Source organism: Microbulbifer okhotskensis, assembly GCF_023895975.1.
In the GTDB taxonomy this organism is placed as follows: Bacteria; Pseudomonadota; Gammaproteobacteria; order Pseudomonadales; family Cellvibrionaceae; genus Microbulbifer; species Microbulbifer okhotskensis.
Map to the genome: position 1 here is coordinate 1 of NZ_JALBWM010000018.1, position 57,671 is coordinate 57,671.

Here is a 57,671-nt window from a genome sequence, read left to right on the forward strand (position 1 = left end):
TTGCTGCTCGAGGTCTTTATCGTTCATTGTTTTGCTCATGGGTTGCTCCGGTATAGAGTATGGGGGCATGAGCAGTTACACAATTTAAATTACAGCCTCCATTTGCCTAGTTTTTCTAGGGCTGAATTCAGCTAATAACCTACCTTCTTATTCATAAATACGCGTTTTACCTTTGGGTATTGAATTAATAGCAATTTCCAGTGATCCATCTGTAGCAGCCGATGGTTTCAAGCTCACTACAAAAGGATAAAATGAAGATAGCAAACCTATACAGGCCAACTCTACGATACATTGGATTAGAACTTTACTTTTGTTTATTTCGAACCCTACAATTTACTCCAATTATCCATAGCTCAGAATTTAAACTGGATGTTTTCTGGCTATATCTCAGCAATCACAGCTCCATACAAACTCTTACACCGGTTAGTTGTCGCCCTAAAGTGGCAAGCCTCAAACAAAAAAGGCCCCTTGCGGGGCCTTTTCAATAATCAGTCAATGCAGTATTCAGGCATTCAAAGCCTTAAACTCCCTTCTTCGACGGTGCAGAACCGGTTCGGTGTAACCATTTGGCTGTGAGCAACCTTCAAAGACCAACTCACAAGCCGCCTGGAAGGCAACACTCTTATCGAAGTTCGGGGCCATATTGTTGTAGTTGGGATCACCGGCATTCTGACGGTCGACTACGGCAGCCATGCGCTCCATAGTTTCGCGCACTTGTTTTTCACTGGCAATGCCGTGTTTGAGCCAGTTGGCGATATGCTGGGAGGAAATACGCAGGGTTGCGCGGTCTTCCATCAGGCCAACATCGTTAATATCCGGCACCTTGGAGCAGCCTACGCCGTGCTCTACCCAGCGCACTACATAGCCAAGAATTCCCTGGGCATTATTATCCAACTCCAACTGAATCTCTTTTGCGGTCCAGCTGGTATCGTTAGCTACAGGCACCGCAAGGATATCTTCCAGCTTGGCGTGGTGGCGGTGTTGAATTTCTTCCTGACGGCGATTTACATCCACTTTGTGATAGTGGAGTGCATGCAGTGTTGCTGCAGTGGGTGAAGGCACCCAGGCAGTATTGGCACCGGCCATAGGGTGAGCCAGTTTGGCATTCATCATGGCCGCCATTTGGTCTGGAATCGGCCACATACCTTTGCCAATTTGCGCTTTGCCTTTGAGGCCACAGTTAAGGCCTACATCCACATTCCATTCTTCATAAGCGCTGATCCAGGTTGACTGCTTCATATCGCCTTTGCGAATCATGGGGCCGGCCAACATGGACGTATGGATTTCATCACCAGTGCGATCCAAAAAGCCTGTATTGATAAATACGACACGCTCTTTAGCCTCGGCAATACAGGCTTTGAGATTCACGGTAGTACGGCGCTCTTCATCCATAATGCCCATTTTTACCGTGTAACGCGGCAAATCCAGAGCATCTTCGATGCGATTAAACAGAGTATTCGCAAAGGCCACTTCTTCAGGACCATGCATCTTAGGCTTAACAATATAGATGCTGCCCTCACGGGAATTCTTGATTACACTCTCGCCGCGCAAATCATGCAAGGCAATCAAGCTGGTAAGTATACCGTCGAGGATACCTTCCGGGATCTCTTGGCCATCGCCAAACAATACGGCATCGTTGGTCATCAAGTGGCCAACATTGCGGACAAACATTAAGCTGCGTCCAGGTAGGGTGAGCTGATTCCCATTTGGCGTGATGTATTCGCGATCAGCGTTCAGTTTGCGCTCGAAAGTCTTATCGCCTTTTTGAATCGTTTCTTTCAGGTCGCCTTTCATCAAGCCGAGCCAGTTGCGGTAAACCACCACTTTGTCTTCTGCGTCTACTGCCGCTACGGAGTCTTCACAGTCCATAATGGTGGTCAGTGCAGACTCCATCAACACATCTTTGATACCCGCATCATCGGTTTTACCAATGAGGCTTTCACGATCCACTTGAATTTCAAAGTGCAGGCCGTGCTGCTTTAGCAGAATACTGGTGGGCTCTTCACTGTCGCCGAGATAACCGGCGAATTGCTTGGCATCTTTCAGGGTGGCAATATCACCATTGGCTTGCACCACCTCCAATAGAGAACCATTGATGCGGTACTGCACCGCTTCGACATGGCTACCGCAGGTAAGCGGCGCTGACTGATCTAGGAAGTTGCGCGCGTAGTCAATCACCATACCACCGCGCACCGGATTGTACTCGGTACCTTTCTCTGCGCCACCGTCCTCACTGATGGCATCAGTACCGTATAGCGCATCGTACAAACTGCCCCAACGGGCATTGGCAGCATTGAGTGCGTAGCGGGCATTCATGACCGGCACAACCAGCTGCGGGCCCGCTAAAGTCGCAATTTCCTTATCGACGTTTTCAGTCATTGCACTGAAATCTGCCGGCTCATCGGCGAGATAACCGATTTCACTCAGAAATTCTCGGTAGCCTTCCAGGTCACGAAAACCTTGAGGGTTGTCGATATGCCAGCGATCCAAGATTTCCTGTAGCCCGTCTCGCTTTTCAAGGAGTGCCTGGTTTACTGGTGCCAGATCGTGGACGATAGATTCCAGCTTACCCCAGAAAGCTTCCGCGTTGACTCCAGTTCCTGGAATCACCTCCTCGCAAACCAGGTTATACAGTTCTGGTGCGATTTGCAGATCGCCGATTTGGACTCGTTCCGTCATACCCAGGGCCTCTCACTGATTGTTGGTATAGCGGCATTCTAAACAGCCAATTCCACATACCGCTAATTTATAGACACAATTCCCGCTATTCACAGATCGAATTTTTATGACAAGTCCACTGAAGTGCGATTACCGGGCTAGAACCGGACGGACACAAGACTGCCACTCCTCAGTCAGAGTGCGCGTCCAATATCCAGGATCAGGCGGCGTAGCCAACGGTGCGGTGCACTTTGCTGAAGCAGCGGGCTCCAAGCCATTTTTAATTCCAGGTTAGGGATATCCAAGGGGGGGTCCCGCCTGACCACGCGTGGATTATCTCTGGCGAGCTGAGCCAGGCGCGTGGGTACAGTAACGATCAAATCACTCTGTTCCGCTAAAATCATGGCTACCTGATAATGACGGGTGAATACAGAGATATCCCGTTTCTCCCCCAACTTGCCGATGGCTTCATCTACCCAGCCCAATCTTTGCACATCTTCAGGATTGACCCCAACCCCTACGCCCATTCCTGTTTTGCTCACCCAAATATGCTGGGCCTGTAAATAGCTCTGCAGATTGTATCCCTTGAGAATCGGATTATCTGCTCGCATGACGCAAGAGAAACTGTCGCGCCATACTGTAGCTTGATGGAAACTCTGCGGCATGCTGTCGAAACGGTTAATCACCATGTCCACTTTGCCCTGCTCCACATCCACAAAGCTCACATCACTGGGAGTCATGATGTCCAGGCTGATGCCCGGTGCATCGTCACGCAGCTGTTTAAGGAGCGGGGGTATCAGCGTCGATTCCGCATAATCGCTAGCCATAATGCGAAATGTGCGGCGCGTATTGGCTGGATCAAAATCCCGATTCGGTTGGATTACCCGATCTATCGAGGACAGGGCCTCACGCACCATCGGCTGTAACTCCAAAGCGCGCTCGGTGGGCATCATACCCTCGCGAGTGCGCACCAGCAGCGGGTCGTCAAACAACTCCCGCAGGCGCTTCAGACCGTTACTCATTGCCGGCTGGGACAAGCCCAAGTAATTCGCCGCACGGGTCACATTGCGCTCACGCAGCAGTACATCGAGGTAAACCAGCAGATTCAGGTCAGCTCTTTCCAGTTGCATACATCATTCGCCAAATCGATAGTGAAGATAAAATCAATAAATTAGGCAAATTATGCCACTCCTCCTAAGATACTCAACATCTAATCGCAGTCACCGTTTAAGGATTCACAGTCATGTCCACTTACACTCAAGACATCGACGCGGTAGCAAAGCTCCGTGACAGCAATGGCAGCTCCTGGGACGCCATCGATCCCGAGTCAGTTGCCCGTATGCGCGCCCAGAACAAATTCAAGCACGGCTTGGATATTGCGAAATACACCGCAGATATCATGCGTGCTGACATGGGAAATTACGACAAGGACACGTCCAAGTACACCCAATCGCTGGGTTGCTGGCACGGTTTTATCGGTCAACAGAAGATGATTTCTATTAAGAAGCACTTCGAAGGCAATACCGACCGCCGCTACCTGTACCTGTCCGGCTGGATGGTCGCCGCTCTGCGCAGTGAATTCGGTCCCCTGCCCGACCAGTCTATGCACGAAAAGACTTCCGTCGCGCACCTGATCAACGAACTTTATACTTTCCTGCGCCAGGCTGACGCCCGCGAACTGAACGACCTGTTCCGCGAGCTGGACGCTGCCCGCGAAGCCGGCGACAAAGCCGCCGCGAAGGTTGCACAGGAAAAAATCGATAACCACAAGACCCACGTTGTGCCGATTATCGCCGATATCGACGCCGGTTTCGGTAATGCGGAAGCCACTTACCTGATGGCCAAGCAGATGATTGAAGCGGGTGCCTGCTGTATCCAGATCGAAAACCAGGTTTCCGATGAGAAGCAGTGTGGCCACCAGGACGGTAAAGTGACCGTTCCCCACGAAGATTTCCTAGCCAAGATCCGTGCAGTTCGCTACGCATTCTTGGAATTGGGCGTAGATAACGGTGTAATCGTTGCTCGTACCGATTCCTTGGGTGCCGGCCTGACCAAGCAGATCGCCGTAACCAAAGAAGCGGGCGACCTGGGTGACCAGTACAACTCCTTCCTGGATTGCGAGGAGGTTGATGCTTCCCAGCTGACAAACGGCGACGTTATTATCAACCGTGAAGGCAAGCTGCTGCGTCCGAAGCGCCTAGCTTCCAACCTGTTCCAGTTCCGTAAAGGTACTGGTGAAGCTCGCTGCATCCTGGACAGTATCACTTCCCTGCAGAACGGTGCCGACCTGATTTGGATCGAAACTGAGAAGCCTCACGTTCGCCAGATCGGCGCCATGATGGATGAGATCCGCAAAGCGGTTCCCGATGCGAAACTGGTTTACAACAACAGCCCATCCTTCAACTGGACTTTAAACTTCCGTCAGCAAATCTTCGATGCCTGGGCTGAAGAAGGCAAAGACGTCTCCGCTTTCGACCGCGCCAACCTGATGAGCGCTGAGTACGACGACTCTGAGCTGTCTGCAGCAGCTGACGAGAAGATCCGCACCTTCCAGGCAGACGCTGCCCGTGAATCTGGTATCTTCCATCACCTGATCACCCTGCCGACTTACCATACTGCAGCTCTGTCCACCGACAACCTGGCCAAAGAGTACTTCGGTGAGCAAGGCATGCTGGGCTACGTGAAAGGTGTACAGCGCAAGGAAATCCGTCAAGGTATCGCCTGTGTTAAGCACCAGAACATGGCTGGTTCCGATATCGGTGACGACCACAAAGAATACTTCGCCGGTGAAGCTGCACTGAAGGCTTCTGGTAAAGACAACACCATGAACCAGTTCGGCTAAGCAATTTCTGACACTGTTCAAGTAGATTTCAGGCGGCGCAAGCCGCCTTTTTTCCTTCTGAACCTCATCGGTTCGCTCCAAAGATACAGCAGATTCTACTGCGCTTTTATCCTTGCACTTATTACTTGGGCTGCGATTGCAGCCCTTTTTTATTCATATTCTTATCTGTACCACTTATCCCCCACCCAGCTCTAGCAGCTCAACTAGCCTTAAAGCAGATTTGGTTGAAATACGCGCACTATGAGCGAACAAGGTTTGGTACTGATTTTTAATTGCGGTAGCTCCTCAGTGAAGTTTTCTGTGCTTAACCCCTGCTCTGGGGTCGAACATCTCGCGGGGGTAGCGGAAGCCCTGGGTAATGCAAAAGCGAACTTGAGGTGGCGATATCAGGATACTGAGGATTCCCACAAGCTCGCCCTGGACACCGATTACACTGCAGTGATCAGTGAGTTGGTTAGACAATTTGGCACTGAGTGGGCGGATTTGCAGCAACGGCTCATTGCGGTAGGGCACCGCGTGGTCCATGGTGGCGAGCACTTCGCCAACTCAGTACTGATCAATCAGAATGTGATCAGCTGTATCAAGAAATGTTGTGACTTAGCCCCACTACACAATCCCGCAGCACTCAAAGGTATCTATGCAGCCCTGAATGCCTTTCCCAAGCTCCCTCAAGTGGCTGTTTTTGATACCGCATTCCATCAGGGAATGCCGGAACACGCCTTCCTTTATGCACTGCCCTATGAACTCTACGAGAAACACCGCATCCGCCGTTATGGCATGCACGGCAGCAGTCACCAATACATTAGTGAACGCAGTGCTGAACTACTCGACAAGCCCGTTGATAGGGTGAATATTATCTCGGCACATCTCGGTGGTGGCGCTTCTATCTGCGCCGTGAAAGAAGGGCGCAGTGTTGACACCAGCATGGGACTCACTCCTCTTGAGGGGCTGGTCATGGGGAGCCGCTGTGGCGACCTGGACCCGGGATTGATATTGCATCTGGAGCAAGCTTTGGGTTATTCCCTTGCCGGTATTGAAGAGTTGCTCAACAGAGAGAGCGGTATGCTGGGGATCTCCTCTCTAAGCAGTGACTGCAGAGAGCTCGAAAACGCGGCAGACAAAGGCCACAAAGGGGCAGGGCTCGCTCTGGAGATATTTTGCTACCGCCTGGCAAAATATATCGCTGCATACACCGTCCCCTTGGGTTCAGTTGATGCACTGGTATTTACCGGAGGCATTGGAGAGAACTCCTCCTGGATACGCGGCCGCACTATCGAATGGCTCAGCCTTCTCGGTTATCGTTTAGACCCTCATCTTAACCAGAGGCCCTACTCCCACGCAGAGGGGCTCATCTCCCAACAAAATACTCCCAAAGTCCTGGTGATACCCACAAAAGAGGAATGGGTTATTGCCAGAGACACCGCGCGATTGGCGCAACACACCCAATGATGCAGCCGCCCAACCCCAGGACCCTGATGCTGGTTCCCCTTGAGGCCAGTGCCGGTATTACCTCGGTGAGCCTGGGCCTGATTAGGGCGCTGGAACGAAAAAGTATCGAAGTACAGTTTTTCAAACCGGTGGCAGAGCCACCCCCAGCAGACGGCACTATCGAACGCACCACCGAGATCCTACGGCAGACTTCCAACCTGAAAATCCCCAGGTCCTTTAGTGCCGAGCATGCGGAATCAATGATAGCCACCGGGAAAATGGCAGAACTCCAGGAAGATATTCTTGCGCGTTTCAGAACCTGCTCACAATCCTCAGAAGTCATTATTATTGAGGGGGTGTTGCCCAGTAGTGACAATCCTGTCTCCAGTCAACTGAATTATCAAATTGCCAAAACCCTGGATGCTGAAGTTGTACTTGTCACCTGCCCGTTTCCCCGTTCCAGGGATTTAAATCGCCAACTTAAAGAACGCCTGGAATTTGCAGTACGCTTTTTTGGAGGACAAGACTCCGACCGAGTTGTGGGCTGTATTATTAACAAGGCAGGCATGCCCGCCGAAGTATTGGATACGCCCGGAGCCCACTTAACCGGCATCCACTCCCATAGGAAGTCCAGCAAGGAAAAGCAGACCTGTATCAACCCGCGATCTCTCGCGAGTCAGCTGTCTGTCAGTATTGTTGGCTTTATCCCCTGGAATGCTGAACTACTCGCACCGCGTGCCCTGGATCTGGCTCGCCATTTCGATGCAGTGATTATCAATCAGGGGGAGTTGGACACGCGCAGACTGCGCACCATAACCTTTTGCTCCCGCTCCCTGCCCAATATGTTGCGACGCTTTAAACCAGGGGCTCTACTGGTGACCTCAGCGGATAGACCCGATGTCATCGTCGGAGCCTGCTTGGCAGTGATGAATGGAGTCAAAATAGGCTGCTTGCTACTGACCGGCGGCTACCATCTGGGAAGAACAGTATTAGAGCTCTGCACTCTGGCAATGGAAAAGGGGTTGCCAATATTACTGGTAAACTCCAATACCTGGCACACCGTAATGTCACTACAGTCGTTTAATCTGCGCACGCCTGCCGATGACCGGGAGCGGGTAGACCGGGTACAAGAGTTCTTTGCAGGCCACTTGGATGAAAATTGGGTGGACTCCCTCAGCCAAGTGAGTGACAGGCCCCGACGCCTCTCACCGCCGGCATTTCGCTATCACCTCACCGAAATGGCAAGGCGCCGTACCATGCGTGTTGTTCTGCCCGAAGGTGCCGAACCCCGCACTATCCGCGCTGCTCAAGCCTGCCTGGAAAGGGGGATCGCACATCCCGTATTACTGGGGGACGCAAAGATTATTCTGAGGGCGGCTGAACAACAGGGGCTGAAACTCAACGAGCAGCTGGAAATTATCGACCCCAAAGCTGTGCGAGAGAATTATATTGAACCTATGGTTGCACTGCGTAAAAGCAAGGGCCTGACCCAGGTTGTAGCCCTTGAACAACTGCAGGACAATGTGGTGCTCGGCACTATGATGCTGGCACTGGGCCAAGTTGACGGCTTGGTTTCAGGTGCCATCCACACTACCGCCAACACTATTCGCCCCGCGCTACAGCTTATCAAGGCCGCTCCCGGTGAAGAGCTGGTGTCATCCATCTTCTTTATGTTGCTGCCAGAGCAGGTACTGGTTTATGGGGATTGCGCCATCAACCCCGACCCCAACGCAAAACAACTCGCCGCAATTGCTATTCAATCGGCAGACTCCGCAGCGGCATTTGGCATAGAGCCCAGGGTAGCGATGATCAGTTATTCTACTGGGACTTCTGGTAGCGGGAGTGATGTCGATAAAGTTAGGGAGGCGACTGAACTGGCAAAGCAGAAACGACCGGAGCTGATTATTGATGGCCCTCTGCAATACGATGCCGCCCTGATACAAAATGTCGCTGCACAAAAAGCCCCTCACAGTCCCGTCGCAGGTCAGGCAACTGTGTTTATATTCCCGGATCTTAATACTGGTAATACAACCTATAAGGCAGTACAACGCAGCGCCGATTTAATCAGTATCGGACCTATGTTGCAGGGGCTGCGTAAACCGGTTAACGACTTGTCCCGCGGCGCATTAGTGGACGATATCCTTTACACCATTGCACTCACGGCCATCCAAGCCCAACATAATAGTTGGTAAATGGCAGTCACTCCCAGCGTAGCGGTCTGCGCAGATCAATATGCTCACGCAGTGCATCGGCAACTACGTAGGCTTCAAGGCGGTGTTCGTAAGTTTCCGTATGGTCGTAATTCATACGTTGCAAGCAGCGCTGAATATAAGCGGCCTCTGGGGACTTGTCGTGCCAAACTCTGCGCCCCCTAAAAACAGAGCCCAGCATTTTCCACCCACTTTTCTCCACTGCACGCAAGTGATGCAGAGCAACCGCAAGCAGAGCTTCCTCATCGCTGAAATCTGTACCCAGCGGGTAGTGCGGGAGTTCAGCCAAACACTTTTCATCAGCAAAAATACCCGCAAGATATTCCGGCGTATTGTTATTAAAGGACTCGGGAATCACAAAATTTTTTTCAATTTTGCCCGCATGCTTGGCCTGCTCCAGTAAAACTGCCTGAAAACGCGCATCACAAATACTGAGCATGGCTACCATCACATCCCTGTCAGTTTTACCGCGCAGATCAACGGCCCCGTATTCGGTCACCACCACATCACGTAAGTGCCGGGGAATGGTTGTATGTGGGTATTCCCATACAATATTGCTTTCACATATTCCGTCGCGCACCCGCACACTGGGCACAGCAATAATAGATCTCGCCCCCGGCAACTCCCAGGCTTGGGCGACAAAATTGTATTGTCCCCCTACTCCACTCACTACATGATTATCAGCCAATACATCAGAAACCACCGCCCCACCCAGTGTTACCATCATTGCAGAATTCACAAAGCGACTGTGCTTGCGCTGTGCCAGTTTGAGCCCCCTCTGGGACTGCAGGTCGTTGGTAAAACTAATTGAGGTCATATCAATACCCGCGCGCTCTTGTGGAGCTAGCTCACGCAGCTCTTGGTACATCAATTCCGGCCCTAGATAAAAACCTCCGTGTAGCCAGATGCCGCCGATAATTTTTTTATTGAGGCAACCCCCAATGAGCCGGCGCCGACCGTGCTCACTATGCAGATCACACTCTTCCTCCTCCCCTTCTGGGGTTAATAATTTGTGCCCGCGCCAACTATAGCTGGGATCAACAATGCCAAGTCCCTGTAAAAACCTTGTATCTTCCTCTGTTAGTGGACAGCTGATACGCCCAGCATTTTTCAACGCCAGGAGGGTTTCCTCCTGGACGGTAGCTGTCAATTGGTCGCTGTCCAACAGCTGCTGGAGAGTGGCATCGGGGTAAACTTCACGGCTCAGAACCCCTGCACAGCGCAAATGTAAAAATCCATGCGGGACCATTTCACTGGCACCATAGAGCCCCTGCTTGAATGATGCTGTACAAAGTGGCAGGCCTTCGCGGAAACTGTGAAGAGATTCGCTTTTTATCAGGTCGCCTATAACCCTGCAAAACAGTCCATTCTCTTTATGCCGTAAGCGCAGTACGTGGCAAATCGCATCTCCCAGCGCCCCAATACCCACCTGCAGGGTCCCCCCATCCTCTACCAGACTGGCTATATGAAAAGCTAAACCGTATTCGGTGTAAGTCACCGGTAAGGCTGGCACGGGAAAAAGGGGAGCATTAAAAGTCTCCCCTTTGAGCAGGAAGTCAAAAGTGTCCGCTTCAAGTTCACTGCTTCCGGTGAAATACGGTAGCTGTGGGTTAACTTCACCCAAGAGATACAGCAGGTGGTTTTCTCGCTGCGCCGCCAACTTGAGCAAAGGCAGGGTCAGGTCCGGGTTGCAACTTAAACTGTATTTATCTCCGTGTTCTGACGGCGCCACCATCTGTGCAATCACATTGACCCCGCGATTGATCAGTTCTTCTGGCACCTGGGTGTAATTAGCGCTCACATAATGTTGCTGGGCATAGTGGTTGCCCAGCAGGGAGCCGGGCTCCATAAAAAATTCGATTACTTGGATATTGCCCGGCAAGTGCCCCTTCCGTCTGGCAGGCACATAAGCGAGATCCTGATACTGACTGTAAAGGGAGTCCAGAAGCGGCTGTATGAACCGCCGGCTTATATCACTACTCCCGTGAGGGCGCTCCAAAGTCAGCGCCGTGAATATGGTCAGGGAAATCGAGGGGTCTGCCACAGCCCTGGCGTATAGTGCATTGGCAAAGTGGTTCGCCTTACCGAGGCCCAATGGCAGGCCGAGGACTATTTTGTTATCGACAGCGTCCAAGAGTTTGTCGATACATTCCTCAACACTGGTAAAACAGGCCGGGGGCTCATTGTGCTCAGATTCCATCGCAGACTGATTCCCACTCACCGCTATTGAACAGTATCAGACCGCCCACCGAGGTGATCAAAGTGATCAACCTGGATAGCTTTCTCTACCGCATCGGCGGCATCGTAGAGTATCTCTGCTTCTTCATCGCTAATCAGATTTTTTTTCAGGCCCTCTTCAACTGTCCCCCTACTGAGTGCACGAATCCCGCCTTTTTTCAGTTTCTCACGGGCTCGCTCTGAGGCGCATACTTTTTCAAAAGCCTGCTCGACGATATCGACACCATCACCGGCATTACCCACATAAACCCCACTGGTCAAGCGGTCGCGGGTTTCTGAAGGAGTAAGCAATAGTTCTGCACAAGCTTTTGCCTGCCGATCGGAAGCGGTATGCACACTGTGTCCCCAGGGCATAGTGAGAAAGCGCATTATCTGACCGATAAACGGACGGGGGAAGTTCTGGAATACCTCCAATAAGCTGACCTCTATTTTATGCAACCCATCACGCATAGCGAACTCCAGTAATGGGAGATCGTCCTTGGGGTGATCATCATCATAGAAGCGCTTCAGCGTACAACTGAGGAGATAGAGTTGACTGAGTACATCTCCCAAGCGGGAGGAAATTAACTCTTTGCGTTTAAGCTCTCCACCCAAGGTCATCAGGGAAATCTCTGTAACCAGTGTCAGAACTGCGGAGTATCGATTTAACTGCCGGTAGTACTTGGCCGCACGCCCCACATTCCGCGGACTACTGGCAAAAAGACCCAGGGTCCAGCCGTGGAAAACGCCGCGACACAAAGTCTTGAACTGGAACCACATATGCTTGGGCAGCAACTCATCCAGCTCATCCAGCCCCTTCTCCTGGTCAGGATTTTCTGCCGCCAGCATTTCTTTCAATAAATAGGGGTGACAACGTATTGCACCTTGACCAAAAATCATTAGGCTGCGTGTGAGCAGGTTGGCTCCCTCCACAGTAATTGCAACCGGCACCGCGCGATAGACATTACCGAGATAGTTCATGGGCCCATCCATAATGGCCTTGCCCGCATGGATGTCCATGGCATCGATAATCGCCTGACGCAGGCCGCAAGTTGCATTCGCCTTCATAATGGCCGTAATCACCGCCGGTTTTCGGCCCTCATCAAGTGCCCGTGTAGTGGTTTTATGGGCACTATCCAGTACAAAGGCAATGGCCGCAATCTCCGCAAGGCGGCGCTGTACCCCCTCAAAACGGCCAACAGGGACATTGAATTGCTCGCGAATCCGCGCGTAAGCACCGGTGGTACGCGCAGCCATTTTTGCTCCACCGGTAGAAAGAGACGGCAGTGAAATACCGCGCCCTGCCGCAAGGGCACTCATCAACATCTCCCATCCCTTACCGACATTTTCCTCCCCCCCAATAATCCACTCCATGGGCATAAAAACGTCTTTGCCCCAATTTGGGCCATTCTGAAAAGCCTGCATCGCCGGCAAATGTCGCTGACCAATGGATACCCCTGGCGTATCGGTAGGTACCAGGGCAACGGTAATTCCCAGTTCTTCTTCATCGCCGATGATATGATCAGGATCGTAAAGCTTGAACGCCAACCCAAGGACAGTCGCAATTGGCCCCAGAGTGATATAGCGCTTGTGCCAGTTCACACGCATGCCCAGCACTTTTTCACCCTGGTGCTCGCCATAGCAGACAATACCGTAATCAATCATCGATGCCGCATCGGAGCCGGCTTGGGGGCTTGTCAATGCGAAACACGGGATATCCCGACCATCTGCCAGTCGCGGCAGATAGTAGTCCTTCTGCTCCTGGGTACCGTGAGAAAGAAGCAACTCCCCCGGTCCAAGGGAATTGGGCACCATAACGGTGACCCCCACACTGGTACTTCGAGTTGAAATCTTGGTGACGATTTCTGCGTGCGCGGTGGGAGAAAAACCAAGGCCCCCATACTTTTTAGGAATAATTATGCCAAAAAAGTGGTTCGCTCTTAGGAAGTCCCACACATGCTGCGGAATATCATGATCGACATAGCTGATTTGCCAATCATTAATCATCCTGCACAGTTCTTCGACCGGCCCCTCCAGAAAAGCCTGCTCCTCCTTATTCAACTCCGGTGGTCCCATACCTAAAAGCTGATCCCAATCCGGTTTTCCCGACAACAATTCGGCATCCCACCAAACTTCGCCAGCCTCCATTGCTTCTCGCTCAGTTTCAGAAATTGGCGGGAGCACCCGCTTAATAATTTTCAAGAGAGGCGCGGTAAAGAATTTTTTGCGCAATTCACTCATTTTTACCTTCCATAATGGCAGCGATCGCAAAAAACCTGCCAATTCCCGCGGATCGAGACAGCTATCAATGCACAATAATAGGTGACGATTGATTGCGAAAAGAAAACGACTGAGGAAATCTACGCCCCAACTCTGAGGGTATTTTATTTCCGGGAAAAATCGGCGTCCATTTTCTCCAGTGCTATTGAAAAGAGTTTGCTATTACCTTTTCCTCATCTCGTCCACTTAAGCAAGCTTCTCAAAACCACTGTCCCATTCAAATCTGACAATTATGACCAAGGACTTAGATATATCAATTTGAAAGGGAAATAAAAATAAACAAGGAATTTGTTATGAAATTATTTACGGCAATATCACTCACCGGCATCGGCCTGTTACTCCCTTCAATTCTCCACGCTGATCTGATCGGTGAAAGCCCACGCCTCAATCCCGCAGTCAGGATCACCCAGAATGAAATTAGCCAAGGTCAGTTGAGCCTCGATGATATTCGCGAAGCGGGCCTTTTTATTTTTAGTACCCCCTTTAATCGCTATGACGGCTACGGCGATGGGCCTCATGATTTATCCGAGCCCGACAACAATACGCCCACAGGCGGAAATAGACCCACCCTGCAAGGCAACAACACTTTTCTGCGCATCAATGGGCTTGATGCGCAGAACTGCCTCGAATGCCATACCATCGTCAGCAATAGGACTATCCCCGCCACTTTGGGCATTGGTGGAGGTGGCGGTTTCGGTACCAGCGTATTGTTCCGACCGGTCAATATTGATGTGATCGATGAAAATTTTGACGGAATTGCCGAATTCAACGGGCGACTGATAAACCCAGTTTTTCTTTTTGGTGCCGGGGGAATTGAATTGGTCGGACGGGAAATGACACTTGAACTACAAATCCAAAAACAATATGCACTGGATAATCCCGGCACAAGAGTTGAGCTGGAAACAAAATCGGTCAATTTCGGAACCATCATCGCCGATGAAAACGGCAATCTGGATACAGGTAACATAGAGGGCATCGAGCACGATTTAGTCGTGAGACCTTTTGGTAGAAAGGGAGACAATGCATCAGTCAGAGAGTTTGACATTACCGCACTCGCCTTTCACATGGGCATGCAGGCATCCGAGGGATTTGGCGGCGAGACAGCAGATGCCGACAACGATGGTGTAGTGAATGAAATCACCGTTGGTGACCTCTCTGCTCTGAGTATCTTTATTACCACCTTAGAACGCCCACTTGAGGTAGACAGCAGGGAAAACCGCGATGGCCGTGAGTTGTTTTCAGATATAGGCTGTGCTGGCTGTCATCGTTCCAATATGGTTACCGAAAGAAGAACATTGCCCTATAAGCTCACAGGCTCTGCAGAGACGCCTTTTGAGGATACCTTCTATGAAGTTGATCTCACCAAGCACCCCACCTATTTTCGTGCAACCCGCAGTGGCGGCATTGAAGTCCCAATGTTTTCAGACCTAAAACGCCACGATATGGGTGAAGGTCTGGCAGAGACAGCCTTCTTCCAAACGGAACAACAAAATCGTGAGTTTATCACTGCCCGGCTCTGGGGCGTCGCAGACACTGCACCCTACCTGCACGACGGCAGAGCGCACACTTTGGCGGAAGCTATTTTTCTCCATGACAGCCCTGGGAGTGAGGCCAGTGCCGCAGCACAAAACTTCATAGATTTAAGTGAAGATAATCAAAATAAGGTTTTGAAATTTTTGATGTCACTGAGAATGCCAGAAAATCCAGTTGATGACTTGGTAGATGCGCGTTAAGAAAATCTAGCGATAGTTCACAACAGGCTTCGCGTTGCGAACTATCGCTTTCAGGCAGTAAGCATCACCGGCTGTACGATATTTAAGGCTAGTTCAAAACCTTCTTTGCTAACAGAACGCCATTGTTGTCAGCGTACAGGTAATCTCCCGGACGAAAGTTCACCCCTCCAAAACTCACGACCAGATCGCGCTCACCGGCCCCTTTCTTTTCTGTCTTCATCGGATGACTTCCCAGAGCCTGCACCCCCAAATCCAGCTCTCCAATCTCATCAACATCGCGAATACAACCATACATCAGGATACCTTCCCAGCCATTGGCCACTGCTTTTTCCGCTAACATATCTCCAAGACAGGCGCGTCGCATTGAACCACCCGCATCCACGACCAATACTTTGCCGCGCCCAGGCTCTGCCACCAGCTCACGTACCAGGGAGTTGTCTTCAAAACATTTGATGGTGACAATTTGACCTCCAAAGCACTCGCGGCCACCGTAATTAACAAACATTGGTTCCACAACTTGCACATCATCCGGGTAGGCGTCACATAAATCAGGGGTTGATTTCAGCATCGGTAATCTCGCAGCTATCCATGAAAGAATGTGATAATAACGAGAAAGAAGTTGTAACAGTAAGAGGAAAATAAATACCGGGTATCATCACAGTTGATAATACCCGGCCAAGCCTTCGCTGCGACGAATAGTACTAATGAGTTACTCGAACTGGAGTGCCTACACGCACATGTCGATAAAACTTTCTTGCCATGTGCGGGGGCATACGTACACAACCATGTGAAGCGGGGTAGCCTGGCACATGGCCAGAAGCATGCAGGCCAATACCTCCATTAAAGCGAATGTAATTATTCATTCTCGCACCGCGATACACTGTGCCTGAGGGGCGGCGGTGCTTGCGAGTATTTACATTGGATCTCACCACTCTGCCAGATCGTCTATCAACAAAACTGCCGTAGATTGAAGAGCGGTGGTTGGGGTGCTTGGAGAGCACACGAAAATGTCCAGCTCGTGTACTATATCCCCTCTTCCCAGAAGATATCCTTGATACGCCCACCAGCTTTCCACCTTTATATAAATACGCACGCTGCTCACTTAAATCAATTTTAATCGATGGACTACCACCCCTGGCCGCTGCACGATCATCAAACCAGTTGGAGGCCCTCGGTTTGGCTTCAACCGCAGGCGCCGCCAGTAAAGCTAAAAGACACAACATCATAAAGATGTGCAATATTGGGATTTGTAACTGTCTACTCATTTGCATAGCTCACCTCACCAAGTCGGCGTATCCCGCCCTGATCTCCAGCAGGGATATAGCCCTACCTGATATTTCAGAGTGTGCGCAGTAAAGGGTGAAGACCCAGTGCGAACATTTAGACGGAGTACATTGTGCAACCTGTTTTCCGATTTATACGCAACCTTAGGACTCTTCCGATTTTATCGAGGCGAGCGCCAGGATTTAGAATAATTTCTTCTTTGTCGGCAAGCTGATAGAGGTTTGTATTTTGTGGTTAATGTGTCAGCCAAAAACTTCAAACACAATTGACAGCACAAAATCAGGAATTTTCGAGATTAATGGCAACAGTGGACTCAATTTTTACTGCAATTGGCTTGGCCGCAGTGAAAAAATAGTGAGGTGAAATGAGAGGTACGAAATTAGTAAAGCGGCCCCCTAGGGCCGCTTTAAGAGCAAAATTAGCCTTCTTCGTTAGCCAGGAATAGCCAAGTATCTACAGCGGTGTCCGGATTTAGGGAAACACTATCTATACCCTCATCCATCAACCAGCGAGCAAAGTCCTTATGGTCAGATGGGCCCTGCCCACAAATACCGACATACTTACCCGCTTTCTTACAAGCTTGAATGGCCATTGAGAGCAGAGCTTTCACTGCAGGGTTGCGCTCGTCAAACAAGTCTGCAACCAGACCGGAATCACGATCCAGGCCGAGAGTGAGCTGGGTCAGATCATTAGAACCGATAGAGAAACCATCAAAGTGCTCTAGGAATTCTTCGGCTAACAAGGCGTTAGAGGGTAGCTCGCACATCATGATGATCTTGAGACCACCTTCACCACGACGGAGACCATTATCAGCCAGTAAGCCAACAACTTCCTTAGCCTCTTCCGGGGTGCGCACGAAGGGCACCATGATTTCGACATTGGTAAGACCCATTTCATCGCGAACCTTTTTCAGTGCGCGACACTCCAGGGCGAAGCACTGACGAAAGTCTTTTGATCGATAGCGGGCAGCACCACGGAAACCAAGCATGGGGTTCTCTTCGCTGGGCTCATACAGTTGGCCGCCAACAAGGTGGGCATACTCATTGGACTTAAAGTCTGACAAACGCACGATCACACGATTCGGAGCAAAAGCTGCAGCCAGTGTTGCGATACCTTCAACCAGTTTTTCGACAATAAAATCTTCTGGGGAATCGTAACCGCCGATGCGCTCGCGAATATTCTGCTGAAGATCTTCGGGGAGGTTTTCCAGCTCCAATAGCGCCTTCGGATGAATACCGATCATGCGATTGAGAATAAATTCTAAACGCGCCAGGCCAACGCCTTGATTGGGCAGATGGCTAAAGGCAAAGGCGCGATCCGGGTTACCCACGTTCAGCATGATTTTGAACGGCAGATCCGGCATTTCCGCAACTTCTGTTTCTTCACGCTGGAAATCCAACTCACCGGCCATTACAAAACCAGTGTCACCTTCCGCACAAGAAACAGTAACCGGGGTACCGGTTTCCAGCAATTTGGTGGCATTCCCACAGCCAACCACTGCGGGAATTCCCAGCTCGCGGGCAATAATCGCAGCGTGACAAGTACGGCCACCACGGTTAGTGACGATAGCACTGGCCTTCTTTAGTACGGGCTCCCAGTCTGGGTCGGTCATATCGGTAACCAGAACTTCACCATCCTGCATCAGCGCCATGTCTTCAACAGATTCCAGCTTGCGCACGGGTCCAGCGCCGATACGTTGGCCAATGGCACGGCCTTCACAGAGTACATCACTGCGCTCTTGCAGACTGTAGCGCTCGATACTCGTACCTTGGTCACGGGAGCGTACTGTTTCAGGTCGCGCCTGCACGATAAACAACTTACCGCTATCGCCGTCTTTGGCCCACTCAATATCCATCGGGCGGCCATAGTGCGCTTCAATCTTGCGAGCCTGAATGGCCAGATCGGTAAGCTCCGCATCATTGAGGGCAAAACGCTGGCGGTCTTCGTCCGCCACTTCGATGGTCTTCACCGAGCGGCCACATTCACCGCTCTCGTCGTAAACCATTTTGAGCGCTTTGCTACCGCGATTACGGCGCAGGATCGCCGGGCGGCCAGCATCCAATGCAGGTTTGTAGAGATAGAATTCATCCGGGTTCACAGCACCCTGCACGACAGTTTCCCCCAAACCGAAAGCAGCGGTGATAAAGATCACATCGCGGAAGCCGCTTTCGGTGTCCAGGGTGAACATAACACCGGCAGCACCGGTCTCACTGCGCACCATATGCTGGATACCGGCAGATAGGGCAACACCCACATCGGCATAACCGGTGTGTACTCGATAAGCTATAGCGCGATCGTTATAGAGAGAGGCAAAAACCTCCTTCACCGCCTGTAGTACTGCGTCGATTCCGCGAATATTCAGGAAAGTTTCCTGTTGACCGGCAAAGGAGGCATCCGGCAGGTCTTCCGCAGTTGCAGAGGATCGCACCGCAACCGCTGTCTCACCGCCACCCAATGCTTCGTAACCCACGCGGATGTCTTTTTCCAACTGTTGTGGGAAGGGAGTTTGCAGGATCCAGTTGCGGATCTCATCGCCTGCTCGGGCCAACTCTGTCACGTTAGCAACATCCAGCCCCTGTAAACGCTCCGCTATACGCTGTTCCAATTGCTCGTGAACCAGAAAAGCCCGGAAGGCCTCCGCGGTTGTGGCAAAACCGCCCGGTACACTCACCCCGGCACCGGCACCGGCAAGGGATGAGATCATCTCGCCAAGTGATGCATTCTTTCCGCCGACTTTGTCGACGTCAGCCATACCCAGTTTTGCGAAGTCGATCGTAAAGTTCGTCAAGTGAAGACCCTCTAAAATTCAGGTTGAGTGGCGGCCGATTATAAGGATGAGTTTTGTAAAAAATAGCCCGTAAAAAACATCAAAAATGTTGTAAATTTTCTACAGAATTCGCAAAACAACGGAATAAAAGACCTTTGGGTCCATCCTCTCTTACAATAGCCCTACCCCGCCTACAGACCGAGAACCAGCATGGCAAAAGACAAGCGCACAGCTTTTTTTATTTCCGATGGCACAGGCTTGACTGCTGAAGCCATTGGCCACAGTTTACTCGCACAATTCCGCGATCAGCAGGTAGAGCAGGTCACCCTTCCCTATATCGACTCCTCTGAGAAGGTAAAACAGGCCCTACAGCGAATCGAGAAAGCTGCCGATGAGTCCGGCCTGCAACCTATCATTATCACTAGCATCGTCTCCGATCAGATAAGAGAACAATTACACCAAAGTTCGGCGCTAATGCTCGATATTTTTGAGAATTACCTCGCCCCGCTGGCCAACCTATTTAACCGCGATCCCGCACAGATGGTGAATGTCTCCCACGGAATAGCCGATGCCCGCCGCTACACTGATCGGATCGATGCAGTGCACTTTGCCATGGATAACGACGATGGCCGCAAGGTCAGTGAGTTTGAGCAAGCGGATGTCATACTCCTAGGGGTTTCGCGTTCAGGCAAAACCCCCACCTGCCTCTACTTGGCACTGCAGTTTGGCTTGCGCGCGGCCAACTATCCCATTACCGAAGAAGACATGGACTCCACTACCCTGCCCAAGATCCTCCGCCCGTTTCGCCACAAGCTGTTTGGTCTGACCATCGACCCCGCCCGCCTGATGCAGATAAGACAGGAAAGACGCGCCAATAGCCGCTACGCTTCTAAAGAACAGTGTGAGTTTGAGGTGCGCCAGGTTGAACAAATGCTGAGGCGGGCACAGGTGCCTTTCCTCAATGCCACGCAGCTTTCGGTCGAGGAGCTCGCTACCCGCCTGATGTCCCAGGCCGGTATTGAGCGCAGGATTGACTAAAGAGCCACACACCCTTTAATTGCCGCCGCAAAATGTGTAGTGTGCGCCGTCTTCCAGACTGCTGTAGTTTGATATGCAAATTGTCTCCCAGCCTTACTCACTAAACACACCCGCAGCCTTTGCGGCTATTGCGGACCTACCCTCACCGGTGTGGCTCGACAGTGGTCGTCCCCTGGCAGAGGGGGGGCGTTATGACATTATTAGTGCCGACCCGCTCAACACTCTCGAGTTGAACGCCGACAGCCCGGAGCCCTTTTCCCGATTAGATGATCTGATATGTGAGCTCTGCCCCCAGAACAGGGACTCTCAACTGCCTTTTTGCGGCGGAGTGATCGGTTATGCAGGATACGAACTCGGGTTAGAGGGCAATTTCCTACCGGCTGATGTTCGCCCTACCGATTTGCCCGCAGGTTTCTTTGGTCTCTATGGCTGGGCTTTTATTGCAGATCATCAACTGGGCAGTAGTCATCTGGTGTTCCACCCCGCTTGCCCGCAGCGACAGATTCACGAACTGGTTCAGCGGTTTGAATCGATTAACTGGCAACAGCCCCCCGCGACTGGTAATTTCCAACTACTTACGCCTTTCGAACATGAACTGAGCGCTGAAGATTACCAGGCCCGAATCGCGCAAATATTGGATTACATCGCTGCAGGCGATATCTATCAGGCAAACTTCACCCAGCGCTTTAGCGCCCCCTACCAAGGGGACCTGTTCGAAGCCTACCTAGCGCTACGCTCTCAAGCAGCGGGTCCTTTTTCTGCTTACATGGCCCTGCCTCAAGGTAGCTTGCTCAGCATGTCGCCGGAGAGATTTATTCGCGCGGATGGTGCAAGTCTTCGCACTGAGCCCATTAAGGGCACAGCCGCACGGCAAGCTGACCGCCTGGCCGACCAACGTGCCGCCTTTACCCTGCAGAGAAGCCCCAAGGATCGGGCGGAGAACCTGATGATTGTGGACCTTCTTCGCAACGACTTCAGTAAACTGTGCCGAAACGGCACCGTACGGGTACCCGAACTGTTTCAATTGGCCAGCTTTGCTAATGTTCACCATTTAGTCAGTGTGATCACCGGCGAGCTGCCGGAGGATTCAGTTTATAGTGAGCTGCTTGAAGCCTGCTTTCCAGGTGGCTCAATTACAGGTGCACCAAAACGCCGCTCGATGGAAGTCATTCGGGAGCTTGAATCCAGCCCCCGCGGTATTTACTGCGGCAGCATTGGCTACATCAGCAGTTGTGGCCGTGCCGACACCAATATTGCGATCCGAACTTTCAGCGCCAACAATGGGCTGCTGACCTGCGCGGCAGGGGGTGGAATCGTTGCCGATTCCGATCCAGCCGCCGAGTACCGAGAGTGCCTGACCAAAGTACGCCTACTACTAGAGACTACAGAACAATTTCTCGCATAAGCAGTAGATCAGGCATAGGATGAGCAAGAAATAAGCATTTTCGGCGGGTTTTGTAGCGTGACTACAAATTTTGGTTATAAGAGTATCGGCGATTGATATTTCAAAGTTATTAGGCGTTCTGCTAGATTCTGAGAATCGTGCCTTCAATAGCACTGCACTGGATCAAGGAAATTATCGTGAAGATCACACTGGTCAAAAAGATTCTCCCAGACGGCTCCCCCTGCGCCAAGTGCCGCGACGTTGAGCAAAAACTGGAAGAAAATAGCCAATTGCAGTTTATTGACCAGACACTTATCGCAGACATGCGCGACCCGCAAAGCCTTGGGCTTCAAGTTGCGCAAAAGTATCAAGTTGAGCGAGCGCCGTTCTTTATAGTCGAGCAGGAAGGCCAGGAAGCAGAAATCTATACGGTTTACTTCAAGTTTGCCAAAGAGGTTTTACGGCCGTTGATCGAGGTAGAGGCTCCTTAGCCTCTACTGTCGGCTCATATACAAAGCTTGCATTACAACTTCTCAGTAAACGGGCAGCTCTATATCAGCAAACAACGCATCCACCTCCGAGCGGGATGTAGCTTGTGCTGCCTGATCCACTAACTCCCGTGTCAGATGGGGTGCAAACTGCTGGATGAATTCGTACATAAAACCCCGCAGGAAGATGCCCTTACGGAAACCCACTTTTGTCACACTCGACTCAAACAAGTCGCTGGCATCGAGCGCCACAAGATCTTCGTCCTCACCGTCCACCGCCATATCAGCCACAATGCCAATACCAAGCCCCAAACGCACGTACGTTTTAATCACGTCAGCATCAGCAGCGGTAAATACGACTTTGGGGGATAGGCCTTTCTCCAGAAAGGCCTCATCCAGTTTAGAGCGGCCGGTGAAGCCAAATACATACGTAACGATTGGGTACTTGGCCACATCCTCCAATGAAAGCTCACTAACCTGACACAGCGGGTGATCTTTCGGCACCAGGATACAACGATTCCAGCGGTAGACTGGCATCATGACCAAATCACTGAAAAGCTCCAGAGCTTCAGTGGCGATCGCAAAATCAGCGGTACCATCGGCGGCCATTTCTGAAATTTGCATCGGAGTTCCCTGGTGCATATGCAAGGAAACTTCCGGGTAGCGGGCAATAAATAGTTTGATGACCGGTGGCAGTGCATAACGCGCCTGAGTGTGTGTAGTGGCAACTGCGAGGCTACCTTTTTTGTCATTGCTGAATTCTTGTGCAACCTGCTTAATATTCTCCACTTTGCGCATAATTTCACCAGCAGTCTTAAGGATCGCCTCCCCTGCTGGTGTCACTCTGGTTAAATGTTTGCCGCTTCTAGCAAAGATTTCTACGCCAAGTTCATCTTCTAACAACCGAATTTGCTTGCTAATTCCCGGTTGCGAGGTGTAGAGACTCTGCGCTGTAGCAGAAACATTGAGGTCGTGATGCGCCACTTCCCAGATATATCGCAACTGCTGCAGCTTCATAGATCCTCCCTTTCGTTAAGTGCATCCTCGCCACAAGCGAGCACCTTCATTTTTTTGATTGATGGTTATAAAAACCATCTTAAGTTATGCGAGAAAAGAATAGCAGTGAATCAAAGCCAGGGCCAATGGCCAATGGCCGGTTGAATATCCGTGGTAGAAACGAAAGTGTCAATCAACTTTGGGCGATCTTACCTTTTCTGTCGGCTCTCTTTACCAGCCAGCCTCAGCAGGAAACCAAGGAGTTTTTCAGCGGCAATTCAGCTTCAACGGGAGAGCTTGGCACGCGAATTAAGCGTGTAACCGCTTGATTTATCACCTGGGTTTGCATAGATGCGATGCAATCTCTGACTGAAAAGACCATGTAAGGTTTTTTCAGTCATCCAACACAAGCCTGAGAACCGCAGGAACTGGGACAAGTACAGCGATCTCCTCTAATGCATCTCGACAGCACAACAAGCCTATGCTTCGATATTAACAATCCCGTGGGGAACATGGCCGGTAGCCACATGCTCTGCCGCTGAGGCACAATGACTAGGCTGATCATCGAAGAAAACATCTGCGCCAAATGCCCTTAAGAACTCACCCTTTGGTAACCCCCCCAAAAATACCGACTCATCTACACGAATGTCCCAGGCGCGTAAAGTTCTGATAACCCGTTCATGGGCGGGGGCAGATCTCGCGGTTACCAAAGCCGTACGAATGGGGCAAGCGTCCAGGCCAAACTCCGCCTGCAATCTCTGCAGGGCTTCCAGGAACCCCTTGAAAGGCCCACCTCCCAACGGGGATTGCGCCGAGGCACGCTCAGCTTTAGTGAAAGCGGCCAGCCCCTCCCTCTTGTAGACCTGCTCAGCCTCATCGGAAAAAAGTACAGCGTCACCATCAAAAGCGAACCTCAGCACGTCATCCCGATGCTCACGGCTTCCCCCAGCAACCAGAGTTGCTGCAGCTACACCCTGCTCCAGCGCCTGGCGCACATCAACACCATCTGCTGATAGAAACAAGTTACATCCGAAGGGGCCTATATAACGGTAAGGGCTTTCACCGTTGCAGAAAGCCGCACGAGTTATATCCAGACCGTAGTGCTCAATAGAGTTAAAGACCCGCAACCCCGTGTCCGCGCTGTTTCTCGACAACAGGATCACCTCAACACGCGGCTCTCCGGCCAGCATTTGGTTAATCTTCAGGAATTTTTCCACCAAGGGGAAAGCATCCCCCTTTTCAAGGGCATCATTCTCACGTTCAACCTGATAGTGAGAAAAAGCCTGCAGACCTTGCTCCTCAAACACCTTATGGCTGTCACTCAGATTAAAAAGAGCACGAGAGGATATAGCAATAACCAACTTATCTGGGCGTGCAACCATCAAGGTGCCTCCACAACAATGAGTCCATCTACCCCGCTTACGGTACACCACAAACCTACCGTCAACAAACAACCTGATAGACCCCCGATAAAATCAAAACCTGGAAATATACACACAAATCAAAATTAAAATCATTAGAGCCCCATATTGCGCAATAGAATAGGCTCGACCAATTACGCACAAAACTAATACCCTCCAAAGAAAAATAAGATACGAATCACTAAAAAATATCAGTTCAAAATGCAGGATGAATACAGATCTTTTATCTCCAAACAAAACTGACAGACTCCCGAAATCGTCTCCCTGCTTTTGATACAGTGGACGTTTCTACCAACAGCCGAAGTGAAGATGGCGGATCGAATTCAGAGGGCTGGGAAGAAATCGACCGGCTTGGAAGCCGCTACGCCTGGCAACGACAGCTAAAGCTTGAATAAACGGTTGTCATCAAAAATATGTCAACAGCTACTGTGTATCAGCGCCCGATCTTATCCATCAAACTGTGGTACAGCATTGCGGCAACCAAGCCGGGCCACCTCAACAATACCCCACCGGGAAATTGCTTTTGGGGTATAGCAGAAAATGTATGGAATCGGCCACCATCCCCGGAAATCGCTTCAGCCAGTAGTTTTCCTGCAAAAATCGCCGTGGGCACACCATGACCAGAGTACCCTTGGCTATAAAAGATACCCGGCCTTAACTGGCCCACCCCAGGCATACGATTCACAGTGATCGCCAGGGTCCCGCCCCAACCAAACTCCACCTTCGTGTGCGCCAATTGTGGATAAACTCTAAGCATATATCTTCGCACAAAAGCGCGGATATCTCGCGGAAAATGTTTGGTATAGTTTTCACCCCCACCAAATATCAAACGATTATCCCCTGACAACTTCCAATAATTAATAACAAATAATGTATCTTGAACTGCGTAATCATTCGAAATCAACTCCCTGGCCAGGGAGGGGCCTAATGGCTCTGTTGCCAAAACAAAATTATTGATAGGCATAATCCGTCCTGCCAATCGAGGCTCCAGACTACCCAAATAACCGTTACAAGCTAGAATAATTTTATCTGCCCTCACTCGCCCCCGAGCAGTCTTTATGAAAAATGGGGCTTCATCTGTGTATTCCTCAACGCGGCTGTACTCAAAAAACCGGACCCCCGCAGACGCTCCAGCGGCCGCAACTCCCAGGGCAAAATTTAGAGGGTGGATATGTAGAGAACCCATATCCACCTGGGCCCCAATATATCGATCGGTGCCAACCAGCGTTCGAACCTCTTCTTTTTCAACGTATCGTATTTTATCGTAGCCATATATATTGAAGAGTCTCTCAGCCTCTTTTTTTAGGTATTCAGCGTGGCTCAGTTTCGACGCAAGATGCATGATGCCCCGCTTCAAGTCACACTGAATCTGGAATCTCGAAATTAGATTCTCAACCAGCTGAACCGCCTCAAGACTGAAACACCAAAGTTGCTGGGCCATATTTATTCCAAGCGCCTCTTCCAAATCAGTCTGGCTGCGCCTTTGCCCCACCCCCACATGCCCTCCGTTACGACCGGATGCCCCCCATGCCAGCCGCACCGCCTCAAGGAGCACAACTTTATATCCTTGCTCTGCCAAATGCAGCGCACTGGAAAGTCCGGTATAACCACCCCCAATGATGCAGACATCCGCATCAATGTCACCATCTAAATACGGATATTCCACTGCCGCGATGGCGCTTGCAGCGTAGTAAGATTCTGCATGCCCAATTAGCGTTTTTATTTCGTCAACACTCCCAATGCAATTGGAGCAATCCACACAATATAACTTAAATAACAAGCCCCCCTATTTCTCATCAGCTTCCAAGCCCCACACTCTGATTTCTCTCCACTAATGCATTAATGCCGTTTAAATACACAACCCAGTCATAGCACCCGGTATATAGTTTCTTAAGCGCCCTGCGACAGCAGAGTGGCCAGGAGTCACAACCTAAGAAACCCTTCTTAACCAAGACAATCACTCTACGGTGAACCAATGGATAAAATTACCGCCTGGCTGGCTGAGCATGAAATTACGGAAGTGGAGTGCCTTGTCCCCGACATGTCTGGTAACGCCAGAGGTAAATTTACTCCCACCGATAAATTCCTAACTCAGGATAGCCGCCTTCCGGAAAGCATACTCGTCCAAACGGTTACCGGAGACTATGTCGACGAACACAACGAACTAGTCGATCCCGCAGACACTGACATGATACTAATTCCGGACCCCAACTCGGTGCGCCTAAACCCCTGGGCCAATGATCCGACCGCCCAAATAATCCATGACTGCTATTCGCGTGATGGTGCCCCCCACCCTATAAGCACACGTAACATTCTCAAGTTTGTCCTTGAAAAATACGCAAAAAAAGGCTGGGAGCCGGTGGTTGCACCAGAGGTGGAATTCTATCTAGTAAAACGAAACCTTGACCCAGATGAAAAACTGTCTGCACCAGTAGGCAGATCTGGCCGCACAGAAAAAACCCGCCAATCTTATAGTATTGATGCCGCCAACGAATACGAACCCATTATTGAAGACATGTATGATTTTTGCGAGGCACAGGGACTCGGCGTCGACACCCTAATCCATGAATCCGGCACGGCGCAGATGGAAATTAATTTTCAGCACGGCAACCCACTCCAACTTGCCGATCAAGTTTTTACCTTCAAACGTACGGTACGTGAAACAGCACTGCGACACGGTATCTACGCGACCTTTATGGCAAAACCCATGGAGGATGAACCGGGTAGCGCTCTACACCTGCATCAAAGCATCATTAGTCGAGAAACAGGACAAAATATTTTTATAGACAGTAAAGGGACAGAAAATAATAGCTTTTTAAATTTTATCGGTGGCATGCAAAAGTACACTCCGGGATTTATCAGCTTTTTTGCCCCCAATGTAAATTCCTATCGCCGATTTACCCCCGAAATGGCTGCGCCCACAAGTCTCCACTGGGGCTATGACAACCGCACCACAGGGTTGCGGGTTCCCGATAGTTCACCGCAAAATAAACGACTGGAAAATCGGTTTCCCGGGGCAGATTGCAACCCCTATCTAGCTATAGCCGCGTCATTAGCTTGTGGCTATCTAGGAATGACCCATAAAGTAGCACCAAGCACACCCTATCAGGGCGACTGCTCCACAGAGTCCATTACACTCCCCCGTACACAGGAGCATGCTCTGACGCTTTTAGCCGACTGTGAAGCAGCTGCTGAGATGTTTGGCAGGAAATTTGTAAAAGCATGGAGTGCAATCAAAAGAAATGAATATGAAGAATTCAATCGGGTTATCAGCTCCTGGGAACGGGAATTTCTATTATTAAATGTATAATTATCCCTTCCACTAAAAACTAACAGAAATAATAAACCATTACCGTTATTATTTATTTTTAACAACGACCCGAACAGTATCCCCTCAATACCGGCAGAACATTAATTCCTAATTTGTGACCATCCAAGCAAAAATATCGAAAACAATTCAAATATATTAGTTTGCCATCACCTTTTTGTTGCCTGTATGCGTATGCAGGGTAATCTCAGGTTGCCCAAAAAATTAGGGCGCCCGGTTTGAGAAAGCGAACGCCAACAGTATATTTACAGCCCTCCTCTGGCGACGGACATCTTCTGCTGTCTTACCACACATAAAATCCAGCCTGTATCGGTTTGCCATTAAACAAGGCACTCCCTGGGGAAATTCCAGCTGTATGCAGGCGGATTCATATATAAAAAAGCTATAAAAGGGAAAGCTAGTAATGAAGCATCTAGTAGGACTAACCTGCACTTTAGCTATGGCAATTAGTGCTCAGGCGGTTGAACGTGTCCCCGCCACCTCGGATATGCTCTCACCACAAACTTTAGCTGCCACTACCGGATCAGATATGGCGCTGGAAAAAGTTCGTGAGCGCACACTGAACAACGGCAGAACCGTAACCCGCTACCAACAAACTCACCGAGGCATTCCTGTCTACGGCCAAACAGTGACCAGCTCCGGGCAGGGACTAATCACTGAAGTTCGCGGTAATGTGATTACCGGACTGGAGCTGGAAGTTCCCAGTATCAAAGCATTTATCAATGAAGAGAATGCCATTGATCGAGCTATGAATCATCAGCTCAGCTGGCGCGCACAACAGGGAAATATTCAGGGCGCTCTATCGCTACCGGCACTTAAGCTGGAAGCCCACAATGCCAAGAAAAAGCTCTACGTCTACATTAATGAGCAAGACGAAGCTCGACTGGCCTACCTGGTCAACTGGGTGGAGTACGGGCAGGAACCCACTCGGCCCTTCTATTTTATTGATGCGATGACAGGCGAAGTCATTAAGCATTGGGACGGCTTGAACTTCCAGCAAAATGCCACTGGCCCCGGCGGAAACCAAAAAACTGGACGCTATGAATACGGCACCGATTATCCTCACATGACAGTTGATAACAGCTGCGCCATGGACACGGATAATGTTGAAACCGTTGACTTGAATCACGGCACCTCAGGCGGCAGTATTCATTCGTTTACCTGCCCCTACAATGACTACAAAGAAATCAATGGCGCCTATTCACCGCTCAATGATGCCCACTACTTTGGTGGTGTCGTCTTTGACCTTTATAGCGACTGGTATGGAACCTCCCCTCTCACGCAAAAACTGAGAATGCGGGTACACTACAGCAGCAACTACGAAAATGCCTTCTGGGACGGCTCCCAGATGACTTTTGGCGACGGTCAGAGCTATTTCTACCCATTGGTGAGCCTCGATGTCTCTGCTCATGAAGTCAGCCACGGCTTTACAGAGCAAAACTCCGATCTGATTTATGCCAACCAATCTGGCGGTATTAACGAATCTTTCTCGGATATTGCCGGTGAGGTCGCCGAGTACTATATGCGCGGTAGTAACGACTGGCTGGTTGGCGCTGAGATCTTTAAGTCCAACGGTGCCCTTCGCTACTTTGAAGACCCGACCGATGACGGAAGCTCGATCGGACATGCCGATGACTACTACAACGGCATGGATGTGCACTATAGCTCCGGTGTTTTCAACCGAGCCTTCTACCTCCTTGCCAATACCAACGGCTGGGATACCCGCACTGCATTTGATCCTTTTGTTCTGGCCAATCAGACCTATTGGAGTGCCGACTCAGACTACGTAGATGGCGCCTGTGGCGTACTCTCCGCAGCAACGGATCTGGGCTACAACACTTCTGATGTCGTCTCAGCCTTTTCCACAGTCGGTGTTTCCACCAGCAACTGCGGTGGTGGCGGTGGCGGCGGTGGCAACGAAGGCGGCGAACTTGAGAATGGTGTCGTAGAAACTGACATTGACGGCAGCAGCAGTGACGAAATCCGCTTCACCCTGGATGTACCCGCTGATGCCACTGATCTCGTCTTCGAAATGTCTGGAGGAAGTGGTGACGCCGACCTCTACGTTCGTTTTGATAATGAGCCGACTACCAGTACCTATGACTGCCGTCCCTACACTTCGGGGAACAACGAAACCTGTACTATCGATAACGTGCAGGGTGGTACTTATCACGTCATGGTAAGAGGCTACTCTTCCTTCTCCGGCGTGAGCCTTGTCGGTAGCTACACCGAAGGCGATGGTGGTGGCGGCAACCCCGATGGCTGGGAAGAAACCGATCTTTCCGGTTCACGGAATAGCTGGCAGCACTTCACTATTGATGTTGCAAGCGGTATTTCAACACTGGATGCCGTCATGGCAGGCGGAACGGGTGATGCCGACCTCTACGTACGATTCGGCCAGGAACCCACGCGCACTACCTACGACTGCCGCCCTTACGAGTGGGGTAATGACGAAAGCTGCAGTATCAGTAGCCCGCAAGCAGGAACCTGGTATGTCAGTATCCGTGGTTACTCTGCCTACTCCGGTATTTCATTGAGTGCACAGGCCGAGTAAGGCAACCGCTTTTAAGACTGTAATTCACCCCATTGCCTAAACGCTAATGGGGTGAAATCCAGGCTTCACATTGCATTGACCGGAAACACAAAGGGCGGCCTTATGGCCGCCCTTTGTTATTAGCATCCAACGGATTACTTATGACTCGGGTCTTTCCAGTAATCCTTGACCGAATCTTTCATTTCCTTAGCCAACACTGTAATGCCAAACAGGTTGGGCAAGGTCATAATGATAATGGCTACTGCAGAGAGGTTCCAAATGACCGTCGTATCTTCAATAGCGGCCCAGAAGAAGGCAATCACATACACAATTCGGTACGGCATTACCGCCTTGGGACCAAACAGGTAAATCATTGAGCGATCGCCATAGTAGGACCAGGCAATCGCCGTAGAGAAAGCAAAGAGCAAAATCCCCAGGGTAACAATAAGGCCGCCATACTTGCCAAAGAAACCGCGCTGGAAAGCCAGATTGGTCAATGCCACTGAGTGCACCAGGGATTTACCCCAAATATCGACCTCTTCATTGGCGAACTTGCCATCCTTCACATCCAGAACACCACTAAAGCTGTTTTCACCCACACGAAAATCCAGGTTTTCAGCAATAGAACGAGCGTGAATCAGAGTAAAGTCCTGGCTATTCAGGGGGTGGCCATCGGTCACGACAACCGAACCCGTATAGGCTTTTACGTCACTGGTCTTGCCGCTCAAGTAGTTGAACAGTTGCTCAACATCCTGAGTATTTTCCTCGCTGTAGCTGCCGGTAACCACATAAGTATCCGCCCCCTCGAACAGGTTCTCATGCTTTTCGGTCCAGACACCAGAAGAGAGGATTACCAAACCCGTCAGGGTACAAATGATGATGGTATCGATAAAAGGTTCCAGCAAAGAAACCATACCCTCAGAGACCGGCTCGTCCGCACGCGCAGCGGCGTGAGCAATAGGCGCAGAGCCCTGGCCAGCTTCGTTGGAAAAAAGACCACGGTTCACACCGCGATTAAAGGCATAAGCGAAACTCGCCCCCAGGAATCCACCGGCAGCTGCACTACCGCTAAAGGCATCGCTAAAAACCGCACCAAATGAGGGAAGAATATTTTCGTAGTTATAGAGGATAACGCCGAGCGCACCGATAACGTAAATAACCGCCATTGTTGGAACAATAGTGGAAGTCACCTTAGCAATTCGAGTGATTCCGCCAATGATCACCATACCCAGCAAAATTGCCAGCACACCACCGGTCAAAGCCTTTTCAATACCGAAAGAATCGTGCATTGCTTGGGCAATATTATTGACCTGAGGCAGACTGCCGGTACCAAACGAGCAGATTACGGTCGCTACGGCAAACAACACTGCCAGCCACTTCATATTCAAGCGGCGCTCCATGTAAAACATGGGGCCACCAGCGTAATAACCGTCTGCAGCCTTGATGCGATATTTATGAGAAAGGGTTACTTCAACAAACTTGGTGGTCATACCCAAGAAGGCTGTCATCCACATCCAAAATAATGCAGCGGGACCACCCAGGAAAATAGCGAGACCGACACCGCCAATATTCCCGGTACCAACGGTACCTGAAAGTGCTGTTGCCAATGCCTGGAAATGGGAAGTATCGCCGGGATCACCGGGCTTATCATACTTACCCCGTACAATTTTGATTGCATGACCAAAATAACGAAACTGAGGAAACCCAAGATAAATGGTGAAAAAGAAACCGACTCCAAGTAACACCCAGGGAAACCAAGGTGCCGAGCCAAGCATGCCGTCTAGGAACAACAACAGTCCGTTAAAGGAATCCAAACTACCCCCCCACTACTCTGACTAATTTCTGTTTGTTTTATATACAGATGTAACTGTAATTTGTTGCGCAGGTTAGCAGCTTACGAGGCACTAGAACAGTAATGTCGTATTATTCGACTGTCAGGAAGAAGTGATTTCGGTGTGGAAAGAGAGCAAATTGCCCTCCAGTATGTATAAAGACCAGATTATCCACCCCTTGGTAATTTCCCTGTTGCAGTTCTTGCAACAGGCCGTGAAATGCCTTGCCTGTATACACTGGATCAAGAAGGATTCCTTCCAAACGCGCCAGCTCCTCAATAGTCTGATACACCTCCACTCCCGCAAGTCCGTAACCGGGGCCCCTATAATCATCATTGATCAACACACTAAGGAAATTCAGGTCCAACGGGTTACCAGTCAACTCCATCCAGTGTGCTATATCCTCACGGATTTTTTTTTGGAGGTAAGCGGAATTTTGACAAACTGCATAACCTGTCACTCTCGTTTGCAGCCCCAGTAAATGGCAGCCTAGGGTTAAGCCTGCTTGAGTACCACCACTACCTGTGGCGCACACAATATGGCTTGGCTCAAACCTCTGTTCAGCGCAATCGTTAATCAATTCCTCAGAAGCCGATATATAACCCCAGATACCATGACCATCACTTGCGCCGGTGGGAATACAAAATGGTTTATCCCCATGAGATTGATAGACCTCACTCCATTTTTCGAACAATTGCTCCAGATCACGGGAGTACTCTTCATCTGGGTATACGGCCACCTCAGCTCCAGCCAGTTTATCCAGTAAAAGGTTTCCATCCAGCTCGCCAGGGTCTTTGCCTCTGAGAATCAGCTGAACCTTCATTCCCAGACGCGCGCCCACCAGCGCAGTTGCTCGGCAATGATTGGACTGAATACCACCACAGGTAATTAATACATTCGCCCCGCTTCCTTGAGCCTTAGCCATGACAAACTCAAGCTTGCGTAACTTATTACCTGACATCCCGGACTCTGTGAGGTCATCTCTTTTTACCCAGATCCTAGGTCCACGAGAAGGAAGTGAATAGCGCTCACTGATACGATCGAGTGGCTGGAGGGGCGTAGGCAGGTTTGCCAGACTTAGGTGATCGGGCAGCTCTATCGGTAATCTCTTGGGCATAGCGAGCTCCATTTTTGTGAATTCGTCAACAACGCAAGAGATCGAGAACTACTTCCTCTTCACCTGTGAGCACCGCTGGGCTTCAAGGTTCGTTATATATCAGGGTCATTTCAGTGGGCACTGCATTTATTGCAAGTTGAAACCCCATACAAGCGGCCCGACAGGCGGTCACCATTTGCTCAATGATATCCCTCGGCTCTTCTGACTGCACATACACAAACGTGTCAATACCCTCACAAACCCCTTTGCGGGGCTCTTGATCCTCTGGACTCTGCATGTTGTCAATTTCAGCCTTAAAGCGTACCTGCTGCTCCAGGCGCACATTCTTAACTTTTAGCTTAGCCGTATTAATATAAAAAGAGATATGACTGAGAAAGCAGAACGCAATTCCTGCTGAGAGATAATCCAGTGGCGCTGGTGCGTTGTCCGTACCACCAATAACACTACCCTCGTCACATCGCAGTTCAAATGCCCCGCAGCCCGGCACATTGGCCTGCACAGTGCCTATTTTCAGAAATCCGCCGTTCGGGGAGTTTTCAGCTGAAAGGTTTACCTGAAAGTGAAAGCTCCCCTCATCCCTCCACGGCTCCTCCACCTTAATTTTTGACAGTGCTGGAAGGGCACTGACCTTTCTGACAATAGTGACATCTTCTGCTTTTTTACCAGTATCCGACATAGCTGCCTACCTGAGACTATTTATCAACTGACAAGGATTAGCCCACCTCATTACATAAAAATTACAGCAATAAAAAAGCCCGGCAGTTGCCAGGCTTTTGGGTCGGATAACTACAAGGTCATATCCTGCGAGCGGCTAGATCTTTTTGATCGTGCCCTTCGGTAATACTGCGTGTACAGATACCTTCTGAAATTTGAGGGACATATTGTCCGCCACTTCCAGCACGATGTAGTCTTCGTCCACTTTGTCTACGCGGCCCAGCATTCCACTAGTCATCACAACTTCATCACCCTTTTTCAGTCCGCCAACCAGCTCCTGGTGCTCTTTCTGACGCTTGCGTTGAGGGCGAATAATGAAAAACCACATAAACGCAAAAAGTCCTGCGAACATCAGCAGGGTTATCATCGGGTTACCCTGCGAAGCGGGCGCTGCTTGCTGTGCCATCGCAGAGGGAATAAAAAAGCTCATGCAAAACCTCAAAGAGTCAGCCTATAAAATTGCCGCCAACTCTAACGGGTTTATTCCGCTGAGGCAACGGATCGGGCCGATCCCGCAAGAACCGACCAACCCAATCCATACTCAGAACCGTTGGCGGACCTGCCGGCGATAGCCAGTAGGAGACATTCCTGTCCAGCGTTTAAAAGCGCTGGTAAAGCTGGTTCGATCAGAGAAATCTAAAATTCTGGAGATCCCATCGACACTCAACGCAGTGTCTTTGAGGAAGTGCACTGCATGGCGGAAGCGCACGTGGTCACGCAGGGATGCAAAACTGAGGTTATGCTCCTGCAGACGACGTTGCAGAGTCCGGGTGGACATACTTAAGTCGGACGCTACCGGGCGAATAGCGAGAGAGGCCTTACCGATACGCTGCTCCAGCACATCAATTACCCGGGCGGCAATGCCAAAGCTAGTCGCCTCCGGTGGGGCCAGCAGCTGGTCGAGAATATTCGGGTCTCCGGATATTCTGGCCTGCTGAAGTGATTTATCTTCAGAGAGCGAAGTCTGGTCGGGCTGAGTATGGTTCATCGAGCTGCTCCTTTTGAGTTCCGTGAGCCGCAGTTATTTTTCTATGTCCGCATCCAGCGAATCCCGTTTTCCCCTGCCCACACCAATACATCATCAACTTCGGCGGACGACTGCGTGATGCGGGATGCACCAAAAACAAACATCGAATCCTTCACAGAGATATACAATTTTTAAACTTACCGCCCCGGCAATTCCCGCAGAGAGATTCTCTCTAGCCGGCGCACCTTTCCTTTACAACTGCCAGTATAGACCAAGAATTAAGAAAGCAAGGGACGACAGTGCTTTTTTTCATCTTATAGTGGCTCAAGGGACAAAAATCCTTGCTTCCCGTACTCGCTTGTCGGCCTCAAGTCCGGAAATCCGGGGGCTGCAGTCGGCCAACTATCGACCACCACCCTGCCCCCACTGAGTCTGGCAATTAATCCAGATTCTCGCCAATCCAATTCAACACATCAACGTCATGGGTTTTGGTTTTCACCTTGTCCACAATATGGCGAAGACGTCCGCTCTTATCGATGATAAAGGTCGTTCGCAAAAGGCCCATGTATTCACGACCCATAAATTTCTTCAGCCCCCAACAGCCATATTTGTCTGCAATCTTGTGATCCTCATCCGACAACAAATCAAAATTAAGTTCGTACTTATCAATAAAGCGCTGCAACTTGGCTTCAGGATCAGGGCTCACACCAAGTACAATCGTACTTGTTTTTGCGAAATCTGCCGCGCTATCGCGAATCCCACATGCTTGGGTCGTACAACCGGGGGTTAGTGCTTTCGGGTAAAAATAGAGGACGACATTACTTTTGTCGCGAAAATCCTTAAGTGACACCTTTTCACCACATTGATTGGTCAGCGAGAAAGCCGGAGCCAAATTACCGATCTTCGGAAAAGTCATCTGATATCCCCTGTGGAACTATTGAAATGAAGCGGGGATTATATCGAAAAGTAACAAACGAGACGCCAGTTCTACGTAGAAATCAGAACTGATGCAAGCGAAACACTTTCTCTTTGCGTGCACAAATACCAAAGCGATCCAACTTTTGTACCAGTTCTGCCTTCTCAGCCTCGGTAAGAAACTCTCCCACCTCAAGGCAACCCTCTGGCCCACTGAAGTTGACTATAGCCGGCTCGGTGGAGCTAGCGCCCATGCGGACAAGCACTGATAGCTTGTCTCGGTCAAACTCCCGGTGATACACCGTTTTCTGTCTCATCCCTTTGCAGCAATCCAGTATTACCTGACTTTCACTGATACGAATTACCTCCCTGCGTGTCCCATCGAGATACACATAGGTGAACAAAACCGCCAGCAGAATAATCTCAAGTCCGGCAAAAGGCAGGATCATCCAGGCCCCAGCAAACGCAAAGGCCAGACTGATTCCAAGCGACACACCAACCAGTGAGAAAAACACCCATAGGTTACCGGAGAGGGACAGGGATTGATTGGGCTGCAACAGGATACAGGCGCAACGGGCGGTGTTGCGGCCAACTTCTGTGACCATAGCAGAAGAGTTCCGACAGACATATAACTTCAGTGTAGCGCCGATGGCGGGAACTCACACTGAGATGCCAATCGGAAAGCTACACCTACCGAAATCACACGACAGCCAAGAAAAAAACCCGCACAAAGTGCGGGTTTTTCAGGATGTTGGGCAAAACTGCCAGCATCTCAACTCATGTTACGGCAGTAGATGAGCTACAGCATCACGCTCTGCCGCCAATTCCTGCTCGGTAGCAATCATTTTTTCACGGGAGAAGTCGTTGATTTCAACGCCTTGTACAATTTCCCAGTCGCCACCTTTGCAGGTGCATGGGAAGGAATAAATCAAACCTTCTTGAATGCCGTAGGAACCATCGCTAAAGATAGCCATGCTAGTCCAATCGCCTTCCGCAGTACCCAGCGCCCAATCACGCATATGGTCGATGGCCGCGTTTGCAGCGGAAGCTGCAGAGGAAGCGCCACGCGCCTTAATGATCGCTGCTCCGCGCTGTTGCACAGTCGGTATGAAATCATTTGCGTACCAATCCTGCTCCACTTTGTCCATCGCTGCGGTACCAGCAACTTTCACTTGGTGAAGATCCGGGTACTGGGTGGAAGAGTGGTTGCCCCAAATCGTCATATGAGTGATGTCATTGACGCTGGAATCAGTTTTGTTAGCCAGCTGGGACAGGGCGCGGTTGTGATCCAGGCGAGTCATCGCGGTAAAGTTACGCGGGTCCAGATCTGGAGCATTACGCTGAGCAATCAGGGCATTGGTGTTAGCTGGGTTGCCAACGACCAATACTTTCACGTCACGAGAAGCAACGTCGTTCAGGGCTTTGCCCTGTGCAGAGAAGATTGCAGCGTTGGCTTCCAACAGATCCTTGCGTTCCATACCCGGTCCACGAGGACGAGCACCTACGAGCAGAGCGTAGTCAGCATCTTTGAATGCAACGGTAGCATCATCGGACTGAACAATACCCGCGAGCAGCGGGAAAGCGCAATCTTCTAGCTCCATAGAAACGCCTTTCAGCGCTTCCAGTGCCGGTGTAATTTCCAGCAATTGCAGAATAACCGGTTGATCTTTACCCAGCATTTCGCCAGAAGCAATGCGGAACAGCAGCGAATAGCTAATCTGACCGGCAGCGCCGGTAACAGCAACACGAACAGGTGCTTTCACGATAGTTCTCCCTCGTTTGTAAGCGGCCGCATTATAGGGCCTAACGAGCAAATTTCACCTTACACAGGCAAAATACCGGCTCAATTTGTAGAACAAAATCTTTCAGACTGTAATAGACACTCACAGCGAGTGGTTATGCCAGTGCTAAATCACGGTAGCGCTCCTGTAGGGCTGCGTAGACCTGATCACTATAATCGGTAGCAGCCGAGTCCAGCAGGCTGGTAATTTCAGCCAAGTGCTCATTATCTTCGCGCCCTGCCCAGTTTTTTATATAACTGCCATCTTTATAGCCGTTATCCTGACGGAATCGATTGAGTACGTTTTTACCAACATAACGTTGGTACAACTCAGCGAAAGTCATTTCGACATCGGCCAATAATTGAGCAAAACCAATAAGATCAAATTGCTTGCCGGCCAATGTATTCAGGGTGAAAGATTCGAGATTCTCACGAAAATCACCTGGAGCCCGTCGGGCGCTTTCCAATTCCAAAAGCATGGTTTCCGATACTTGCTGTGGCGACCCCTGCTGCAACTCCAGGCTTAACCCAAAGTGCCAAATATCCACTAGTTCAAGTTTAACTTGATCCATTTCAGGCTGCTGCTTTTTCCACCACTTCCATCCGTAGTGGTCTAAAAGCTCTGCACTCTCAACCCAAATTGCTCGATACCAAGCAAAGTTTTGCGCGCGCCAATTTTCATTAACGACGGTGTTAATGTCATCTTGCAGAGTCAGCATGACCTGCAGCTGCTGCTTAATCATAGGGTACATCCAAAAGGCCCGGATCAAACCGCCCGGGGGAATAATCTGAAAAAGTTCTCTGAAGTAATTTCAGCCAACTGCTCGTAAGGAATACCTCGAAGCTCAGCGACATACTCTGCCACTTCGCGTACGTAGGCCGGGATATTGGGCTTGCCTCGGTAAGGCACAGGGGCCAAATAAGGGGAGTCAGTCTCAACCAACAAGCGATCCAAAGGTAACTTGCGCGCAACATCCCTTAATTCTTCGGCATTTTTAAACGTGACGATGCCAGAAAGGGAAATATAGTAATTGAGATCCAGAGCCGCCTTAGCCATTTCCCAATTTTCTGTAAAGCAATGAAGAACACCGGCGGTTCTTGTATCACCGTGCTCTTTAATCAACGCAATAGTATCTTCCCGCGCATCTCGCGTATGGACTATTACTGGAAGCTCAGTACGCCCTGCTGCTTGCAAGTGAGCGATAAAACTCTGCTGCTGAACCTCCCGGGTTTCAGTACTGTAGTAATAGTCCAAGCCGGTCTCCCCCAGTGCCACGACACCAGGCCGGCTCGCCATTTCTATCAACTGGTCAACACCCGCCATACCAGAGTCAACATCTAACGGGTGTACGCCAACCGAACAAACCACATCCTGGTAACGAGCTGCAATATCCACTACCGCATTTGCATTTTCCAGGCTGATACCGACACAAAGAAATTTGCCTACACCGCGACTGCGAGCAAGCTCCAGCACGGCATCCAAATCGCCATCAAATTTATCGAGTTTAAGTCTGTCCAGATGACAGTGAGAATCTACAAGCATTAGAGGGTTACAACGTATGAGTTGGGCGGCTGGATTCTAAAGTTCCCGCCAGGTAAGTTTCAATCTTGTTTTGCGCGATATTGTCCTTATCACCAAATTGAACACCAATACCTGGAGTACGATTGCCCTCGGCACCGTTTGGAGTAATCCAAATCACCTTACCTGCAACAGGGATTTTTTCCGGTTCGTCCATCAAACTCAGGAGTAAAAACACCTCATCACCAAGGCTGTATGATTTGTCTGTACTGATAAACAAGCCACCATTCTTGACGAAGGGCATATAGGCTGCATAAAGCACAGATTTATCCTGGATTTTCAGTGACAGGATGCCGTTTCTGGCACCACCTCCCATGGCTTTCATGGACAACCTCAATGTTTCTTAATGATGCGCTAACTTATCTAAGCCAACTGCCTGTGTCCAGACAGCCAGAAAGGGACAGATGCCCTTTTGTGATGAACAACGTTAACTGAACAACTTTGCCCATCGGATCAACAGCTCCTCAAGGAGCAAGCGTCGATTGGGGTTTGTGGTTCCCTTCAAGCCCTTGCGCGCCTGCAGTACGTGGTCATAAAACACGAATACCGATTGCAGACTTTGCTCTCTCTCGCCCGGTATTCTCTGCAACAACGCCATAATCTGAGTATCGCCAGTCACGTCGCAACTGCGGAAATGTAACATTTGGGTTAGCCAGTGCTGCCAAAAAAGAAGCAGTTGAGCCAGCTCAACATTGTCCGGTGGTACTTCCCAACGCCCTGCAGTAGGCACCGCACTGGCCGTGGCCTGGGCTACAGCAATCAAATCCCGAAAGAATTGCTCTCGCACATCTCTCGACTTTGGCTCAGCTAATTCTGCAGCCAATAACGGCGCACCACCCGCAAGATCAAGTAAGCGCTGCGCCAGCTGCTCATCCAAGCCGCTATTGCTCAGCCACTGTAATGCCATTTCTTCAGCCGGGGGCGGGAAGCCAATGGATTGGCATCGACTTTTTATCGTTGGCAGAAGCCCTGTTGGCGCATCGGTAACAAGTAAAAAAATGACCGAGGCCGCCGGCTCCTCGAGATTTTTTAGCAATGCATTGGCCGCATTGATATTCATTGATTCCGCTGGAGACAACCAAACCAGACGAACCCCGCCGCGACCACTGGTACGCGACACAAAACTACCCAATTGCCGGATCTGCTCAACCTTTAAAGGACCACCGGGCTTTTCTGGCTCAACACGCAAAAAATCGGGATGTGAGCCCGCCATCCAAAGACGGCAATCCTTACATTCACCGCACGCCTGCCCCGCCCTGGGCTGCTTGCAGAGAGCCAGTGCAGAAAAAGCATCCGCAAATTGCCGCTTACCCAAACCCGCCGACCCCATCAATAAAAGCGCGTGGGGACAGCGCCCAGCCTGCCATTGGGTACCCAGTCGCTGCCACTGGGCACTGTGCCAAGGTAGCGGCGCCGGTATCGGTTTATGTGCAAAGGTTTCAGGCACTGACATCAGCCACACTTCCTGTCATGTTGAAAATACACCCATTGGGCAAGGTCGCACTGTTAGTATTCAGAGCAGACGTTCTAATTGCCGGCCAAGCTCTTGCTGCACCCGCTCAAGGGGTTGGCTGGCATCGACAATGGCATAGCGGGCTGGAAAAGCCTCGGCACGCTCTAGGTAGGCAGCACGTACCCGATTGAAAAATACTAAATGCTCACTCTCAAAACGATCTGCATCGCCAGTACGGGCAGCACGCTGAAGACCAGTTTCAGGGTCGAGATCAAGCAGGAGTACCTTGTCTGGTCGCAGATTTTTCTGAACGGTCTGCTCCAGCTGCTCAATCAAAGTTCGATCCAGTTCCCGCCCTCCACCTTGGTAGGCATAGGTGGCATCGGTGAAGCGATCACAAATCACCCAGTCGCCGCGATCCAGCGCAGGAAGTATGACTTGCGAAAGATGTTGTGCGCGAGCCGCAAACACCATTAACAATTCTGCCGTCGGGTCTACGGACTCTTTGCGCTTGGCCAGCAGTAGCTCCCGGAGTTGCTCTGCCAATGGAGTGCCCCCCGGCTCTCTGGTTTGAATAAACTTGATATTGTGTTTTTTTAACCACTCAGTGATGTAAAGTAAGTTGGTGGATTTACCAACGCCCTCCACACCCTCCAAGGTGATAAATTTGCCGTGCGACACTAATTATTTCCTTTTGTCGGGCGCGAGCGGTAATCCGCTCGTCTTTTCAGCTGATACTCTTGCACCGCACGGTTGTGCTCCATCAGCGTTGCTGAGAAATGATGAGAGCCATCCCCTTTACCCACAAAATAAAGGCTCTTACCCGGCTTGGGGTTTAATGCGGCGCGGATCGCTGCTCGCCCGGGCAGGGCAATTGGTGTTGGGGGGAGGCCATTAATAACATAGGTGTTATACGGCGTAGGCAGACGCAAGTGGGTTCTGGTCAGATTACCATCAAAGTCATCACCCAAACCGTAGATTACCGTTGGGTCCGTCTGCAGGCGCATCCCCATATTAAGCCTGCGTACAAAAACGCCGGCAATTTCACTGCGCTCCGACGGCTGTCCGGTTTCCTTTTCAATAATCGAGGCCATTATCAATGCCTCATAGGGTGACTTATATGGGAGATCATCCCCTTTAGCCCGCCACTCCTCACCGAGAACTTTCTGCATCCGATCGTAAGCCTGACGCAGCAATTCTATATCCGTGGTGCCGGACCGATAAACGTAGGTATCAGGAAAAATCCACCCCTCTACCTCTCCTTCTTTGAGACCAAGTGCGTGGGCCACAGCACTCACATTACTACCCGCCTCAGACAGGACAATATTTTTACCGGACCTGATTTGCCTCAGAGCTTGACGAAAAGTCCACCCCTCCAGCAAGGTAACCCGATAGCGGGTAACTTCACCACGGTTCAGGCGCGTAACCAAGTCCCTCGCACTACTACCAAAGGGGACCAAGTACTCACCAGAATGAATTTCTGTCTTGCCTTCCCAGTAGGCATAGGCGAGAAGTAACCTTGGCCACTGAATAACACCTTCAGCTTGCAGGCCCCTCAGCGTCCGGGACAGACTTCCGCCCTTGTCGACCTGGAGCTTCAGGCCCTCTTGAGTAATTGGCAGTGGGGATTCAAGAGCTCCCCTCACCACCCACAAAGAAGCGGCCGCGACCAGGCAAAGCAAAATGAACCCACCAAAAAGCAGCTTCAACACCTTCCAAGCGGAACCCGCTTGTTTTTTTTTCACCACAATTTTTCCACTATAAGCTTTTGTAGCCTTTGGGTTTCAGGGCCCACAGACCACGTCTTGTAGCCGACGATCTCTACCACCGGTAGTACACCGCGAACACTGTTACAAAGGGCCAATTCATCGGCCCTGCAGAGTGCCGCAATGTCCATATCCCGCACCTGCCAAAAGGTATGACTGAAAAGCCACTCCCTCATGACACCGCGAACTCCGCAACGCTGAAGGTTGGGTGTCACCCACTCCTTACCAAAACGCGCCAAGATATTGCAGCGCAAACTCTCGACCACTCTTCCAGCAGAGTCCAACATCAAGCCATCCAGGCACTGCCTATCTGGGAGCTCCGCTTTTGCAGCATTATATCGGTTGCGGGCCAAAGTTTTGCAGCCCAGGTTCAAATTACCATTCACGGACAACGTCGTCGAACAGGGAAACAGTCGCGTCCCAACCTGTTCCTCTCTGGTCATTTCCAGCGGACGGAACGCTAGATCCCAACATGCTTTCCCCTCAATACTCCCGATACGCAATCGCGCAATCGCCCCGGCCCACGGGCAAGCAGCTGCCGACATTAACGTCGCCTGCTCAATTTCCGCCAGATATGCCCCTCCTAGAACACCTGCTCGCTGCAAACGGGCACGATGAAGAGGCCATAGGGGCAGGCTTCCGTTGTGACAACGCACTGTTTCGAGGATTCCATCGACATAGTCAGCATCTAGGGGCAACTGATCGACAGTTCGCCCCCTAAGATACGACTGAGGTAGCTGGTGCATTCAATTCCCGAACCAAATCCGCCCACCCCGCGAGTGGACGAAAGAATCAGACTCGCTTAAAGATCAGTGACCCGTTGGTACCGCCGAAACCAAAAGAGTTGGAGAGAACAGCATTGACTCCTATTGACTGGGCTTCGTGAGGCACCAGATTAATACCGGCACAGGCCTCATCTGGGCTAAAAAGGTTTGTCGTGGGGGGAGCCACTTGATCACGCAGTGATAGCACTGAGAAAACAGCTTCAATAGCGCCGGCAGCCCCCAACAAATGGCCAGTCATAGACTTGGTAGAGCTCACCGCGAGCGTATCCGTCGCACCGGCAAAAACCTCGTGAACCGCCAGGATCTCAGCTTTGTCACCCAGAGTGGTCGAAGTTCCGTGGGCATTGATATATTGGATATCGCTGGGATTCATACCCGAGTCCCTCAAGGCATTCTCCATGGAGCGCGCCGCTCCTGCACCATCTTCAGGCGGAGAGGTCATATGGAAAGCATCGCCACTCATACCAAAACCGGCAACTTCCGCATAAATTTTGGCTCCACGGGCTTTTGCACACTCATATTCTTCCAGGACAAGTACTGCTGAACCCTCACCCAGAACAAATCCGTCGCGATCCTTATCCCAGGGCCTACTGGCTGCCTGCGGATCATCATTGCGTGTAGATAGAGCCCTGGCAGCGCAGAAGCCGCCAAGCCCCACAGGAGTGGTAACCATTTCCGCACCACCACACACCATAACATCCGCATCACCATGCTGAATCGTGCGAGCACCGAGACCGATGGCGTGAGTACCTGTTGTACAGGCTGTTGTTACTGACAGATTCGGCCCCTTGAGGCCGAACTTAATAGACAGGTTCCCTGCAACCATATTGATAATGGCTCCAGGCACAAAAAATGGCGATACTCGGCGCGGGCCTTTCTCGGCAATCAGCAACGAATTGTTTTCAATTGCCATGATGCCGCCCATACCGGACCCAATACAGGTACCCATTCGCGGGCCGAGCTCTTCACTGATCTCCAGGCCGCTATCTTGAATTGCCTGTATGCCGGCAATCAGACCGTACTGTAAAAAGGTATCCATCTTGCGCGCTTCTTTAGCGGGCATATACGGCGAGGGATCAAAGCTCTTTACGGTAGCGGCAAAACGGGTTGAAAAAGCCGAGACATCAAATGAATCGATCGGAACTACACCACTAGCCCCCTGCAAAACCCCAGACCAAGTATCCTCTAGGGTGTTACCTAGCGGGCTCACGACACCCATTCCGGTTACAACAACTCTTCTGTGCGACACTTCGCTCCCCCCTGAAATTTTCTGCTACCGTCCATCACCAATGTAGCCAAAAGAACAACATCCGGTCAGCAGTCACAATTCCATAGTACCAATAAAAAAGAAAGCCGCGCTATGGAACATAGGGCGGCTTTCAGATTCGTTTGGCTACGCACAGCAATTCGCTGTCTGCGGCCAAACTAAACTACCCAGCAGGAATTAACCAAGGTTATCCTTGATGTAATCAATTGCCAGCTGAACAGTAGTGATTTTCTCAGCTTCTTCATCGGGGATTTCAGTCTCGAATTCCTCTTCCAAAGCCATTACCAGCTCAACTGTGTCGAGTGAGTCAGCGCCCAGATCTTCAACAAAAGAGGCTTCAGGTTTTACGTCTTCTTCCTTAACGCCCAGTTGTTCAGCAACGATCTTTTTAACGCGCTCTTCAATGCTGCTCATGATTCAATTTAACTCCTAGTGGGTAAAAATCTGTTTTAGTCGTAATGTTTCTTCACCGTATCCAATTTTGTTGGTGATAACGACCGGCTCACACAGCTTTTGGATAATTCAGAGGCCATTGTACCCCAAGTTTTTCGGGATGTAATGCACCGCCCCTCAACACCATCAGCAAAAACATAAATTTCTCTAAAATCAATAAGTTAAAGAGAAATTTTGAAACACAAACTACGCCATGTACATACCGCCATTAACATGGATCGTCTCGCCAGTGACATAGCCTCCAGCATCGCTCGCCAGGAAAGAAACCACCGAAGCAATCTCTTCCGGGCTTCCAAGCCTGCCGAGAGGAATCTTGCCCAAGAGCAACTCGCGCTGTGCCTCAGGTAAGACTTTTGTCATATCAGTATCAATAAAGCCGGGAGCCACAGTATTTATTGTGATCCCGCGAGAGCCCACCTCCGCAGCCAATGAGCGGGCAAACCCAGCCACACCAGCTTTGGTCGCAGCATAGTTGCTCTGACCGGCATTACCCATACTGCCAACGACGGAGCTGATATTAATAATCCGCCCCCATCGCGCCTTGGTCATATCGCGCAAGCAAGCCTTACTCATGCGATAGACGGCTGTCAAATTGGTGCTGACGACTGAATCCCACTCGTCATCTTTCATCCGCATCAGCAGATTGTCCTTAGTAATCCCCGCATTATTAACCAGGATCGCAGGAGCACCAAACTCATTTTTAATCGCAACATGAAGCTCTGAAATACTTTCGGCACTGGTAACATCCAATACCTTACCAGCACCTGCAATGCCGGCATCAGCAAAACGGGTACTGATTTTTTCAGCGCCAGGTAGACTAGTGGCAGTACCAATAACTGTGGCACCCATTCCACCAAGCATGTTAGCAATTGCTGCGCCAATACCGCGGCTGGCGCCAGTCACCAAAGCAACTTTACCCTCAAGGGAAATCTGTAAGGTCATTCTCACTTAATCCTTATTCGACTACTGGAGCTGTCTTCTGTGTAACTTAAACCGCTGTGGTTCTCAGCGCTTCGTTAAAGTTACCGGAACTATCAATTGCATGACAGGCCACACTCCGATCGATACGCTTGACCAGCCCTCCCAGCACTTTACCGGGGCCGCACTCAACCATTTGGCTCACGCCGGAGCCAATAACTTTCTGCACACAGGCTGTCCAGCGTACCGGGCGATAGATCTGCTCAATCATCAGAGACTTAATCGCCTCTGGATCGGCTTCAAGTTCAGCGTGAACATTGTGAACAATCGGAATTTCTGGCGCGTTAAAATTTGTTACCTCAATTTGAGGTGTTAATTTTTCTGCAGCGGGGCGCATCAGCTCAGTGTGAAATGGCGCACTGACCGGCAACGGCATCGCCTTTTTAGCGCCTGCAGCTTTACAGGCTTCGATCGCGCGCTCTACTGCTGTGCGACTGCCGGCAATAACAATCTGGCCGGGAGAGTTATAGTTAACCGCAGCAACCACTTCGCCCTGAGCAGAAGCAGCACAAGCCACCTCAACCTCTTTATCATCAAGGCCAATAATTGCTGCCATCGCTCCCTCTCCTGCGGGAACCGCCTCTTGCATCAAGCGACCACGCTCCCGCACCAGATGTACTGCATCCTTAAATGCGAGGGCGCCAGAACACACCAAAGCGGACCATTCGCCAAGGCTGTGGCCCGCCATATATACGGGCTGAGAGCCACCACGGGAACGCCACAAGCGGTATAGAGCAACACTAGAGGTCAACAGAAGGGGCTGGGTACGCTGGGTGAGATTGATCGCATCCTGCTCGCCATTCTGACAGAGATCCCAAAGGTCATAACCGAGCACATCCGAAGCGTCGGCGAAAGTTGCCTGAATCTCGGGCGCCTCCTGAGCTATCTCAGAGAGCATACCTATTTTCTGAGAGCCCTGTCCCGGAAAGACAAATGCGAGTTCAGCATTGGTCATAAGATATCCTTAAACCTAAATTTGGCTGATTTCAGCAGGGGGAAGTAGCTATTTATCCATCGTCCGTGGAGCGCCACTACCAGGCTGCGCCATAGCGGCACCAACTCTAGCAGCCAGGTCCGCATCGGCACACTCCTTTGCCGTGACCATCGCCCGATAAAATGCTTCGCTACTGGCGCCACCGTGACTCTTAATCACGTTGCCCTTCACCCCTACAAAGCTGGCGCCATTATAGCGGGCAGGTTCCACCTGTGTACGCCATTTTCGCAACAGCTTTATGGCCAATTGGCCAAAAAAGCGCTTGAAACACCCACTTTTTTCAATAGTGAACGCTTTTTGACCCATTAGTCGAATCACACCCTCAGCAGATTTCATGGCCACATTACCCATCAGGCCATCGCAGACAACCACATCAACCGCACCGGTAAAAATGTCATGCCCCTCAACAAAGCCGACATAATTGACCTCAGGGTCTGCCTCGAGCAACCCCGCAGCCCGACGGATTTCGGCACTCCCCTTGTGAGCCTCGGCCCCAATATTGAGCAGAGCCACTTTGATATCACCATTACTGCTGCGGGAAGTATGGATACGCTGCGCCTCGATACCCATACGCGCAAATTGGAGCAAATCCTCCGCACTGCAATCCACGTTGGCACCAAGATCCAATAAGTAGCAGGAACCCGTGCCAGAGGGCACAGACTTGCCTAGCGCCGGTTTTCTAACGCCTTTTATATTCCCGAGAATACTGCGACTCAGCGCCAACAAGGCCCCAGTGTTACCCGAGGTGACGGCAGCCTGTACCTCGCCCACAGAAACACTCATCAACGCCATAGCCATGGTGGAATCACGCTTGTGGCGTACAGCCTGCAGCGGATTGCATTCTTGGGTAATGACTTGCTCACAATGAATAATTTCAAGACGGCTGACAGCGCGGGGGGGGCGGTGCTGCTCTTGGATCAGAGACTGAAGCTCTGCACGCGGACCGAATAGCTTCAGCTGCGCTTCGGGGAAGTTTTGAAGGAACCTAATACAAGCCGGAACGACAGAGCGGGGACCTAAGTCCCCGCCCATTGCATCCACGGCCAATCGCAATTGGCTGGACAAAGCTTACTCTTCTTCGGAGCCGCCGCTAACTTCAATCACTTTGCGACCACGGTAAAAACCGTCTTTGGTCACATGGTGACGAAGGTGCTTCTCACCAGTAGTCGGATCTACAGAAAGGGTTGCACCAGCACCCAAAGCATCATGGGAACGGCGCATACCGCGACGGGAACGAGTTTTCTTGTTTTGTTGAACAGCCATTGCTAGCTCCTAAAATAAACAAATTTCGCCGGAACCGGGGCGCCTACCGGCGAGCCCTAACTCATCGGAAAATCCTAAGATTTACCCGACGAACCCTTCAACTGCTCCAGCACTTTAAAGGGGTTTGCCTGTTGCTCATCCGCCGCTGTAGTCTCATCGCCAAAACGAAAGCTCTCTTTCGAGACACACTCTTCTTGGTGATAAGCCACCATTGGCAGATTAAGCAAAATTTCATCTTCAAGGATCGGGTACAGGTCTAGCTCATCGCCATCCTGAATCACCGGGTCCAAATCTTTGGAGAGGGCTTTGCCCTGCTCCTCAGTCCACACGATACCCCAGCCAAATTCCGCTTCAATATGCTCGCGAACCGGCTTCAGGCAACGCTGACATAACAGGTCAACGGTCAGCTGCAATTTTCCGCTAACAACACGATGACCTTGCAGGTTCCGTCCAAACTGCAACTGAATACAAATATGCCCATCGACAGACTCAACAGCACTGCTGAGTCGAGCCAAGGACTCCAACGGCAAAATACCATCGAAGGTCTGCTCTCGTTGCACCAATTTTCGAGCGTCAATGCTCTCTGGTAATACTGATTTAGAGGGGGGTATCGACATAAGCGCGCAATTCTATGGACTCACCTTAACCTTGTCAAAACAATTCAGACATTGCAGTATCGCCCGGTCACAAACTTCATTTCAGCGCAGCGGAAAAATCACTCGAATGTCTCACCCTCTAATGCTAGCTTCCGGCTCCCCTTATCGCAGGACCTTACTGCAACAGCTTGGCCTTCCTTTCCAGCATGCCTCACCTCAGACAGATGAAACTCCTCGCGCCGGCGAGCCGGCAGACGCCCTATCTCTGCGCCTCGCCAGCGAAAAAGCCCAGGCTCTGGCGACAAGCTACCCCAAGGCACTGATCATCGGCTCTGACCAGGTAGCCTCCTGCAACAGCAAAATACTCGGAAAACCAGGCAGCCAACAACGCGCGATCGAACAGCTGCAAACCTGCAGCGGGCAAAAAGTCGTATTTCACACCGGCTTAAGCGTACTGAACAGCGAAAGCGGAGAACAGCTCAGCGGCACTGAAACATTTACCGTTTATTTTCGTGACCTCAGTCACAAACAAATTGAGCGGTACGTAGCACTGGAACAACCCTACGATTGCGCCGGCTCATTCAGGGTAGAGGGGCTAGGGATCGTGCTTTTCGAAAAACTGGAAGGCTCAGATATCAACACACTGGTCGGGTTACCACTTATCCGCCTGGTGAGCATGCTGGCCAATTTTGGCGTGGACCCACTGGATCCACGCACAGTCACACCAGTGGCGGCCAGCTGAGCAACTCAGGAAATTGATCAATAATTACTACCGGACGGCACGCTTTCAGTCGAGATGGGCAGTGGGCGCCATAGCTCACCCCAATAGAAGACATACCAATCGCCGCAGCCATCTCCAAATCGTACACAGTGTCCCCCACCATCACTGCCTGCTCAGCGGCACTACCCACCTCAAGCAGTAACTCATTCAACATTAAGGGGCTGGGCTTAGAGGCGGTTTCATCCGCACAGCGGCTTGCAGTAAATAAATGACCAAGGCCATGCTCCTCAAGCTCACGATCGAGACCGCGCCGACTTTTGCCGGTGGCAACCGCCAATTGATGACCCGCGCAAAGCAGGTGGTCGAGAGCTTCCAATACACCATCAAAAAGCGGCAAGGGATTGACTCGAGCCTCCATCCACTCCTCGGAATAATACTGCCGCATCGCGAGCCTTTCCTCGCTGACAGCCTCGGGGAATAAAGTTGACACCGCCTCAGGCAATCCGAGTCCGATAATATTACTGACCGCCTCGGGAGCTAACACCGGCAAACCGGCCCTGTCCGCCGCGCGCAGCATACAGTCGACAATGCGCGCCTCAGAGTTACAGATCGTTCCATCCCAATCGAAAATAACTAACATAACTAAAGAACGCCCTATCCCTTCTTTAACCTGCCCAGCACAACACTTAACTCTCCCGGCAAAGGCGCCTCGACTTCCACTGCAGCCCCGCCCGGCAACGTACAACGCACAGACGCCGAGTGTAAAAATAACCGCTTGAGACCCCGCTGGCGAAACTCGCGATTGACCTCATCCGAAGTGTATTTGCTATCACCGGCCAGCGGACACCCCACAAATTGTGCGTGAACACGAATTTGATGTGTTCGCCCAGTAACCGGTTCCGCCGAAAGTAGTGTTGCCGTCGAGAATCTCTCCAGCAGCCTAAAGCGAGTTTCAGACGCCTTCCCTTCCGGGTGAACTGACACCATTCGCTCACCACTTTTCAGGGTGTTTTTGCGTAGCGGCGCCTCAACAACCCGGCGACCCCGAGGCCACTTACCCACCGCTAACGCCAAATAGGACTTACCGATACGACCCGCTCGCAACTCCGACTGGACATGCTGCAAGACCGACCGCTTGCGAGCGACCATGATTGCGCCACTGGTATCCCGGTCGAGACGGTGGACCAGCTCAATAAACGGGCTCTGCGGATACATTTGACGCAACACCTCGATCAAGCCAAGCCTGACACCGCTACCACCATGAACCGCAAGGCCAGCGGGCTTATTGATTACCATCAGCCCATCACTATCGAAAAGTATGGACTCCTGTATCAGTTGGCGCAGCGACTCACCAGCCAGGGGCGCTGACATCTGCTCAGCAACACGAATTGGCGGCACTCGCACCACATCGCCAGCCTTTAACTTGTATTCAGCCTTTATTCGTCCTTTATTTACTCTTACCTCGCCCTTGCGCAGGATTCGGTATATACGTGAACGCGGCACACCTTTGAGGCGCGCCAGAAGGAAATTATCAATCCTCTGCCCCGCCAACTCGTCAGGTACAGTTAAAAGCTGTACGCCACTAGATGGTTTCGAGGTTTTCGAGGAGGTCTCGGCCGCAGCCGTTTTAAGGGGAGGTATACTTCGCATGACGCGCATCATAGCGTTGCAAGGGATACAATTGAAGCACCCTCCGGCCCATGCTATATTCGGCCGGCCTGGATTCAGCTCGTTTTCGGCCACTGGCGGCTTCCCACATGAAGAGATAGCCATGGTTTCGGAGAAAACATTGCCATTCGGCCGGTGCGCGGGAATGCCGCGTCATTGATAAAACTCAGCTGTTGAGATGACCCCCAACAACGAGAACCCGAGGGGAACTCACTAGCAACAACAGCCCGCGGTTATGCGGGTAATTATCGCGAAGGTAAGACGGGCCGTGACCCGCAGCGCTTGAAAGGACGACTCAAACTTGCGTCCGGTTCTGCAGAAAATGACAAGCCAGCAACCGAACTGGCGACCAGGGCAGCATAGCTTCCGCAAGCCTGGTAGAAAATTAAGAAAGTAAGTATCAGCCAAAAGCTGAACTGCAGAATCTCTGACTATTGACGCAAACCTTGCCGCCCAGCATGAAACAAACCAAGGGGCGGCGCCCAACCCTGCCATGGAAACCTGTGGCACCGGTACAGGGCAGTACTAACAAAAGGTACTGAAGGTACCAACGGATGGCGCGCTAGCAGCGCGTATCTGGAGTTTTTGCAGTGTGAAAAATAGGCGAACACCGATCTCTACAAGTCGCATAGATTCAAGGCGCGACTGAGACGGTACAGCTTATATCCCTGCCCTGCTAGGTGGTCCTCTCCACCCGGCAGCCGACAAGCAAGTCTGTGAATAACGGTGTCCTGCCTTTGCGCAACGCAAGGAAAAAGACACGCATGAAGAGAATGCTAATCAACGCAACCCAACCTGAAGAGTTGCGTGTTGCCCTGGTCGATGGCCAGTGGCTCTATGATCTGGATATTGAGAATCGTACTCGTCAACAGAAAAAAGCGAACATCTACAAAGGTAAAATTACCCGCGTAGAACCCTCCCTCGAGGCCGCATTCGTCGATTATGGCGAAGAGCGCCACGGCTTCCTCCCCCTGAAAGAAATCTCTCGCGAGTACTTTCTCAAGCAACCCAGGGATATCGAAGGCCGCATCAAAATCAAAGATGTTGTCAAAGAAGGAATGGAAGTCATTGTTCAGGTCGACAAAGAAGAGCGCGGCAACAAGGGCGCCGCTCTCACCACCTTTGTCAGCCTCGCCGGGCGCTACCTGGTTCTGATGCCCAACAACCCTCGTGCCGGCGGAATTTCCCGCCGCATTGAAGGTGATGAACGTTCAGAGCTTCGTGACGCACTTTCCAGCGTAGATGTTCCCTCAGGAATGGGGATCATCGTACGCACAGCCGGTGTTGGCCGCAGTGGCGATGAGCTGCAGTGGGATCTGAACTACCTACTGCAGCTGTGGACCGCAATCAAGGAAGAAGCCGATACCTCCAGAGCGCCGCATTTCCTCTTCCAGGAAAGCAACGTCATTATCCGCGCCATCCGTGATTACATGCGCGACGATATTGGCGAGGTTATTGTTGACGACAAAGGTGCTTACCAGTTGGCAGCAGAGTTTGCCCGCCAAGTCATGCCTCACTACGCCAATAAGGTGAAGTACTACGAAGACGCCATCCCCCTGTTCAATCGCTACCAGATCGAAAGCCAGATCGAAACCGCATTTGAGCGCGAAGTAAAACTGCCGTCCGGTGGCTCAATCGTCATTGATGTCACCGAGGCCCTTGTCTCTATCGACATCAACTCCTCCCGCGCCACCAAGGGCGGCGATATCGAAGAGACCGCTCGCACGATCAATCTGGAAGCTGCCGATGAGATTGCCCGCCAGTTGCGTCTACGCGACATGGGCGGACTGGTAGTAATCGACTTTATCGACATGCAGAGCAAGTCCAGCCAGCGCGAAGTTGAAAAACGCATGGAAAAGGCCCTCGGCATGGATCGCGCCCGCGTTCAGGTCGGCCGCATCTCACGTTTCGGCCTGCTGGAAATGTCTCGCCAGCGCCTGCGTCCATCCTTGGGAGAAACGACTTTCCGAGTCTGCCCTCGCTGCAGCGGGCAGGGCACTATTCGCGGCACAAAATCTCTCGCCCTCTCCATCCTTCGACTGGTAGAAGAAGAAGCGAAAAAAGAGCGCAGCGCAGAGATTCGCGCAATCACATCAGTGAATGTCGCCACCTATCTGCTCAATGAAAAGCGCAAAACGATTTCCCAAATCGAATCCCGCAACTCCACCCGTGTAGTTGTTGTCCCCAACGCTGAAATGGAAACGCCGCATTTTGAGGTTCAGCGCCTGCGCGACGACGACACAGCCACCCTGGAGACCTCTTACAAAATCTCCGGCACTGCCGAAGAAACAATGACCAAGAAAGAGGAAAAGCCGCAACGCACCCCCGCGCAGCCGGCCGTGCAGCAAATAGCTCATACTGCACCCGCGCCAACTCCCGAGAAGAAAGAAGAGCCGGGACTTTTCAGCCGACTGATGAGTGCAATTGCCTCCCTCTTCTCCACCAAGGAAGAGGAACCTAAGCAACAGCAGAAATCTACGAATCGTGGCAGGGACCAGCAGCAACGCAACCGCAATCGCAACCAGCGCGGAAATCGCAACGGTCGCCCGCCCCGCCGCAAAGATGATCGGCGCGAGGATAATAAGCGCGACGACCAACAGGAAGAGAGGCGTGCGACGAAATCCGATGAGCACGAAAATACATCTGAGCGCCAAGGTGAGGGTCAACGCCGCCGCCGTCGTCGTCGCAATGACAACCGTCGCAAAGACGACAACCGCACACAGGTAGTAGAGACTGAAAACACAACTGAATCCACCGAACAAACCAACGACAGCTCCGAGCAGCAACGTCCATCACGTCGCCCAGGCAACGTGCGCGGCCGCCCTCAAACACGTCGTCGCGGTGGCCAACGTAGTGAAAATACCGCCGCAACTACCGTTGCGCACAACCAGGAAGAACTGGATCGCGAGGTAAACGAGGCAATCGACGAGGCCGAAGGCGAAGTTCGCAAAGGCCAGGGCTCAGTAAAAGAGGCTCGCACCGAGGCTCCAGTCAACAAACCCAAAGCGAGAGCCAAATCCACAGAGACAGAAAGGCCCCGGAGAGCACCCAAGCCTGCGGCAGCCGCCAAGCCTGCGATTACCATGCCGGCACGGACAGCCTTTGAGGAAAAACCGGAAACTAAAGAGCGAACCCGCGAGCCTGCCACCCAGCAGCCGAGCACCCCGAAAGCACCTCGCCCTGCAGTTACCGAACAGCAGCCAACAGCCGTTAAAAGCGAACAGCCGAAAGCCCCTGAAACCACCAAGGCTGTAGCCTCCGAGCCGGTCGCCGCTGCGGTGCAATTCCCCAAACAAAAGGCAACGAAAACTGAAGTGCCACCGGCGCCCCCAACCCAGGCCGCGCCTGCAGAGCCAGAAGCCGCCGAGGAAATTGTCCTGGAAGAAGCTCACGCTGCGGCAGAAGCCCTGCAAGAGCGGACCGACGTTAGCGCACCCGAAGCCCGGGAAGAAGCTATTGCGGTTGAACTCGCAGCCTCCGAGGAAGAACCCCAAGCTCCAAATCAAGGACGCGCAGGCAATGACCCACGGATTAACCCTCAACCGCTGAGTGAACTATCAATCGTCACCGAGCGCCGTCAAACCGGCTCCCAGCAAGCACTGGATACCGCGCAACCGGCAGCGATTGAGCACAAACCCCGAGCCCTGACTCGCCCGACCAACGATCCGCGCACAGCCCGCAAGGCAGAAGCCAACGCAGATATCGACCGCGACTCCGCAGAAGCGAGCTAAAAGATATCTAACCAAGCCGCCCCGTTTAACATCGGGGCGGCTTACCTCTGACAGCAAGCTTGAAGCTGGTCAATAAATCACCTAACTCATTGAACTACTTAAAAAAATTTTGAATGGCGCTTGCATGTTCCAATAAGCCATGTATACTGCGCAGCATAATTTGGTGGGGTGGCTGAGTGGCCGAAAGCGGCGGTCTTGAAAACCGTTGACTGTAACAGGTCCCAGGGTTCGAATCCCTGCCCCACCGCCATTTTTTGTACAGAAAGCCCTGATTTTTCAGGGCTTTTTTGTTTCTGCCTTTTGTGATCCCCCACACAGTCCCCCACTTATTTTTTGCTTGCCTGCAACGGTTGCGCACCTGTTGCACTGTGGGGCTCATAGGAGAGTTACTTCAATAGCTCCTTAAGTTGGGCCTGCCTCTCGTTGAGGGCGTTCAGCTCATCTACAAGGGCATTGGTTGCCGCATCCAGATTGTTTATCTGTACCTTTAACATGTCCCTTAGCTTCGGATCGGCAGTGTCTGCGGTCATATCAATAGTGTTCAAGCAAGCGCGTATCTCGGCTTCAACCTCTATGAATGTCATGGTCCAACTCCTTCTTTCCGACGACACAGAAGCAATCTATTAAAATGCTGGATGAATATGCAGCATTCGGGACTGGATAAAGCCGGCGCCTCTTTCCTCGCGCTCAGGAAGTAAGGATATACGGGAGATGAGGGTGCTGGGCGGCACCTTGGAAGGCTTGTAGAAGCCGGATGGCTACTGCCGGAGGGACTTGGAGGGTGTGACTTACTTGTCCAGCCCCGCCAATATCTGAGCTGGCTCTTCATAGAAGAATTTCACCCCTTTTTTCTCTACCATGTCATAGGCTCTCATTTTTCCCGCACCCCAGACAGTGAGAATAAGGTCCATATCTTCCTGTACGGAGCTCAATGAGCCCGCCACATTGAAAACAAGAAGCCTCCCCTCCCTGGTACCAGCGCCAAAGCTGCAGGCTTGGGGGAAGAGCCGTTAGTATCGACATCACAAGAAGCGCCAAACCAACCCAAGGTGCAACCCAGAGCGCCCCATCCACCACCTTTGCAAATATTGGGATTCCAGCCAAAACCCCGGGAAGAAGCTTCCCCAAGAAAAACATGGCTAGAATAGAAAATAGCAGCAAGAAAGCGGGCCACCCAAACAACTTCAATAACATCCGTGTCTGCATTTCAATTACTTCCGTCCAGAATTGGCTTTCATTAACGCAGCAAATTGCTGCAACACATCTCTAAAAAGCTTCAGGCAAGAGCACTTACATCGCTTGTGAAGTAAATCCCAGCCAGCTGAGCCTTTTCCACCGCATCTCTAAAAACTTGGGAACAAATAAGATCAATGCCTACTGCTGGGGTTGCCTTATACAGGTCTCTGCCGACAGGCAACTCTTCTCCCTCATCCACCTTGAGTAAACAGTTAAAGAAATAATATTGACCTTGATCAGATTCCAATGGTAATAACTCACCAGCTTCCAACAAAAATGGTTCCAATGCGGCCTTAGCCTTCTCGTTCAAAATGAGATTACCGGATGTATAGAATGACCAATCGGGTATCTCTGTCGCATCCTGGTTTTCTTTCAGGACAAATTTGACCGGTTTCCAATACTCCTCAATGGGAAGGTTATGTATGGCTAAGTGCATTGCTACGCGACCGCCAATATGGGGGTCAAGCATCAACAAAAACTCTTTACTATCCATCGAAAGGGTATGAAATCGGTTCATATTCTCATGAAGTTTATTCATTTTCCGCTCCAGCTGGGGTCGGATCTTGAGGTCACTTGCTCTGGCTGAGTGCCGTCTTTTAAATGTGCCCGTAAAATCGACAGGGCCCCTCTCATGGCTTGCTCACTTGCTTTAAAGGAGACATTGGCATAGACCCATTTTTCATAGTTCAGAGTATGAATTTCTGAGTGGGCTGCTGTATTTGGATACGCCCAATGACCTTTGTCAGCCTTTGTGCGAGGCATCCAAACTCCGTTATCAGCGTCATTAACCCCAATGCCCTGCATATGCAACTCAACTCTTGCACGTGCGGCATCTTGGCCCTTACCTTTACCTTGCACCAAATGATGAGGAGTGAATCGGGGGCTTGGTTGGGGTCTACCATCCATGCGCATAAAGTTGGCTAACTTTTTAGTCGGATGATGTTTTTCATCAGCCAGTATCTCTTGCGCCTCCAACTGGCTTGCAAAATCACCTTCAGTTGCAACTCTTGCAGCCTGCCTATACTCCTCAAGCTGATGCTGGACCTCTACCTGAGTTAAAGCACGAAGCTTCTCATGCTTAAGGTGGAGGAGAGCAGATTCCAGCTGCTTTTCTCGCTTTGCCCGCTGCTCTTTCGTTTCATTCTCCAGCTGGGAGTTTTTACTGCTGTGGTAAGCTTTGGCTTTCCCCTCAAACTCTGTAATGGCGCGCTCTAAAGGGGTCATCTCATGATAATGAGGAGTGACCCGC

Annotated in this window: 49 protein-coding genes and 1 tRNA gene (1 of these 50 running past the window's edge); 12 read left to right on the forward strand and 38 right to left on the reverse strand. The window is 51.1% G+C overall.

Annotated features, from left to right (window positions below; all coding sequences use genetic code 11):
- Positions 1-504: 504 nt before the first annotated feature.
- Together MO867_RS06335 and MO867_RS06340 are read right to left on the reverse strand one after the other, a co-directional pair.
- Entirely contained in the window at positions 505-2,679 is a 2,175-nt protein-coding gene (locus MO867_RS06335) for a malate synthase G (protein WP_252465412.1), read from the reverse strand.
- 173 nt (positions 2,680-2,852) lie between these two features.
- Positions 2,853-3,788: a LysR family transcriptional regulator gene (locus MO867_RS06340; RefSeq protein ID WP_252465414.1), complete on the reverse strand. Its 936-nt coding sequence runs from the start codon at positions 3,786-3,788 to the stop codon at positions 2,853-2,855.
- 113 nt (positions 3,789-3,901) lie between these two features.
- On the opposite strand from MO867_RS06340, the gene MO867_RS06345 reads away from it, so the two are divergent.
- The 3 genes from MO867_RS06345 (at position 3,902) to pta (ending at position 9,120) form a co-directional block, all read left to right on the forward strand.
- Positions 3,902-5,500 (forward strand): isocitrate lyase, encoded by a 1,599-nt coding sequence (locus MO867_RS06345; protein ID WP_252465415.1) that lies wholly within the window; start codon positions 3,902-3,904, stop codon positions 5,498-5,500.
- Between the two features lie 240 nt (positions 5,501-5,740).
- Positions 5,741-6,949 (forward strand): acetate kinase, encoded by a 1,209-nt coding sequence (locus MO867_RS06350; protein ID WP_252465416.1) that lies wholly within the window; start codon positions 5,741-5,743, stop codon positions 6,947-6,949.
- A gap of 26 nt (positions 6,950-6,975) precedes the next feature.
- Complete coding sequence (gene pta, locus MO867_RS06355) at positions 6,976-9,120, forward strand: phosphate acetyltransferase (RefSeq protein ID WP_252465417.1); 2,145 nt, start codon at positions 6,976-6,978, stop codon at positions 9,118-9,120.
- A 7-nt stretch (positions 9,121-9,127) separates the two neighbouring features.
- On the opposite strand, the gene MO867_RS06360 is transcribed toward pta, so the two are convergent.
- Both MO867_RS06360 and MO867_RS06365 read right to left on the reverse strand, forming a co-directional pair.
- Positions 9,128-11,338 carry an acetyl-CoA hydrolase/transferase C-terminal domain-containing protein gene (locus MO867_RS06360; RefSeq protein ID WP_252465418.1) on the reverse strand — a complete coding sequence of 737 codons (2,211 nt, stop codon included), beginning with the start codon at positions 11,336-11,338 and terminating at the stop codon, positions 9,128-9,130.
- A 23-nt stretch (positions 11,339-11,361) separates the two neighbouring features.
- Positions 11,362-13,596 (reverse strand): acyl-CoA dehydrogenase, encoded by a 2,235-nt coding sequence (locus tag MO867_RS06365; protein ID WP_252465419.1) that lies wholly within the window; start codon positions 13,594-13,596, stop codon positions 11,362-11,364.
- 332 nt (positions 13,597-13,928) lie between these two features.
- Between MO867_RS06365 and MO867_RS06370 the strand changes: the two genes are divergently transcribed.
- On the forward strand, positions 13,929-15,368 hold the full coding sequence (locus MO867_RS06370; RefSeq protein ID WP_252465421.1) for a di-heme oxidoredictase family protein: 1,440 nt from the start codon (positions 13,929-13,931) through the stop codon (positions 15,366-15,368).
- Positions 15,369-15,456: 88 nt separating this feature from the next.
- Here the strand turns inward: MO867_RS06370 and rraA are convergent, their stop codons facing one another.
- The 3 genes from rraA to ppsA form a co-directional block, all read right to left on the reverse strand.
- A complete protein-coding gene (rraA, locus tag MO867_RS06375) occupies positions 15,457-15,936 on the reverse strand; it encodes a ribonuclease E activity regulator RraA (RefSeq protein ID WP_252465423.1) in 480 nt (159 codons plus the stop codon).
- A 133-nt stretch (positions 15,937-16,069) separates the two neighbouring features.
- Entirely contained in the window at positions 16,070-16,633 is a 564-nt protein-coding gene (locus MO867_RS06380) for a L,D-transpeptidase (protein WP_252465425.1), read from the reverse strand.
- Between the two features lie 437 nt (positions 16,634-17,070).
- The gene (gene ppsA / locus MO867_RS06385; protein ID WP_252465426.1) at positions 17,071-19,440 is read right to left on the reverse strand and encodes a phosphoenolpyruvate synthase; all 2,370 of its coding nucleotides are present in this window, start codon (positions 19,438-19,440) and stop codon (positions 17,071-17,073) included.
- A gap of 189 nt (positions 19,441-19,629) precedes the next feature.
- On the opposite strand from ppsA, the gene ppsR reads away from it, so the two are divergent.
- The 3 genes from ppsR to MO867_RS06400 all read left to right on the forward strand — a co-directional run bounded on the left by ppsR (position 19,630) and on the right by MO867_RS06400 (position 22,332).
- Entirely contained in the window at positions 19,630-20,457 is an 828-nt protein-coding gene (gene ppsR, locus MO867_RS06390; RefSeq protein WP_252465427.1) for a posphoenolpyruvate synthetase regulatory kinase/phosphorylase PpsR, read from the forward strand.
- A 73-nt stretch (positions 20,458-20,530) separates the two neighbouring features.
- Positions 20,531-21,862: an aminodeoxychorismate synthase component I gene (pabB, locus tag MO867_RS06395; protein WP_252465428.1), complete on the forward strand. Its 1,332-nt coding sequence runs from the start codon at positions 20,531-20,533 to the stop codon at positions 21,860-21,862.
- A gap of 176 nt (positions 21,863-22,038) precedes the next feature.
- Positions 22,039-22,332 carry a hypothetical protein gene (locus MO867_RS06400; protein ID WP_252465429.1) on the forward strand — a complete coding sequence of 98 codons (294 nt, stop codon included), beginning with the start codon at positions 22,039-22,041 and terminating at the stop codon, positions 22,330-22,332.
- 42 nt (positions 22,333-22,374) lie between these two features.
- Here the strand turns inward: MO867_RS06400 and cysB are convergent, their stop codons facing one another.
- From cysB to MO867_RS06415, 3 genes are all read right to left on the reverse strand, one after another.
- On the reverse strand, positions 22,375-23,346 hold the full coding sequence (cysB, locus tag MO867_RS06405; protein WP_252465431.1) for an HTH-type transcriptional regulator CysB: 972 nt from the start codon (positions 23,344-23,346) through the stop codon (positions 22,375-22,377).
- Positions 23,347-23,804: 458 nt separating this feature from the next.
- Positions 23,805-24,707 (reverse strand): 5'-nucleotidase, encoded by a 903-nt coding sequence (locus MO867_RS06410; RefSeq protein ID WP_252465432.1) that lies wholly within the window; start codon positions 24,705-24,707, stop codon positions 23,805-23,807.
- 472 nt (positions 24,708-25,179) lie between these two features.
- Positions 25,180-26,469, reverse strand: coding sequence for an NAD(P)/FAD-dependent oxidoreductase (locus MO867_RS06415; RefSeq protein WP_444875279.1), 1,290 nt, complete (start codon positions 26,467-26,469; stop codon positions 25,180-25,182).
- 252 nt (positions 26,470-26,721) lie between these two features.
- Between MO867_RS06415 and MO867_RS06420 the strand changes: the two genes are divergently transcribed.
- Together MO867_RS06420 and MO867_RS06425 are read left to right on the forward strand one after the other, a co-directional pair.
- Positions 26,722-28,056 carry a glutamine synthetase family protein gene (locus MO867_RS06420; RefSeq protein ID WP_252465434.1) on the forward strand — a complete coding sequence of 445 codons (1,335 nt, stop codon included), beginning with the start codon at positions 26,722-26,724 and terminating at the stop codon, positions 28,054-28,056.
- Between the two features lie 421 nt (positions 28,057-28,477).
- Positions 28,478-30,628, forward strand: coding sequence for a M4 family metallopeptidase (locus MO867_RS06425; RefSeq protein WP_252465435.1), 2,151 nt, complete (start codon positions 28,478-28,480; stop codon positions 30,626-30,628).
- 134 nt (positions 30,629-30,762) lie between these two features.
- Here MO867_RS06425 and MO867_RS06430 read toward each other — a convergent pair whose 3' ends face one another.
- The 22 genes from MO867_RS06430 to MO867_RS06535 form a co-directional block, all read right to left on the reverse strand.
- Complete coding sequence (locus MO867_RS06430) at positions 30,763-32,421, reverse strand: alanine/glycine:cation symporter family protein (RefSeq protein ID WP_252465436.1); 1,659 nt, start codon at positions 32,419-32,421, stop codon at positions 30,763-30,765.
- 109 nt (positions 32,422-32,530) lie between these two features.
- The gene (locus MO867_RS06435; protein ID WP_252465438.1) at positions 32,531-33,556 is read right to left on the reverse strand and encodes a D-cysteine desulfhydrase family protein; all 1,026 of its coding nucleotides are present in this window, start codon (positions 33,554-33,556) and stop codon (positions 32,531-32,533) included.
- An 82-nt stretch (positions 33,557-33,638) separates the two neighbouring features.
- Positions 33,639-34,232: an OsmC-related (seleno)protein gene (locus MO867_RS06440; RefSeq protein ID WP_252465439.1), complete on the reverse strand. Its 594-nt coding sequence runs from the start codon at positions 34,230-34,232 to the stop codon at positions 33,639-33,641.
- Positions 34,233-34,367: 135 nt separating this feature from the next.
- On the reverse strand, positions 34,368-34,700 hold the full coding sequence (gene yajC, locus MO867_RS06445; protein WP_252465440.1) for a preprotein translocase subunit YajC: 333 nt from the start codon (positions 34,698-34,700) through the stop codon (positions 34,368-34,370).
- A gap of 111 nt (positions 34,701-34,811) precedes the next feature.
- Positions 34,812-35,258 (reverse strand): helix-turn-helix domain-containing protein, encoded by a 447-nt coding sequence (locus MO867_RS06450; RefSeq protein WP_020415217.1) that lies wholly within the window; start codon positions 35,256-35,258, stop codon positions 34,812-34,814.
- Positions 35,259-35,676: 418 nt separating this feature from the next.
- Entirely contained in the window at positions 35,677-36,153 is a 477-nt protein-coding gene (gene bcp / locus MO867_RS06455; RefSeq protein WP_252465441.1) for a thioredoxin-dependent thiol peroxidase, read from the reverse strand.
- A gap of 82 nt (positions 36,154-36,235) precedes the next feature.
- Entirely contained in the window at positions 36,236-36,757 is a 522-nt protein-coding gene (locus MO867_RS06460) for a DUF2244 domain-containing protein (RefSeq protein WP_252465442.1), read from the reverse strand.
- A gap of 177 nt (positions 36,758-36,934) precedes the next feature.
- Positions 36,935-37,915, reverse strand: a complete 981-nt coding sequence (locus MO867_RS06465; protein ID WP_252465443.1) for a malate dehydrogenase — start codon at positions 37,913-37,915, stop codon at positions 36,935-36,937.
- Between the two features lie 133 nt (positions 37,916-38,048).
- Complete coding sequence (locus MO867_RS06470; RefSeq protein WP_252465444.1) at positions 38,049-38,675, reverse strand: dUTP diphosphatase; 627 nt, start codon at positions 38,673-38,675, stop codon at positions 38,049-38,051.
- A gap of 23 nt (positions 38,676-38,698) precedes the next feature.
- Positions 38,699-39,475 carry a TatD family hydrolase gene (locus tag MO867_RS06475; RefSeq protein WP_252465445.1) on the reverse strand — a complete coding sequence of 259 codons (777 nt, stop codon included), beginning with the start codon at positions 39,473-39,475 and terminating at the stop codon, positions 38,699-38,701.
- 7 nt (positions 39,476-39,482) lie between these two features.
- Positions 39,483-39,836 carry a PilZ domain-containing protein gene (locus tag MO867_RS06480; protein WP_252465446.1) on the reverse strand — a complete coding sequence of 118 codons (354 nt, stop codon included), beginning with the start codon at positions 39,834-39,836 and terminating at the stop codon, positions 39,483-39,485.
- Positions 39,837-39,938: 102 nt separating this feature from the next.
- Positions 39,939-40,964 (reverse strand): DNA polymerase III subunit delta', encoded by a 1,026-nt coding sequence (locus tag MO867_RS06485; RefSeq protein ID WP_252465447.1) that lies wholly within the window; start codon positions 40,962-40,964, stop codon positions 39,939-39,941.
- 60 nt (positions 40,965-41,024) lie between these two features.
- Positions 41,025-41,645, reverse strand: a complete 621-nt coding sequence (gene tmk, locus MO867_RS06490; protein WP_252465448.1) for a dTMP kinase — start codon at positions 41,643-41,645, stop codon at positions 41,025-41,027.
- On the reverse strand, positions 41,645-42,709 hold the full coding sequence (gene mltG, locus MO867_RS06495; protein WP_252465449.1) for an endolytic transglycosylase MltG: 1,065 nt from the start codon (positions 42,707-42,709) through the stop codon (positions 41,645-41,647). Before mltG ends, tmk begins: the two co-directional genes overlap by 1 nt.
- Complete coding sequence (locus MO867_RS06500; RefSeq protein ID WP_252465450.1) at positions 42,706-43,476, reverse strand: aminotransferase class IV; 771 nt, start codon at positions 43,474-43,476, stop codon at positions 42,706-42,708. The genes mltG and MO867_RS06500 overlap by 4 nt, the downstream gene beginning before the upstream one ends.
- A gap of 46 nt (positions 43,477-43,522) precedes the next feature.
- Positions 43,523-44,764, reverse strand: coding sequence for a beta-ketoacyl-ACP synthase II (fabF, locus tag MO867_RS06505; protein WP_252465451.1), 1,242 nt, complete (start codon positions 44,762-44,764; stop codon positions 43,523-43,525).
- Between the two features lie 195 nt (positions 44,765-44,959).
- Complete coding sequence (gene acpP, locus MO867_RS06510) at positions 44,960-45,196, reverse strand: acyl carrier protein (protein WP_152453358.1); 237 nt, start codon at positions 45,194-45,196, stop codon at positions 44,960-44,962.
- Positions 45,197-45,421: 225 nt separating this feature from the next.
- The gene (gene fabG, locus MO867_RS06515) at positions 45,422-46,177 is read right to left on the reverse strand and encodes a 3-oxoacyl-ACP reductase FabG (RefSeq protein WP_252465452.1); all 756 of its coding nucleotides are present in this window, start codon (positions 46,175-46,177) and stop codon (positions 45,422-45,424) included.
- 46 nt (positions 46,178-46,223) lie between these two features.
- Entirely contained in the window at positions 46,224-47,168 is a 945-nt protein-coding gene (gene fabD, locus MO867_RS06520) for an ACP S-malonyltransferase (RefSeq protein ID WP_252465453.1), read from the reverse strand.
- A 48-nt stretch (positions 47,169-47,216) separates the two neighbouring features.
- Positions 47,217-48,272, reverse strand: a complete 1,056-nt coding sequence (gene plsX / locus MO867_RS06525) for a phosphate acyltransferase PlsX (RefSeq protein WP_252465454.1) — start codon at positions 48,270-48,272, stop codon at positions 47,217-47,219.
- Between the two features lie 3 nt (positions 48,273-48,275).
- On the reverse strand, positions 48,276-48,470 hold the full coding sequence (gene rpmF / locus MO867_RS06530) for a 50S ribosomal protein L32 (RefSeq protein WP_252465455.1): 195 nt from the start codon (positions 48,468-48,470) through the stop codon (positions 48,276-48,278).
- A 74-nt stretch (positions 48,471-48,544) separates the two neighbouring features.
- Positions 48,545-49,087: a YceD family protein gene (locus MO867_RS06535; RefSeq protein WP_252465456.1), complete on the reverse strand. Its 543-nt coding sequence runs from the start codon at positions 49,085-49,087 to the stop codon at positions 48,545-48,547.
- 106 nt (positions 49,088-49,193) lie between these two features.
- On the opposite strand from MO867_RS06535, the gene MO867_RS06540 reads away from it, so the two are divergent.
- Positions 49,194-49,808, forward strand: a complete 615-nt coding sequence (locus MO867_RS06540) for a Maf family protein (RefSeq protein ID WP_252465457.1) — start codon at positions 49,194-49,196, stop codon at positions 49,806-49,808.
- Here the strand turns inward: MO867_RS06540 and MO867_RS06545 are convergent.
- Positions 49,786-50,427: an HAD-IA family hydrolase gene (locus MO867_RS06545; RefSeq protein WP_252465458.1), complete on the reverse strand. Its 642-nt coding sequence runs from the start codon at positions 50,425-50,427 to the stop codon at positions 49,786-49,788. The genes MO867_RS06540 and MO867_RS06545 overlap by 23 nt on opposite strands.
- A 14-nt stretch (positions 50,428-50,441) precedes the next feature.
- Positions 50,442-51,437, reverse strand: coding sequence for a 23S rRNA pseudouridine(955/2504/2580) synthase RluC (gene rluC, locus MO867_RS06550; RefSeq protein ID WP_252465459.1), 996 nt, complete (start codon positions 51,435-51,437; stop codon positions 50,442-50,444).
- Between the two features lie 782 nt (positions 51,438-52,219).
- Between rluC and MO867_RS06555 the strand changes: the two genes are divergently transcribed.
- Together MO867_RS06555 and MO867_RS06560 are read left to right on the forward strand one after the other, a co-directional pair.
- Positions 52,220-55,186 (forward strand): Rne/Rng family ribonuclease, encoded by a 2,967-nt coding sequence (locus tag MO867_RS06555; protein ID WP_252465460.1) that lies wholly within the window; start codon positions 52,220-52,222, stop codon positions 55,184-55,186.
- 162 nt (positions 55,187-55,348) lie between these two features.
- A tRNA-Ser gene (locus tag MO867_RS06560) sits at positions 55,349-55,436 on the forward strand.
- Positions 55,437-55,572: 136 nt separating this feature from the next.
- Here MO867_RS06560 and MO867_RS06565 read toward each other — a convergent pair.
- The 4 genes from MO867_RS06565 to MO867_RS06580 form a co-directional block, all read right to left on the reverse strand.
- Positions 55,573-55,770, reverse strand: a complete 198-nt coding sequence (locus MO867_RS06565; protein ID WP_252465461.1) for a hypothetical protein — start codon at positions 55,768-55,770, stop codon at positions 55,573-55,575.
- A 204-nt stretch (positions 55,771-55,974) separates the two neighbouring features.
- The gene (locus tag MO867_RS06570) at positions 55,975-56,118 is read right to left on the reverse strand and encodes a hypothetical protein (RefSeq protein WP_252465462.1); all 144 of its coding nucleotides are present in this window, start codon (positions 56,116-56,118) and stop codon (positions 55,975-55,977) included.
- 344 nt (positions 56,119-56,462) lie between these two features.
- Positions 56,463-56,960, reverse strand: coding sequence for a hypothetical protein (locus tag MO867_RS06575; RefSeq protein WP_252465463.1), 498 nt, complete (start codon positions 56,958-56,960; stop codon positions 56,463-56,465).
- Positions 56,957-57,671, reverse strand: partial view of an AHH domain-containing protein gene (locus MO867_RS06580; protein WP_252465464.1) — the 3' portion only. The gene runs 20 nt beyond the window's last position; 715 of the gene's 735 nt are visible here — the last part of the coding sequence; its start codon lies off the right edge, out of view; the stop codon is at positions 56,957-56,959. Before MO867_RS06580 ends, MO867_RS06575 begins: the two co-directional genes overlap by 4 nt.

Bases quoted from the DNA above. Each gene is read 5' to 3' on its own strand.
- fabD (WP_252465453.1), bottom strand. From the start codon at position 47,168: ATGACCAATGCTGAACTCGCATTTGTCTTTCCGGGACAGGGCTCTCAG.
- MO867_RS06535 (WP_252465456.1), bottom strand. From the start codon at position 49,087: ATGTCGATACCCCCCTCTAAATCAGTATTACCAGAGAGCATTGACGCT.
- pabB (WP_252465428.1), top strand. From the start codon at position 20,531: ATGCAAATTGTCTCCCAGCCTTACTCACTAAACACACCCGCAGCCTTT.
- MO867_RS06380 (WP_252465425.1), bottom strand. From the start codon at position 16,633: ATGAGTAGACAGTTACAAATCCCAATATTGCACATCTTTATGATGTTG.
- MO867_RS06350 (WP_252465416.1), top strand. From the start codon at position 5,741: ATGAGCGAACAAGGTTTGGTACTGATTTTTAATTGCGGTAGCTCCTCA.
- ppsR (WP_252465427.1), top strand. From the start codon at position 19,630: ATGGCAAAAGACAAGCGCACAGCTTTTTTTATTTCCGATGGCACAGGC.
- MO867_RS06425 (WP_252465435.1), top strand. From the start codon at position 28,478: ATGAAGCATCTAGTAGGACTAACCTGCACTTTAGCTATGGCAATTAGT.
- MO867_RS06575 (WP_252465463.1), bottom strand. From the start codon at position 56,960: ATGAATAAACTTCATGAGAATATGAACCGATTTCATACCCTTTCGATG.
- yajC (WP_252465440.1), bottom strand. From the start codon at position 34,700: ATGAGCTTTTTTATTCCCTCTGCGATGGCACAGCAAGCAGCGCCCGCT.
- MO867_RS06460 (WP_252465442.1), bottom strand. From the start codon at position 36,757: ATGGTCACAGAAGTTGGCCGCAACACCGCCCGTTGCGCCTGTATCCTG.
- MO867_RS06540 (WP_252465457.1), top strand. From the start codon at position 49,194: ATGTCTCACCCTCTAATGCTAGCTTCCGGCTCCCCTTATCGCAGGACC.
- rpmF (WP_252465455.1), bottom strand. From the start codon at position 48,470: ATGGCTGTTCAACAAAACAAGAAAACTCGTTCCCGTCGCGGTATGCGC.
- rluC (WP_252465459.1), bottom strand. From the start codon at position 51,437: ATGCGAAGTATACCTCCCCTTAAAACGGCTGCGGCCGAGACCTCCTCG.
- MO867_RS06410 (WP_252465432.1), bottom strand. From the start codon at position 24,707: ATGGTTGCACGCCCAGATAAGTTGGTTATTGCTATATCCTCTCGTGCT.
- MO867_RS06365 (WP_252465419.1), bottom strand. From the start codon at position 13,596: ATGAGTGAATTGCGCAAAAAATTCTTTACCGCGCCTCTCTTGAAAATT.
- MO867_RS06500 (WP_252465450.1), bottom strand. From the start codon at position 43,476: ATGCACCAGCTACCTCAGTCGTATCTTAGGGGGCGAACTGTCGATCAG.
- MO867_RS06335 (WP_252465412.1), bottom strand. From the start codon at position 2,679: ATGACGGAACGAGTCCAAATCGGCGATCTGCAAATCGCACCAGAACTG.
- pta (WP_252465417.1), top strand. From the start codon at position 6,976: ATGCTGGTTCCCCTTGAGGCCAGTGCCGGTATTACCTCGGTGAGCCTG.
- MO867_RS06420 (WP_252465434.1), top strand. From the start codon at position 26,722: ATGGATAAAATTACCGCCTGGCTGGCTGAGCATGAAATTACGGAAGTG.
- acpP (WP_152453358.1), bottom strand. From the start codon at position 45,196: ATGAGCAGCATTGAAGAGCGCGTTAAAAAGATCGTTGCTGAACAACTG.
- MO867_RS06475 (WP_252465445.1), bottom strand. From the start codon at position 39,475: ATGCTTGTAGATTCTCACTGTCATCTGGACAGACTTAAACTCGATAAA.
- bcp (WP_252465441.1), bottom strand. From the start codon at position 36,153: ATGACTTTTCCGAAGATCGGTAATTTGGCTCCGGCTTTCTCGCTGACC.
- fabG (WP_252465452.1), bottom strand. From the start codon at position 46,177: ATGACCTTACAGATTTCCCTTGAGGGTAAAGTTGCTTTGGTGACTGGC.
- MO867_RS06360 (WP_252465418.1), bottom strand. From the start codon at position 11,338: ATGGAATCTGAGCACAATGAGCCCCCGGCCTGTTTTACCAGTGTTGAG.
- MO867_RS06440 (WP_252465439.1), bottom strand. From the start codon at position 34,232: ATGTCGGATACTGGTAAAAAAGCAGAAGATGTCACTATTGTCAGAAAG.
- cysB (WP_252465431.1), bottom strand. From the start codon at position 23,346: ATGAAGCTGCAGCAGTTGCGATATATCTGGGAAGTGGCGCATCACGAC.
- MO867_RS06345 (WP_252465415.1), top strand. From the start codon at position 3,902: ATGTCCACTTACACTCAAGACATCGACGCGGTAGCAAAGCTCCGTGAC.
- MO867_RS06480 (WP_252465446.1), bottom strand. From the start codon at position 39,836: ATGAAAGCCATGGGAGGTGGTGCCAGAAACGGCATCCTGTCACTGAAA.
- MO867_RS06545 (WP_252465458.1), bottom strand. From the start codon at position 50,427: ATGTTAGTTATTTTCGATTGGGATGGAACGATCTGTAACTCTGAGGCG.
- MO867_RS06370 (WP_252465421.1), top strand. From the start codon at position 13,929: ATGAAATTATTTACGGCAATATCACTCACCGGCATCGGCCTGTTACTC.
- MO867_RS06340 (WP_252465414.1), bottom strand. From the start codon at position 3,788: ATGCAACTGGAAAGAGCTGACCTGAATCTGCTGGTTTACCTCGATGTA.
- MO867_RS06450 (WP_020415217.1), bottom strand. From the start codon at position 35,258: ATGAACCATACTCAGCCCGACCAGACTTCGCTCTCTGAAGATAAATCA.
- rraA (WP_252465423.1), bottom strand. From the start codon at position 15,936: ATGCTGAAATCAACCCCTGATTTATGTGACGCCTACCCGGATGATGTG.
- MO867_RS06470 (WP_252465444.1), bottom strand. From the start codon at position 38,675: ATGATTAAGCAGCAGCTGCAGGTCATGCTGACTCTGCAAGATGACATT.
- MO867_RS06485 (WP_252465447.1), bottom strand. From the start codon at position 40,964: ATGTCAGTGCCTGAAACCTTTGCACATAAACCGATACCGGCGCCGCTA.
- MO867_RS06555 (WP_252465460.1), top strand. From the start codon at position 52,220: ATGAAGAGAATGCTAATCAACGCAACCCAACCTGAAGAGTTGCGTGTT.
- MO867_RS06435 (WP_252465438.1), bottom strand. From the start codon at position 33,556: ATGCCCAAGAGATTACCGATAGAGCTGCCCGATCACCTAAGTCTGGCA.
- MO867_RS06565 (WP_252465461.1), bottom strand. From the start codon at position 55,770: ATGACATTCATAGAGGTTGAAGCCGAGATACGCGCTTGCTTGAACACT.